At 58.7% G+C, this 56,478-nt stretch carries 52 protein-coding genes, 2 pseudogenes and 1 riboswitch (2 of these 55 running past the window's edge); of the genes and pseudogenes, 29 read left to right on the forward strand and 25 right to left on the reverse strand.

Annotated elements, in window-relative coordinates:
* Positions 1–974 carry the 5' portion of a cation acetate symporter gene (locus HHJ16_RS15260; RefSeq protein WP_296901962.1) on the reverse strand. Its footprint begins 754 nt before the window's first position, so 974 of the gene's 1,728 nt are visible here — the first part of the coding sequence; its start codon is at positions 972–974; the stop codon falls past the left edge of the window.
* The gene (locus tag HHJ16_RS15265) at positions 971–1,279 is read right to left on the reverse strand and encodes a DUF485 domain-containing protein (RefSeq protein ID WP_296901964.1); all 309 of its coding nucleotides are present in this window, start codon (positions 1,277–1,279) and stop codon (positions 971–973) included. The genes HHJ16_RS15260 and HHJ16_RS15265 overlap by 4 nt, the downstream gene beginning before the upstream one ends.
* 349 nt (positions 1,280–1,628) lie before the next feature.
* Between HHJ16_RS15265 and HHJ16_RS15270 the strand changes: the two genes are divergently transcribed.
* The 3 genes from HHJ16_RS15270 (at position 1,629) to uvrA (ending at position 10,226) form a co-directional block, all read left to right on the forward strand.
* The gene (locus HHJ16_RS15270; RefSeq protein ID WP_296901966.1) at positions 1,629–3,287 is read left to right on the forward strand and encodes an MFS transporter; all 1,659 of its coding nucleotides are present in this window, start codon (positions 1,629–1,631) and stop codon (positions 3,285–3,287) included.
* Between the two features lie 326 nt (positions 3,288–3,613).
* The gene (locus HHJ16_RS15275; protein ID WP_296902369.1) at positions 3,614–4,087 is read left to right on the forward strand and encodes a hypothetical protein; all 474 of its coding nucleotides are present in this window, start codon (positions 3,614–3,616) and stop codon (positions 4,085–4,087) included.
* A 223-nt stretch (positions 4,088–4,310) separates the two neighbouring features.
* Entirely contained in the window at positions 4,311–10,226 is a 5,916-nt protein-coding gene (gene uvrA / locus HHJ16_RS15280; protein WP_296901967.1) for an excinuclease ABC subunit UvrA, read from the forward strand.
* Between the two features lie 57 nt (positions 10,227–10,283).
* Here uvrA and HHJ16_RS15285 read toward each other — a convergent pair whose 3' ends face one another.
* On the reverse strand, positions 10,284–11,105 hold the full coding sequence (locus HHJ16_RS15285) for an HAD-IIB family hydrolase (protein ID WP_296901969.1): 822 nt from the start codon (positions 11,103–11,105) through the stop codon (positions 10,284–10,286).
* Positions 11,106–11,170: 65 nt separating this feature from the next.
* Positions 11,171–11,245: riboswitch (S-adenosyl-L-homocysteine riboswitch) on the forward strand.
* A gap of 104 nt (positions 11,246–11,349) precedes the next feature.
* Here HHJ16_RS15285 and ahcY point away from each other — a divergent pair.
* From ahcY to HHJ16_RS15320, 7 genes are all read left to right on the forward strand, one after another.
* Positions 11,350–12,786: an adenosylhomocysteinase gene (gene ahcY / locus HHJ16_RS15290; protein WP_296901971.1), complete on the forward strand. Its 1,437-nt coding sequence runs from the start codon at positions 11,350–11,352 to the stop codon at positions 12,784–12,786.
* 101 nt (positions 12,787–12,887) lie between these two features.
* Positions 12,888–13,907 carry a TlyA family RNA methyltransferase gene (locus HHJ16_RS15295; RefSeq protein WP_296901973.1) on the forward strand — a complete coding sequence of 340 codons (1,020 nt, stop codon included), beginning with the start codon at positions 12,888–12,890 and terminating at the stop codon, positions 13,905–13,907.
* A gap of 8 nt (positions 13,908–13,915) precedes the next feature.
* Positions 13,916–14,746 (forward strand): methylenetetrahydrofolate reductase [NAD(P)H], encoded by an 831-nt coding sequence (metF, locus tag HHJ16_RS15300; protein WP_296901975.1) that lies wholly within the window; start codon positions 13,916–13,918, stop codon positions 14,744–14,746.
* 17 nt (positions 14,747–14,763) lie between these two features.
* Complete coding sequence (locus tag HHJ16_RS15305; protein WP_296901977.1) at positions 14,764–15,360, forward strand: septal ring lytic transglycosylase RlpA family protein; 597 nt, start codon at positions 14,764–14,766, stop codon at positions 15,358–15,360.
* A 145-nt stretch (positions 15,361–15,505) separates the two neighbouring features.
* Positions 15,506–16,129, forward strand: coding sequence for a GbsR/MarR family transcriptional regulator (locus tag HHJ16_RS15310; RefSeq protein ID WP_296901979.1), 624 nt, complete (start codon positions 15,506–15,508; stop codon positions 16,127–16,129).
* 2 nt (positions 16,130–16,131) lie between these two features.
* Positions 16,132–17,544, forward strand: coding sequence for a cytochrome ubiquinol oxidase subunit I (locus HHJ16_RS15315; protein WP_296901980.1), 1,413 nt, complete (start codon positions 16,132–16,134; stop codon positions 17,542–17,544).
* Complete coding sequence (locus HHJ16_RS15320) at positions 17,537–18,568, forward strand: cytochrome d ubiquinol oxidase subunit II (protein ID WP_296901982.1); 1,032 nt, start codon at positions 17,537–17,539, stop codon at positions 18,566–18,568. Before HHJ16_RS15315 ends, HHJ16_RS15320 begins: the two co-directional genes overlap by 8 nt.
* 37 nt (positions 18,569–18,605) lie before the next feature.
* Here HHJ16_RS15320 and rlmJ read toward each other — a convergent pair whose 3' ends face one another.
* Positions 18,606–19,625, reverse strand: coding sequence for a 23S rRNA (adenine(2030)-N(6))-methyltransferase RlmJ (rlmJ, locus tag HHJ16_RS15325; protein WP_296901984.1), 1,020 nt, complete (start codon positions 19,623–19,625; stop codon positions 18,606–18,608).
* A gap of 233 nt (positions 19,626–19,858) precedes the next feature.
* Between rlmJ and rplM the strand changes: the two genes are divergently transcribed.
* The 6 genes from rplM to mdtD all read left to right on the forward strand — a co-directional run bounded on the left by rplM (position 19,859) and on the right by mdtD (position 24,178).
* A complete protein-coding gene (rplM, locus tag HHJ16_RS15330; protein ID WP_296901986.1) occupies positions 19,859–20,287 on the forward strand; it encodes a 50S ribosomal protein L13 in 429 nt (142 codons plus the stop codon).
* Between the two features lie 10 nt (positions 20,288–20,297).
* Positions 20,298–20,690 carry a 30S ribosomal protein S9 gene (rpsI, locus tag HHJ16_RS15335; protein WP_296901988.1) on the forward strand — a complete coding sequence of 131 codons (393 nt, stop codon included), beginning with the start codon at positions 20,298–20,300 and terminating at the stop codon, positions 20,688–20,690.
* 99 nt (positions 20,691–20,789) lie between these two features.
* Positions 20,790–21,497 (forward strand): DUF6776 family protein, encoded by a 708-nt coding sequence (locus tag HHJ16_RS15340; RefSeq protein ID WP_296901989.1) that lies wholly within the window; start codon positions 20,790–20,792, stop codon positions 21,495–21,497.
* A gap of 31 nt (positions 21,498–21,528) precedes the next feature.
* Complete coding sequence (locus HHJ16_RS15345; RefSeq protein WP_296901992.1) at positions 21,529–21,930, forward strand: polymer-forming cytoskeletal protein; 402 nt, start codon at positions 21,529–21,531, stop codon at positions 21,928–21,930.
* 108 nt (positions 21,931–22,038) lie between these two features.
* Entirely contained in the window at positions 22,039–22,404 is a 366-nt protein-coding gene (gene erpA, locus HHJ16_RS15350; RefSeq protein ID WP_296901994.1) for an iron-sulfur cluster insertion protein ErpA, read from the forward strand.
* A gap of 349 nt (positions 22,405–22,753) precedes the next feature.
* Positions 22,754–24,178, forward strand: coding sequence for a multidrug transporter subunit MdtD (gene mdtD / locus HHJ16_RS15355; RefSeq protein WP_296901995.1), 1,425 nt, complete (start codon positions 22,754–22,756; stop codon positions 24,176–24,178).
* 18 nt (positions 24,179–24,196) lie between these two features.
* On the opposite strand, the gene HHJ16_RS15360 is transcribed toward mdtD, so the two are convergent.
* Together HHJ16_RS15360 and HHJ16_RS15365 are read right to left on the reverse strand one after the other, a co-directional pair.
* The gene (locus HHJ16_RS15360; protein ID WP_296901997.1) at positions 24,197–25,342 is read right to left on the reverse strand and encodes an anhydro-N-acetylmuramic acid kinase; all 1,146 of its coding nucleotides are present in this window, start codon (positions 25,340–25,342) and stop codon (positions 24,197–24,199) included.
* Between the two features lie 39 nt (positions 25,343–25,381).
* A complete protein-coding gene (locus HHJ16_RS15365; RefSeq protein ID WP_296901999.1) occupies positions 25,382–26,746 on the reverse strand; it encodes a M23 family metallopeptidase in 1,365 nt (454 codons plus the stop codon).
* Positions 26,747–26,965: 219 nt separating this feature from the next.
* Here HHJ16_RS15365 and tyrS point away from each other — a divergent pair, with 219 nt between their 5' ends.
* Positions 26,966–28,198: a tyrosine--tRNA ligase gene (gene tyrS, locus HHJ16_RS15370; protein ID WP_296902001.1), complete on the forward strand. Its 1,233-nt coding sequence runs from the start codon at positions 26,966–26,968 to the stop codon at positions 28,196–28,198.
* Between the two features lie 111 nt (positions 28,199–28,309).
* On the opposite strand, the gene HHJ16_RS15375 is transcribed toward tyrS, so the two are convergent.
* From HHJ16_RS15375 to HHJ16_RS15390, 4 genes are read right to left on the reverse strand one after another with little or no spacing between them, the layout of a single operon-like run.
* On the reverse strand, positions 28,310–29,995 hold the full coding sequence (locus tag HHJ16_RS15375) for a SulP family inorganic anion transporter (RefSeq protein ID WP_296902003.1): 1,686 nt from the start codon (positions 29,993–29,995) through the stop codon (positions 28,310–28,312).
* 6 nt (positions 29,996–30,001) lie between these two features.
* Complete coding sequence (locus tag HHJ16_RS15380; protein ID WP_296902370.1) at positions 30,002–30,628, reverse strand: ParB-like protein; 627 nt, start codon at positions 30,626–30,628, stop codon at positions 30,002–30,004.
* A 46-nt stretch (positions 30,629–30,674) separates the two neighbouring features.
* Positions 30,675–31,127, reverse strand: a complete 453-nt coding sequence (gene ybeY, locus HHJ16_RS15385) for an rRNA maturation RNase YbeY (protein ID WP_296902005.1) — start codon at positions 31,125–31,127, stop codon at positions 30,675–30,677.
* Positions 31,117–32,139 (reverse strand): PhoH family protein, encoded by a 1,023-nt coding sequence (locus HHJ16_RS15390; RefSeq protein WP_296902006.1) that lies wholly within the window; start codon positions 32,137–32,139, stop codon positions 31,117–31,119. The genes ybeY and HHJ16_RS15390 overlap by 11 nt, the downstream gene beginning before the upstream one ends.
* Before the next feature lie 81 nt (positions 32,140–32,220).
* Between HHJ16_RS15390 and ruvA the strand changes: the two genes are divergently transcribed.
* Both ruvA and ruvB read left to right on the forward strand, forming a co-directional pair.
* The gene (ruvA, locus tag HHJ16_RS15395; protein ID WP_296902007.1) at positions 32,221–32,793 is read left to right on the forward strand and encodes a Holliday junction branch migration protein RuvA; all 573 of its coding nucleotides are present in this window, start codon (positions 32,221–32,223) and stop codon (positions 32,791–32,793) included.
* Positions 32,794–32,824: 31 nt separating this feature from the next.
* Positions 32,825–33,889, forward strand: a complete 1,065-nt coding sequence (ruvB, locus tag HHJ16_RS15400; RefSeq protein WP_296902009.1) for a Holliday junction branch migration DNA helicase RuvB — start codon at positions 32,825–32,827, stop codon at positions 33,887–33,889.
* Between the two features lie 53 nt (positions 33,890–33,942).
* Here ruvB and HHJ16_RS15405 read toward each other — a convergent pair whose 3' ends face one another.
* The 6 genes from HHJ16_RS15405 to HHJ16_RS15430 are packed head-to-tail and all read right to left on the reverse strand — an operon-like array spanning position 33,943 to position 38,656.
* Entirely contained in the window at positions 33,943–35,124 is a 1,182-nt protein-coding gene (locus HHJ16_RS15405; RefSeq protein ID WP_296902011.1) for a DSD1 family PLP-dependent enzyme, read from the reverse strand.
* A 16-nt stretch (positions 35,125–35,140) separates the two neighbouring features.
* Positions 35,141–35,806 carry a histidine phosphatase family protein gene (locus HHJ16_RS15410; RefSeq protein WP_296902013.1) on the reverse strand — a complete coding sequence of 222 codons (666 nt, stop codon included), beginning with the start codon at positions 35,804–35,806 and terminating at the stop codon, positions 35,141–35,143.
* Between the two features lie 58 nt (positions 35,807–35,864).
* Positions 35,865–36,482 (reverse strand): DUF4136 domain-containing protein, encoded by a 618-nt coding sequence (locus tag HHJ16_RS15415; RefSeq protein WP_296902014.1) that lies wholly within the window; start codon positions 36,480–36,482, stop codon positions 35,865–35,867.
* 30 nt (positions 36,483–36,512) lie between these two features.
* The gene (gene ttcA, locus HHJ16_RS15420) at positions 36,513–37,457 is read right to left on the reverse strand and encodes a tRNA 2-thiocytidine(32) synthetase TtcA (RefSeq protein WP_296902016.1); all 945 of its coding nucleotides are present in this window, start codon (positions 37,455–37,457) and stop codon (positions 36,513–36,515) included.
* A gap of 5 nt (positions 37,458–37,462) precedes the next feature.
* The gene (locus tag HHJ16_RS15425) at positions 37,463–37,834 is read right to left on the reverse strand and encodes a dihydroneopterin aldolase (RefSeq protein WP_296902018.1); all 372 of its coding nucleotides are present in this window, start codon (positions 37,832–37,834) and stop codon (positions 37,463–37,465) included.
* 54 nt (positions 37,835–37,888) lie between these two features.
* On the reverse strand, positions 37,889–38,656 hold the full coding sequence (locus HHJ16_RS15430) for an SDR family oxidoreductase (RefSeq protein WP_296902019.1): 768 nt from the start codon (positions 38,654–38,656) through the stop codon (positions 37,889–37,891).
* 70 nt (positions 38,657–38,726) lie between these two features.
* Here HHJ16_RS15430 and HHJ16_RS15435 point away from each other — a divergent pair, with 70 nt between their 5' ends.
* Genes HHJ16_RS15435 through HHJ16_RS15445 form a run of 3 tightly spaced genes read left to right on the forward strand, consistent with a single transcriptional unit; the run spans position 38,727 to position 41,068 of the window.
* Positions 38,727–39,875 carry an SAM-dependent methyltransferase gene (locus HHJ16_RS15435; protein ID WP_296902021.1) on the forward strand — a complete coding sequence of 383 codons (1,149 nt, stop codon included), beginning with the start codon at positions 38,727–38,729 and terminating at the stop codon, positions 39,873–39,875.
* A gap of 11 nt (positions 39,876–39,886) precedes the next feature.
* Complete coding sequence (locus HHJ16_RS15440; RefSeq protein WP_296902023.1) at positions 39,887–40,081, forward strand: DUF2905 domain-containing protein; 195 nt, start codon at positions 39,887–39,889, stop codon at positions 40,079–40,081.
* 21 nt (positions 40,082–40,102) lie between these two features.
* On the forward strand, positions 40,103–41,068 hold the full coding sequence (locus HHJ16_RS15445; protein ID WP_296902024.1) for an ROK family protein: 966 nt from the start codon (positions 40,103–40,105) through the stop codon (positions 41,066–41,068).
* Between the two features lie 64 nt (positions 41,069–41,132).
* Here the strand turns inward: HHJ16_RS15445 and HHJ16_RS15450 are convergent, their stop codons facing one another.
* Positions 41,133–43,232 carry a lytic transglycosylase domain-containing protein gene (locus HHJ16_RS15450; protein ID WP_296902025.1) on the reverse strand — a complete coding sequence of 700 codons (2,100 nt, stop codon included), beginning with the start codon at positions 43,230–43,232 and terminating at the stop codon, positions 41,133–41,135.
* 9 nt (positions 43,233–43,241) lie between these two features.
* Between HHJ16_RS15450 and HHJ16_RS15455 the strand changes: the two genes are divergently transcribed.
* Positions 43,242–43,880: a 5-formyltetrahydrofolate cyclo-ligase gene (locus tag HHJ16_RS15455; RefSeq protein WP_296902026.1), complete on the forward strand. Its 639-nt coding sequence runs from the start codon at positions 43,242–43,244 to the stop codon at positions 43,878–43,880.
* 113 nt (positions 43,881–43,993) lie between these two features.
* The gene (gene ppk2, locus HHJ16_RS15460; RefSeq protein ID WP_296902027.1) at positions 43,994–45,187 is read left to right on the forward strand and encodes a polyphosphate kinase 2; all 1,194 of its coding nucleotides are present in this window, start codon (positions 43,994–43,996) and stop codon (positions 45,185–45,187) included.
* A 65-nt stretch (positions 45,188–45,252) separates the two neighbouring features.
* On the opposite strand, the gene HHJ16_RS15465 is transcribed toward ppk2, so the two are convergent.
* Positions 45,253–46,224: a LysR substrate-binding domain-containing protein gene (locus HHJ16_RS15465; protein ID WP_296902028.1), complete on the reverse strand. Its 972-nt coding sequence runs from the start codon at positions 46,222–46,224 to the stop codon at positions 45,253–45,255.
* A 126-nt stretch (positions 46,225–46,350) separates the two neighbouring features.
* Here HHJ16_RS15465 and HHJ16_RS15470 point away from each other — a divergent pair, with 126 nt between their 5' ends.
* Positions 46,351–46,725: a DUF2917 domain-containing protein gene (locus tag HHJ16_RS15470; protein ID WP_296902030.1), complete on the forward strand. Its 375-nt coding sequence runs from the start codon at positions 46,351–46,353 to the stop codon at positions 46,723–46,725.
* A gap of 84 nt (positions 46,726–46,809) precedes the next feature.
* Positions 46,810–47,028: pseudogene (locus HHJ16_RS15475) on the forward strand (hypothetical protein); the annotation flags it as partial.
* Here the strand turns inward: HHJ16_RS15475 and HHJ16_RS15480 are convergent.
* Complete coding sequence (locus HHJ16_RS15480; RefSeq protein WP_296902032.1) at positions 47,005–47,409, reverse strand: BLUF domain-containing protein; 405 nt, start codon at positions 47,407–47,409, stop codon at positions 47,005–47,007. The pseudogene HHJ16_RS15475 and the gene HHJ16_RS15480 overlap by 24 nt on opposite strands.
* 381 nt (positions 47,410–47,790) lie before the next feature.
* Here HHJ16_RS15480 and HHJ16_RS15485 point away from each other — a divergent pair, with 381 nt between their 5' ends.
* The gene (locus tag HHJ16_RS15485) at positions 47,791–48,078 is read left to right on the forward strand and encodes a hypothetical protein (RefSeq protein ID WP_296902034.1); all 288 of its coding nucleotides are present in this window, start codon (positions 47,791–47,793) and stop codon (positions 48,076–48,078) included.
* A gap of 130 nt (positions 48,079–48,208) precedes the next feature.
* Positions 48,209–49,639 carry a bifunctional UDP-N-acetylglucosamine diphosphorylase/glucosamine-1-phosphate N-acetyltransferase GlmU gene (gene glmU / locus HHJ16_RS15490; RefSeq protein WP_296902035.1) on the forward strand — a complete coding sequence of 477 codons (1,431 nt, stop codon included), beginning with the start codon at positions 48,209–48,211 and terminating at the stop codon, positions 49,637–49,639.
* 92 nt (positions 49,640–49,731) lie between these two features.
* Here the strand turns inward: glmU and HHJ16_RS15495 are convergent, their stop codons facing one another.
* On the reverse strand, positions 49,732–50,232 hold the full coding sequence (locus tag HHJ16_RS15495; protein WP_296902037.1) for an Lrp/AsnC family transcriptional regulator: 501 nt from the start codon (positions 50,230–50,232) through the stop codon (positions 49,732–49,734).
* Between the two features lie 132 nt (positions 50,233–50,364).
* On the opposite strand from HHJ16_RS15495, the gene glmS reads away from it, so the two are divergent.
* Positions 50,365–52,215 (forward strand): glutamine--fructose-6-phosphate transaminase (isomerizing), encoded by a 1,851-nt coding sequence (gene glmS, locus HHJ16_RS15500; RefSeq protein WP_296902039.1) that lies wholly within the window; start codon positions 50,365–50,367, stop codon positions 52,213–52,215.
* A 478-nt stretch (positions 52,216–52,693) separates the two neighbouring features.
* On the opposite strand, the pseudogene HHJ16_RS15505 reads toward glmS, so the two are convergent.
* The 5 genes and pseudogenes from HHJ16_RS15505 to HHJ16_RS15525 all read right to left on the reverse strand — a co-directional run.
* Positions 52,694–53,056: pseudogene (locus tag HHJ16_RS15505) on the reverse strand (DMT family transporter); the annotation flags it as partial.
* 30 nt (positions 53,057–53,086) lie between these two features.
* The gene (locus HHJ16_RS15510; protein ID WP_296902040.1) at positions 53,087–54,115 is read right to left on the reverse strand and encodes a Cj0069 family protein; all 1,029 of its coding nucleotides are present in this window, start codon (positions 54,113–54,115) and stop codon (positions 53,087–53,089) included.
* Between the two features lie 31 nt (positions 54,116–54,146).
* Positions 54,147–54,470 (reverse strand): rhodanese-like domain-containing protein, encoded by a 324-nt coding sequence (locus HHJ16_RS15515; protein ID WP_296902042.1) that lies wholly within the window; start codon positions 54,468–54,470, stop codon positions 54,147–54,149.
* Positions 54,471–54,485: 15 nt separating this feature from the next.
* Entirely contained in the window at positions 54,486–55,679 is a 1,194-nt protein-coding gene (locus HHJ16_RS15520; protein WP_296902044.1) for a chromate transporter, read from the reverse strand.
* Positions 55,666–56,478: the 3' portion of a chromate resistance protein ChrB domain-containing protein gene (locus HHJ16_RS15525; protein WP_296902046.1), read on the reverse strand. It continues 138 nt past the right edge of the window; only the last 813 of its 951 coding nucleotides appear in the window; its start codon lies beyond the right edge, outside the window; it ends in the stop codon at positions 55,666–55,668. The genes HHJ16_RS15520 and HHJ16_RS15525 overlap by 14 nt, the downstream gene beginning before the upstream one ends.

Below are 56,478 nucleotides of genomic sequence, written 5' to 3' on the forward strand. Positions count from 1 at the left end.
CCGATCCACGTCGTCGCCCAAAATACCGATTTGCGGGCTTCCTTGGCATCCGGCACGGTAAAGAAACGCATCAGGATGTGGGGCAGACCGGCGGTACCGAACATCAGCGCCATACCAAAAGAGATGGCTGAAATCGGATCCTTCACAAAGCCTCCGGGGCCCATGATGGCCAAGCCTATTTTGGCGGCTTCTTCCGGTGCTTTGCCGCCATTGGCTGCGAGTTGGGTTTTAACTTCGACGCCTTTGGCAAACAGGGCCTCAAAGCTGAAGCCGAACTGCGACATGACCATGAACGCCATGAAGGTCACGCCAGCGAGCAGCAGGCAGGCCTTGATGATCTGCACCCAGGTGGTGGCCGTCATGCCGCCAAACAGCACGTAAACCATCATCAGCGCACCGACGATCACAACGGCGATCCAGTAATCCAGGCCAAACAACAGCTTGATCAGGGCGCCAGCTCCCACCATCTGTGCAATCAGATAAAACGCGACCACTACCAGCGTGCCCGAAGCCGCAAAAATGCGGATGGGCGTTTGCTGGAAGCGATAACCGGCGACGTCGGCAAAAGTGAATTTACCGAGATTGCGCAGGCGCTCAGCCATCAGGAAAGTAATTACGGGCCAGCCGACCAAAAAGCCGATCGAGTAAATCAGCCCGTCGTAGCCCGACGCCATCACGGCGGCAGAAATTCCCAGAAAAGAGGCGGCCGACATATAGTCGCCCGCAATGGCCAGGCCATTCTGGAAGCCGGTAATGCCACCGCCACCGGTGTAGAAATCGGCTGCAGATTTAGTTCTGGCAGCGGCCCATTTGGTGATGAACAGCGTGCCGACCACAAAAAGAGCGAACATGCTGATCGCCACCCAATTGGTCGGTTGCTTGTCAACCTGTCCCAGGTCGGCCCCTGCGGCTTGTGCAGCGGCGGCTGCCAGCAGCGCCGTCAACGCGGCCAGGAATTGGAGTCCAGCCTTCATTTGGAAGCCTCTTTCAAAATTTCAGCGGTCAGGCGGTCGTATTCGCCGTTTGCACGACGAACATAAATGCCGGTAATAACAATGGTAAAAATAATCACGCCCAAACCGATGGGAATACCCAGGGACGTGACGCCGGCACCGATCGGCTGCGCCAAAAATGGCTTGTCGAATGCAATCAGTGCGATGTAGCCGTAGTACACCACCATCATGATGATGGTCAGCAACCACCCAAATGAATTCCGTTTTCTGCGTAGCTCGTGGTACTTCGGATTGGCCTCTATTTTGGCCACAACAGGATCACTCATATGTTTCCTCCGACTGGTGAAGTCAATATTGACAACTGCCCGGGACGGGCACTGCAAGACGTGAATTTTGTGGGGAGGTACTGACCAAGTCCTTACGTTTTTACCGCTGTAACGTTAGGACATTCCCTAATGCGCTGCAGGCTGAAAAAGGGAGTTAAGGCGGGGTTCACCGCTGATTTATCGCAATGAGAAATGACCCGTTAGGGTTAATGCCTGATATGTAAGTTGATATTCAGTTTCACGTAAGTTGCCGGCGGATTGGCGTCAGAACCGGGTCAGCACGGGATCGGATAGTAATGCTCAGCACCTGTTCGGGGTGATGCGATTAACTACTACAGGAGACATAAAAATGGCAATAACAGCACCCAACCGGCCGATGACGCCGGAAGAGAAAAAGGTGATCTTTGCGTCGTCACTCGGTACAGTTTTCGAGTGGTACGACTTTTATCTTTACGGCACCCTGGCCGTGATCATCGGTAACCAGTTCTTTTCGGCCCTTGATCCCGCTTCGCGCACCATCTTTTCGTTGCTGGCGTTTGCTGCCGGCTTTATCGTGCGGCCGTTTGGCGCGCTGGTGTTCGGGCGTTTGGGCGACATGATTGGCCGCAAGTACACCTTTCTGGTCACCATCCTGATCATGGGCTTGTCAACTTTTATAGTGGGTCTGCTGCCCAGTTATGGCTCGATTGGCGTGGCCGCGCCAATTATCCTGATCGCTCTGCGCATGTTGCAAGGGTTGGCGCTCGGCGGTGAATATGGCGGCGCCGCCACTTATGTTGCAGAGCACTCGCCGGCTGGGCGACGTGGTTTCTTCACTTCCTGGATCCAGACCACGGCGACGGCGGGCCTGCTGTTGTCGCTGGTGGTGATTCTGGGTGTGCGTACGGTGATCGGCGAAGCCGCTTTTGCCGACTGGGGCTGGCGCATTCCCTTCCTGGTCTCCATCCTGCTGCTGGCCGTTTCGGTTTACATCCGCCTGAGCATGAATGAATCGCCTGCCTTCACCAAGATGAAAGCGGAAGGCAGGACGTCCAAGGCGCCGTTGTCCGAGTCATTCGGACAGTGGAAGAATCTCAAGATCGTTATTCTGGCGCTGATTGGCCTGACCGCCGGCCAGGCGGTGGTCTGGTACACCGGGCAGTTTTACGTGCTGTTTTTTCTCATGGGTTCCCTGAAGGTTGACGGTGTCCTGGCGAACTTGCTGGTGGCGGCCTCGCTGATCATCGCCACACCGTTCTTTGTGATATTCGGGTCGCTGTCTGACAAGATTGGCCGAAAGCCCATCATCATGGCGGGTTGTTTCTTGGCCGTAGTCACTTATTTCCCGGTTTTCACTGCCCTGACCAAGGCCGCCAATCCCGATTTGGCAGCCGCCCAAGCCAAAAACAAGGTCGTGGTGACCGCTGATGCGCGGGAATGCTCGTTTCAGTTCAACCCCACCGGGACCGCCAAATACACCAGCTCGTGCGATATTGCCAAGCAGGTGCTCTCCGCCAACTCGGTGAGCTACGAAAATGCAGCGGGGGCAGCGGGTGAACCCGCCACTATCCGGATTGGTGAGACGGTCATCACGAGCTATAAATCTGCCGGATTGTTGGCTGATGACGCGAAGAAGAAAGACATCGAATTCAAGAAGGCGACCGCTGACGCCCTGAAGGTTGCCGGCTACCCCGCCAAAGCAGATCCGGCCAAGGTGGACAAAGTGACCCTCGTCCTCCTCCTCACCTATCTGGTGATTCTGGTCACCATGGTTTATGGCCCGATCGCGGCAATGCTGGTCGAGATGTTCCCGACCCGCATTCGTTACACCTCCCTGAGCCTGCCCTACCATATCGGCAACGGCTGGTTTGGCGGCTTGCTACCGGCGACGGCACTGGCCATCGTGGCGCAGACCGGCAATATGTACAACGGTCTTTGGTATCCGATTGTGGTGGCCGCGATGACGCTGGTGGTCGGCACGCTGTTCGTCAAGGAAACCAAGGACGTGGATATTTACGCCAACGACTGATGGGTTTTGCATCCGCCTGGGCTCCAAATCGTCCACGCTGATCAGAACCACTTTATAAAGGTGAACAGGCCCCCGTCATCATTTGCCGGGGGCTTGTTTCTTTTGGCAAAAGATTTTGTGAAAGACGGGTGGGGTATTTACTGTATTGGCAGATCTGGCACTGTATATAGTCAGTCAAGCCAACGATTTTTAGCCGCAAAACGGACAATCGGGGGGAGAAGAAATAGATTGAATTAAAATGAGGTGGGGCATCACTACATGACGATGTCGCTGAACGCCGTCCTCCGCAAGGGGGTGTCCACCGCGCGTTGACAGGAGACACAATGATGATTTATTCGAAGACGGAGTTGGGTCAAACTGCCTTGCGCGATCGTTCCCTCGGGCTAACCCCCCGGCAGCGCTCGGCATTCATCATGTTCGATGGCAAACGCAGCGCGGATGACGTCCTCAAGGCGACTGCTGGCTTGGGGGTCACGGCAGAGGATGTGAGTCACCTGGTGGAACTCGGTCTGCTGGTGGTCAGCGCAGTCGTATTGCCTCCTTTACCCGGGCCCCAACTGGTACCCGCTTCCGCGCAAAGTGTTGCCGGAGCGCCCAGCCTGGATGCGCAAGCGCATTATTTAAGGGCCTACCCGATTGCTATCCGGCTCACCGCGAGTTTGGGTTTGCGCGGCTTTCGGCTTAATCTGGCGGTCGAAGCCGCAAGCGATGTGACCAAGCTCAAAGAGTTGGCCCCAAAAATCAAGGAAGCCGTCGGCACCGAGAAGTTCAAGGAACTGGAAACTGCGCTGTTTGACTGAGGTGGCGTAGCGGAAGCGATTTTTCGACCTGAAAGACCCCGGCTTCGCGCTTGAACCGGGGCGGGGGCTTCACTGCGTAGATCCGAATTGGCTTGCTATCGCCGTCAATGGCCGACCGCTTGGCAAAACATTGCTTGATGGAAAGACGGGCGTTTAACCCCACGCTTAACGTCTACGAGCCCCCTGTCTAGAATATCTGACCTCTTCAGGAAAGCACCCATCCATGTCCCAGGGAACCATCCGCATTCGCGGAGCGCGCCAGCACAACCTAAAAAATCTTGATCTGGATATACGTACCGGTGAAATGACGGTGGTAACCGGGCCCAGCGGATCAGGAAAGTCTTCGCTGGTGTTTGACACGCTGTTTGCCGAAGGCCAGCGACGCTATGTGGAGACGTTTTCGGCCTACGCGCGGCAGTTTCTGGACCGCATGGACAAGCCCGCAGTGGATAAGGTGGAAGGGGTGCCCCCGGCGATCGCGATTGACCAAACCAATCCGGTGCGCAGTTCGCGTTCTACCGTGGGCACCATGACAGAGCTGAATGATCACCTGAAGCTGTTGTACGCACGGGGCGCGCAGCTGTTTGACAAGCAGACCGCGCAAGGCGTTCGTCATGACACGCCTGAGTCCATTTATGCCGAGTTGATGTCTCGCACCGGTCACAGCGACCCCAGGGTAGTCATCACTTTTCCGGTTGAACTTCCGGGCAACACCAGTCCCGAGCAACTCGAACAATGGCTATCGGCCAGCGGCTTCACGCGCGTGCATGCGGAACGCGAGCTCTCCACCCCCGCCGGGCCGCACAAACTGCTGGATGTTGTGGCCGACCGCGTGCGCCTGCACACCGCCGAAAAGGTGCGGGTGATGGAGGCGATCGAAACGGCACTCAAGCGCGGCGGTGGTCGTGTCAATGTGTACGTGCAGCAGGGCGCGGACGGAGGGGGAGAGCCCGATGAAATGTGGCGCTTTTCTACCGGCCTGCATTGCCCTGAAAGCGATCTGCGCTACGCCGATCCGACCCCTTCTCTGTTTTCCTTTAACTCGGCGATGGGAGCCTGCGAAATCTGCAAGGGCTTTGGTCGGGTGATCGGTGTGGATTACGGGCTGGTGATTCCCAACGACAAGCTCACGCTGCGTGCTGGCGCCATCAAGCCCATGCAGACGCCTGCCTGGAAAGAAGCGCAAGACGACCTGATGCGTCATGCTGAAGCCGCAGGCATTCCCCGCGACACGCCCTGGTACAAGCTCACGCCGGAGCAGCAGGGTTGGGTGATCAACGGGTCTCCTAATTGGAACGGAAAGTGGAACCAGCATTGGTTTGGCATCAAACGGTTCTTCGGCTACCTGGAAAGCAAAGCTTACAAAATGCACATTCGCGTGCTGCTGTCCAAGTACCGCAGCTACACGCCTTGCGAAACCTGCGGGGGCGCACGCCTCAAGCTTGAATCCCTGCTTTGGCGGCTCGGTTCCAAAGCCGCCGCCGATGCCGTGCTGCCACCCAGCCAGCGCTTCATGCCGGTGGGTGTGCATTGGAGCCGCGAGCAACTCGAATTCTTGCCGGGTCTGTGCGTGCATGACCTGATGCGGTTGCCGATAGACCGCCTGCGGAAATTTTTCGACGAATCGGGGATGTCGGTGAGGGGCGACGATGCCGAGAAGAACGCCCTCAAATCACTCTTTGAGGAAATCCGAACGCGTGTGAAGTACCTCTGCGATGTGGGTATCGGCTACCTCACGCTAGACCGGCAGAGCCGCACGCTCTCGGGCGGGGAAGTGCAGCGCATCAATCTAACGACGGCACTCGGCACTTCGTTGGTGAACACGTTGTTTGTGCTGGATGAGCCTTCGATCGGCTTGCACCCGCGCGACATGGGCCGCATTACCCAAGCCATGCACCGGCTGCGCGACGCCGGCAATACCTTGGTGGTGGTCGAACACGATCCGGCCGTGATGCTGGCGGCCGACCGGATGATTGACATGGGTCCCGGCCCCGGGGAGAAAGGCGGCGAGATCGTGTTTGACGGTACGCCCGAAGACTTGAAGCACGCCGATACCCTCACAGGGGCTTACCTTGGGGGGCGCAAGCAGGTGAGCATGGGCTTCAAACGCGCCGTGACCGACAACACGCCCCGCCTTATTCTGGAAGGCGCCCGTGACCACAACCTGAAAAATCTCACGATTGAGTTTCCGCTGCAGCGCCTGGTGTGCGTGACCGGGGTGAGCGGCTCTGGAAAGTCCACCTTGATGCAGGACATCCTTGCCCCGGCATTGCTGCGCCAGTTTGGCAAGGCTACTGAAACGCCGGGTCTGCACGATCGGTTGATGGGCGCCGACCACCTGACGGACGTGGTGTTTGTCGATCAGTCGCCCATAGGCCGGACGGCGCGCTCCAATCCGGCCAGCTACGTAGGTGCCTGGGACGCCGTGCGTGAACTGTTTGCACAGGCACCGCTGGCCCGGCAGCGCGGCTACACCGCCTCGAAATTCAGTTTTAACAATGGTGATGGGCGTTGCCCGACCTGCGGTGGTTCAGGGTTTGAGCATGTGGAAATGCAGTTTCTGAGCGACGTGTACCTGCGCTGTCCGGACTGTGACGGCAAACGTTACCGGCCCGAAATTCTTGAAGTCACGATCGAGCGCAAGGCCATCGGCCAGCTCAAACCGGTTCTGCTGAGTGTGTCCGATGTACTGGAACTCACCGTGAGCGAAGCCATCCAGCTGTTTGCGCAGGACCGGGAAGTGGTCCGCGCACTGCAACCCATTGTCGAGGTCGGACTGGAATATGTGAAGCTGGGCCAGCCCGTTCCAACGCTGTCGGGCGGGGAAGCCCAGCGGCTCAAGCTCGCAGGATTTCTGGCGGGTGCCAGTAAAACTGCGAGCGCCAGCAAGCAAGCGCTGGCGCTCAGGAATCCCAGCCGCGGCACGCTTTTCTTGTTCGACGAGCCGACTACCGGCCTGCATTTCGACGATATTGCCAAACTCATGCGAGCGCTGCGCCGGTTGCTGGAAGCGGGACATTCCCTGATCATCATCGAGCACAATCTGGATGTGATCCGGTCTGCCGACTGGCTGATTGATCTGGGGCCTGAAGGCGGTGAAGCCGGTGGCTTGCTGGTTGCAGAGGGTACGCCTGAAGAGGTGCGGCAGCATCCTACCTCGCACACGGGCAAGGCGTTGCGCGACTATGAGCAGGCCATGGGTCAAGTGCACAAAGTTGAGGAATCGCGGCCCAGAGTGTGGGCGACCCGCCCGGCTTTCTCGAACCTGATCCAGATCGTTAACGCCAAGGAACATAACCTCAAAAACCTGTCGGTGGATATTCCCCGCGGCAAGTTCAATGTGGTCACGGGCGTGTCCGGTTCGGGCAAATCCACGCTGGCCTTTGATATTTTGTTCAACGAAGGCCAGCGGCGTTATCTGGAGTCGCTGAATGCCTATGCGCGCAGCATTGTGCAGCCGGCGGGACGCCCTGAAGTCGACGCGGTGTACGGCATTCCACCCACCGTGGCGATTGAGCAGCGCTTGTCCCGCGGAGGGCGAAAGTCCACCGTCGGCACCACTACCGAAGTCTGGCATTTTTTACGCTTGCTTTACGTCAAGTTGGGCGTGCAGCACTGCACCAAAGACGGCGCGGCGGTGATGCCGCAGAGCCCTGAAAGCATTGCCGCCCAGATCCTTAAAACCTACCGTGGTCAACACATTGGTCTTTTGGCCCCGCTGGTGATCAACCGCAAAGGCGTCTACACAGAATTGGCTGACTGGGCGCGCCCGCGCGGCTACACCCATTTGCGCGTCGATGGCGAGTTCTTGCCCACGACCGGTTTTCCGCGCATCGATCGCTTTAAGGAGCACACCGTCGAGTTGCCGATTGCGGACATCCACGTGACACCTGACAACGAAGCCGCGTTGCGGCTGGCTCTGGCCACTGCGCTGGAGCATGGCAAAGGCGTGGTGCACGTGCTGGCACCGCTCAGTGGCTTGCAGGCTGCGATGGCGGCGGGAGTCAGCACCAAACATCTCGGTCAATTAGAGGCCTTCTCAACCAAGCGCGCTTGCCCGGTTTGTGCCACCTCGTACCCCGAGCTGGACCCGCGGATGTTCAGCTACAACAGCAAACACGGCTGGTGCCCGGACTGCGTGGGTACGGGCGTCAAGCTCACGAAAGACCAGCGCAAGGTTTTCGACGATTCAGTCATGGATGATGACAACAAGGGGCGCGAGCAGAGCTTGAACGCCTATGGCGGCGAATCCGAGGTCGATGATGTGGCGAATACGGTCTGCCCCACGTGCGAGGGATCGCGCTTGAATAGCCAGGCCCGTGCAGTGACGTTTTCCGGCGTCGGTATTGCCGACATTGCCGCCTTGTCGGTGAAGGAAGTGCATCACTGGGCTGAAAAGCTGGCGCTCGTGGGGCGCCAGGCCGGCATTGCCCGCGATCTGATTCCCGAGATAAAAAGCCGCCTTGAATTCCTGGAAGACGTAGGGCTCGGCTATCTCACGCTGGACCGGGGCGCCCCCACGCTGTCGGGTGGCGAAGCGCAGCGCATTCGGCTGGCAGCCCAGTTGGGCTCTAATTTGCAAGGTGTTTGCTATGTGCTGGACGAGCCGACTATTGGGCTGCACCCGCGCGACAACCAGATTCTTTTGAGCGCTTTGGGCAAGTTGAGTGATCGGGGCAACACGCTGGTGGTGGTCGAGCATGATGAAGACACCATACGCCGCGCCGACAACATCATCGACATTGGCCCGGGTGCCGGCAAACGCGGCGGGCGCTTGGTGGCCCAGGGCACCGTCGCGCAGTTGTCTGCGGTGCCTGAGTCGTTGACGGGCTACTACTTGGCGCATCCGCTGATTCACCCGTTGCAGGTTCGCCGGGAAACGCTCAGGGGATCGGCACCTGCGGTTGAGGAAACGCAGCATCTGGCCGACGCCAAGCCCGTGGGAAAGCAAAAAAAAGCCGCGCTGAAAGCGGCAGCACTGCGCGCCGCAGCCGCGAGCGCCAGTGCCAGCCACAACGCCGGCCCCGTCGCCGCCAGCCCATTCACATCCTGGATCTCAGTGGCGAATGCGACCTTGCATAACCTCCAACACGTGTCCGTCGCGGTGCCGCTGTACCGGCTGGTGGCGGTGACGGGTGTGTCTGGCTCCGGCAAATCGACTCTCGCGCGTGACGTGCTGCTCACCAACGTCCACGCGGCGGTGCTGCAACGTTCAACCAAAGCCGGGCGTGACGCCGACGACGCAGGTCAACACCCCGCTTGGACCGGTTGCGAGCGCATCGAAGGCTACCAGGTGGTTGACCGTGTGCTGGAAGTGGACCAAACGCCGATTGGCAAAACGCCGCGCAGCTGCCCGGCCACCTACATCGGCTTTTGGGACACCGTTCGCAAGCTCTTTGCCGACACGCTGGAAGCCCGCGCGCGCGGTTATGCGGCTGGGCGTTTTTCGTTCAATACCGGAGAAGGGCGCTGCCCGACCTGCGAGGGCGCTGGCGTGCGAACCATTGCGATGAGCTTTCTGCCCGACGTCAAAGTGCTGTGCGAAACCTGTCACGGCGCGCGCTTCAACCCCGAAACCCAGGCCGTGACCTGGCGCGGCAAAAGCATTGGTGACGTGCTAAAAATGGAAGTGGATGAGGCGGTGGACTTCTTTGCCTCCATGCCCAGCATCAGCCACCCACTGCAACTGCTCAAAGAGGTGGGGCTCGGCTACCTCACCTTGGGCCAACCATCGCCCACATTGTCGGGCGGTGAAGCGCAGCGTATCAAGCTGGTAACCGAGCTGAGCAAAGTGCGCGATGACATCACGCGGCGCGGCCAGAGAGCCCCGCACACGCTTTATGTACTCGATGAACCGACGGTAGGTTTGCACATGGCCGACGTGGAAAAGCTGATTCAGGTGTTGCACCGGCTGGTCAGCGGCGGCCACAGCGTCGTGGTGATTGAGCATGATCTCGACGTGATTGCGGAGGCGGACTGGGTCATTGACCTCGGGCCGGAGGGCGGCAACGCCGGTGGCTGTGTTGTGGCCTCTGCGCCGCCTGAAGCGGTAGTGGCGCTGGGAACCCACACCGGGAAAGCGTTGCAAAGTGTGCTGGCCAGAGGGCGCGAAGTGCTTGACATGGTGGCTATTAAATAGACGGCGGCAGGGGCACGAAAGGGGCTGTTCCTTCTGACAGTCAGGCCTAAAAACGGCTCAGCCGGTGCGTGCGGCCAGCAAGGCTGCCGCCATTTCCGCAAAACCTGCGCCGCGCTCGCTTTCGGTAATGTAGCGAGGCGGGTGGGCCAGCTGCGCTTCAAAGCGGCGCACATTGGCGACCCCCACTGAGTGCGGAAAGGCCTCGAACATGAGTTGGTCGTTGGTCGAGTCGCCGACATACACCCAGCGATCCCTTTCAGCGTCTAACTCTCGGCCCAGCAGCTCGCTCACGATCCAGCGGGCACCTGTCAACTTGTTGTGTGTGCCATACCAGCCGTTGATATGAATGCTGCTGACGGTGGCGTTCATGCCTTCGCTTTGCATGATCTGTACGGTCTGCGCAATGCGAGCGGCGGACAAGTGCGCAAATTCATGATGGTCAATCGCGATATCGGTTTCGCGCCCAGCGCTGTCTTCAGCAAGGACCGCACCTGCCACCTCGCGCAGAATGCGTTGCGCCACCTGTTGCATTCGGGCGTAGTTGGCGCAGCGGGTTGCAGCATCTTGTTGATAACGTTTTGCCAGCGGGTGGTGGTCGGCGCTGTTCGGCCAGGGCGCTTTTTTCTGTAAGGAAAACGCGACAGCGCCATTTTCTGCCACGACGGCGTCTAGCGGCCACGCCCTTGCAAAAGGCTCACTCCAACCCGCTGGGCGCCCCGTGACGGCGATCACCGTGAGACCGGCTCGCTGCAGAGCCGCCAGTGCCGCGAGCGCATCGGCAGTGATGGCCCCGTCGGTGGTCAGGGTGTCGTCAATGTCTGTCAAAACGCCGGTGATGCCGCGTCGGTCCTTAAGGCTCCAGTGCTTTAATTCTTGCATGGTGAAATTTTCGCACGCCATTGCGGGCGCCTGGCGAAGCTTTGAGGTGTTCTATACAATGCACAGTTCTTGAGGAGCGTTGCAACCCACGGCATGTGGTCTAGGCTCAAGACTTTCATTTGCAACCACGCTCACCCGCATGTGCCTTGGCGCCGGGTGAGTCAAATCAACAGACTCCCCCAGATTCACGGCCTGCGTCCGGGGCTATTTTGCCAATTCGATTCATGATTTTGGAGCTTTCCCAATGAACGCCGTACTGAAACCCGTACAGAACCCTGACTACGTTATTGCCGACCTGTCGCTTGCCGACTGGGGCCGCAAGGAACTGAAAATTGCCGAAACCGAGATGCCCGGCCTGATGGCGATTCGCGAAGAATTCTCGAAAGCGCAGCCGTTGAAGGGCGCTCGCATCACCGGTTCGTTGCACATGACCATCCAGACCGGTGTGTTGATTGAAACGCTGCAGGCGCTCGGTGCCGACGTGCGCTGGGCCTCCTGCAACATCTTCTCGACGCAGGACCACGCCGCCGCCGCAATAGTGGTTAAAGGCACACCCGTCTTTGCCATCAAAGGTGAGACCTTGGCCGACTACTGGGACTACACCCACCGCATCTTCGAATTCACGGGCGCTAAAGGCACCCCGGAAGAAGGTCCGAACATGATTCTGGACGATGGCGGCGACGCGACGTTGCTGATGCACTTGGGCAGCAAGGCAGAGCAAGACGCCAGCTTGCTGGCGAACCCGGGCAGCGAAGAAGAAATTTGCCTGTTCAACGCCATCAAAGTCAAGTTGACGCAGGATGCTACGTGGTACAGCCGTCGTCTGAAAAATATCGTCGGCGTGACCGAAGAAACGACCACCGGCGTACTGCGGTTGAACGAAATGTCGGCCAAGGGCACGCTAGCCTTGCGCGCCATCAACGTCAACGATTCGGTCACCAAGTCCAAGTTCGACAACCTGTATGGCTGCCGGGAATCATTGGTAGATGCCATCAAACGCGCCACCGACGTGATGATTGCCGGAAAAGTGGCCTGCGTGGCCGGCTACGGCGATGTGGGCAAGGGTTCCGCACAAGCATTGCGCGCGCTGAGCGCCCAAGTGTGGGTGACGGAGATTGATCCGATCAACGCCTTGCAGGCTGCGATGGAAGGCTACAAGGTCGTGACCATGGAATACGCGGCAGACAAAGCCGATATTTTTGTGTCTGCGACGGGCAACCGAAACGTCATTACGTATGACCATATGGCAAAGATGAAAGATCAGGCCATCGTCTGCAACATTGGGCATTTCGACAATGAAATCGATGTCGCCTCGTTAGAAGCCTGCACCTGGGAAGAAATCAAGCCGCAAGTCGACCACGTGATTTTCCCGGATGGCAAGCGCATCATTTTGTTGGCCAAAGGCCGCCTTGTGAATCTGGGTTGCGGCACCGGCCACCCCAGCTTTGTGATGTCGTCGAGCTTTGCCAACCAGACCATCGCGCAGATTGAGCTGTTCACCAAGCAGGCCGACTATGAAGTCGGCAAGGTGTATGTACTGCCCAAGCATCTGGATGAAAAAGTGGCGCGTTTGCACCTCAAGAAGGTGGGCGCAATGTTGTCGGAGTTGAGTGATGAGCAAGCCGCTTATATCGGGGTGCCCAAGCAAGGTCCTTACAAGGCCGACAGCTACCGCTATTGATCACTTCACGCCCTCTTCCGCAGGAAGAGGGCAGAGCGAGGTGAAGCGAACCTGACGTTTGACCGCGCCTTTAAACGTAACCTTGACGTGGGTCGAACTGTATGCGCGCTGATCTTTTTCTGGTCGAACACGGCTTTGCCACCACCCGCTCCCAGGCCCAGCGCCTGATTGCCTCGGGCGTCCAGTGGCGCGTTGAAGTCGAAGGCGTTTGGAAGAAAGTCGCCAAAAACGGCGATGAACTGCCGGTACTGGCCGAACTGCAGGTGCTGGACAACTCCGAAGCGAAATACATTTCGCGCGGCGGGTTAAAACTAGAAGGTGCCTTGAGAAGCACTGGCCTGTCCGTGAAGGGCTTGCGCTGTCTCGATGTGGGCCAGTCCACCGGAGGCTTCACCGACTGCCTGTTGCAGCACGGTGCGGCGACAGTGGTTGGCGTGGACGTGGGACACGGCCAGCTGCATGCCACGCTACTCGATGACCCGCGGGTGGTGTGCATCGAGGGGGTCAATGCGCGATCACTGACAGCGGACGATTTGGTTGAGCATTGCCGGCGCGCAGTTCAAATCGGCAGCGGCACAGAAGATAACGGCACCGAGGATGAAATAGATTGCACCAGTTTTGGCACAGGATTTGATTTTCTGACCGGCGATTTGTCGTTTATTTCCCTGACCCTGGTGCTGCCCGCCGTGGTGCGCCTGCTTAAACCGGGCGGGCATTTGCTCATGCTGGTCAAGCCGCAGTTCGAGCTTCAGCCGGGGCAGGTGGGCAAAGGCGGCATTGTGCGCGATGCGTCGCTGTTTGAATTTGTTGAAAAGCGGCTGCGCGATGCGTGCACTGGTTTAGGGCTTGCTGTGACGGCGTGGATCGAGTCGCCCATCGTTGGCGGTGATGGGAACCGCGAGTTTTTTATCGGTGCTGAGAAAGGTCACGAGGGCATCGGTGAAGATCAGCCGCTGGCCGCTGCACCGCAGAGAAAAACGCCCAAACGCCTTCCCCGCAGTGCTCTGCGCGAATCGTACGAACCGAACGAAGACCCAGAAGCCGCGCATGCGGGCCAGCACGGACCGGCGCGGGGCAAACGACGCGGCAAAAAAGCCGATGAAAAAGAAATAAACGAGTAAGGCCCGTGATGAATGTTCCGGTTAGTTTTGAATTTTTCCCCCCTAAAACGCCCGATGGCGTCGAGAAGTTGCGCGCCACCCGACAAGCCTTGTATCGGCATCAGCCCGAGTTCTGCTCCGTGACCTTTGGTGCAGGGGGTTCGACGCAAGAGGGCACCTTCCAGACCGTGAAGGAAATTTTGGGCGAAGGGGTGGCGGCTGCCTGCCATTTCTCGTGCGTAGGCGCGACAAAATCCACGGTGCGGCAACAGCTGGCGGTTCTGCAGGCCATGGGAGTAAAACGCATCGTTGCCTTGCGCGGTGACTTGCCCAGCGGTTACGGTATGGGCGGAGAATTTCACTACGCGAGCGATCTGGTGGCTTTTATTCGCTCGGAAACGGGGGCTGCATTTCATATCGAGGTCGCCGCTTACCCTGAAATTCACCCGCAGTCAAAATCTGCTGATGCCGACCTGAAAGCTTTTGCGGCCAAGGTGAAAGCAGGCGCCAATTCGGCCATCACCCAATATTTTTTCAACGCGGACGCTTATTTCCGCTTTGTCGACGACGCGTCCCGTCTTGGCGCCGATGTGCCTGTCGTACCGGGCATTATGCCGATTACCAGCTCGACCCAACTGATGCGCTTTAGCGATGCCTGCGGCGCAGAAATCCCACGCTGGATTCGACTGCGATTGCAAGGCTTTGGCGATGACACGGCGTCCATTAAAAGTTTTGGGCTGGACGTGATCACTGACTTGTGCGTCCAGTTGTGTACGGCCGGCGTGCCCGGTATTCATTTTTATACGATGAACCAGGCTGCGGCGACGACGGAGATTCTCCGTCGCTTGACTCCGCTTTGATCTTTGGTTCTGGGTCAATGTACAGGCGCGTCATTAAGTGCTGGATCACCGCAAGCCTGCTGACGTTGTTGACCGGCTGCTCAACGTTACCGTTACCGTCTCCCTTGGCACCCAACCCTGCAGCGGTGGACGCCAAGAGCCAGGGAAAAGCAGACGAATCACGTCCGCCCTCCGCCGTTTTGCCGGAGGTCCGGGCGACGGTAGACGATAAGTATCTCCTCACAGGGGAAGCGGCCAAGCAATTGGAACGCGGCAAGGCGTCCTGGTACAGCCCGCGATTTCATGGGCGACGCACGGCCAGTGGCGAGCGCTACGACATGTACGCCCTGACTGCAGCTCACAGGACGCTCCCATTTGGCACGGTGGTACGAGTGCGCAGTGTGGCGCTCGGACGGGAAGTGGACGTTCGGATTAATGACCGTGGCCCGTTTACGCGGGGGCGTGTGATCGACGTAAGTCAGGCTGCAGCAGAGGCGTTGGGCCTGCTCGAGCTTGGGGTGACGGAAGTATCACTGAAGGTGCCAGAATCTACCCAGTTAGGTGACGAGCTAGTTGCGCCTGTCAAGAAAAACCGACGTACCAAACGGCGGTCGTCGTCGTCCGGGTCTCCTTAACGGATGATGCGTCTCGGGCTGGTGCATGGGGTTCTCCTTGATATTTTTACCCCTTATGGCGAGCAGGTCAAAAACATCGACAAGCAGAAAACTGGCTTGAATTATTAAACTTTCAGTAATTCCTGAAACTTCAATAATTTTGATCATGAACCTTCCTCCCCTGACTCAACGTTTCGTCCTCCACTTCGGTGAGATGGGCAGCCGCTGGGGAATCAACCGCACCGTCGGACAAATTTATGCGCTGTTGTACGTGTCGCCCAGAGCCCTCAATGCAGACGACATCGGCGAGGCGCTGGCCTTCTCGCGCTCCAACGTCAGCATGGGTTTGAAGGAACTGCAGTCGTGGAACCTGGTACGGCCACAGCATTTGCCAGATGATCGACGCGAGTATTTTCAGGCACCGGAAGACGTCTGGGCGATTTTTCGTACGGTTGCGGAGGAGCGGCGCAAGCGCGAGATCGATCCAACGCTATCGATGCTGCGTGACGCACTGATGGAGCAACCGTCCGGCCAGGACGATCTGCATGCGCAAGCCAGAATGAAGCAGATGCACGATCTGGTGGAGTTGATGACGGGCTGGCTCGCCGATGTACAGAAAATGGATTCCGCGACATTGGCCAGTCTGATGAAAATGGGCGCCAAAGTGCAGCGGCTGCTGGAAGTCAAAGACAAAGTGACCAATACGGTTAAAGCCGGTTTTACGGGTCGCGTCGTACCGACTCTGGTGGGAGCGCAGTGTGCGAATGTTCTTGACGAGAAAAGGGGTTAAGCATGGACGGACTTGATGCATTTGTTTTGGCCCGAATTCAGTTCGCCGCCAACATGACGTTTCATATTTTGTTCCCGACGATCAGTATCTCGCTGGCTTGGGTGCTGCTCTTTTTTAAACTGCGTTACGTGAAGACGCAGGATGAGCACTGGATGGACGCGTACCAGTTCTGGGTGAAGATTTTTGCGCTGACCTTTGCGTTGGGCGTGGTAAGTGGCATCACCATGAGCTTTCAGTTTGGCACCAACTGGCCTGGGTTCATGCAGAAGGTGGGTAATATCGCTGGCCCGTTGCTGGCGTATGAAGTGCTGACGGCTTTTTTCCTGGAAGCCACGATGCTGGGCGTCATGTTGTTTGGGCGCAAGCGCGTCAGTGAAAGGATGCACACCGTGGCCACGCTGCTGGTGGCGGGTGGCACCACCTTGTCCGCGTTCTGGATTCTGGCCTTGAACTCGTGGATGCACACGCCTGCAGGATTTGAAATGATCAACGGGCAGGCCCACGTCACCAGCTGGTTCGAGGTGATCTTCAACCCCTCATTTCCCTACCGCTTTACCCACATGATGTTGGCGTCTGGCCTGACGGTGGCTTTTCTGGTCGCTGGCCTGTCTGCCTATCGCTGGTTGCGCAATGAACGCGGCGCAGAGGTCATGGCCACTCTCAAAACGGGCATTTACCTCGCTGCGGTCTTGATTCCGCTGCAGATCATCGCGGGCGATTTCCACGGCCTCAACACGCTGGAGCATCAGCCGGCCAAGCTGGCGGCGATGGAAGGTATCTGGCAAACCCAGAAGGGGGTACCGGCGGTGCTGTTTGCATTGCCCGACGCCAAGGCCCGGGAAAATCGCTACGAAATCGCGATCCCAAAACTGGCTTCGCTGTACCTCACTCACAGTCTCGACGGCGAAGTCAAAGGCCTGAATGATTTTCAAGGCAAGCATCCGCCTGTTGCGCCGGTGTTCTGGGCGTTTCGCATCATGGTCGCCATGGGGTTGCTGATGCTCGCCGTGAGTTGGGCGGCGACCTTCCAGCTGGCACCGTGGAAAAAAGAGGCTTCGCGTACGCTCAAGCCTTGGCAGGCGCGGGTGTTGGTGGCGATGACTTTTGCGGGCTGGGTGGCACTCGTTGCAGGCTGGTACCTGACGGAGATTGGAAGGCAGCCCTGGCTGGTGTCTGGTGTTCTGACAGCTGCAGATGCCGCCTCTCAGGTGCCGGCACCGCGGATTGCGCTGACACTGTCGCTGTACCTCACGCTTTATGCGGCGCTCCTCGTGGCTTACGTCTCGGTGTTGTTCCATCTTGCCAATAGCAAAGCGACTGGTGGAAAGACTTCGACCAACAACCTCGAGGACGGGCCGAATGTTGTCAACTACCCGGCTAATTATTTAACTGGCCAAGGTGCTGTTCATGCTTGACCTGGCGCCCAATCTATCGGAGGCCGCAGGCTGGATGCCGATTGTCTTTCTGGTGGTCATGGGCCTGGCGATGCTGGCCTATGTGATTCTGGACGGCTACGATCTCGGCGTCGGCGTGCTGATGCGCCGCGCCAGCGAAGAGGACAAGGACACCATGATTGCCAGCATTGGTCCGTTCTGGGATGCCAATGAAACCTGGCTGGTTTTGGGGGTCGGCATTTTGCTCACCGTTTTCCCCATGGCCCACGGCGTGATACTCGGCGCCTTGTATTTGCCAGTCGCAATGATGCTGATTGGGCTGACGCTGCGCGGCGTGGCTTTTGACTTTCGCGTCAAGGCACGCGGCGCCCACAAGCCGCGTTGGAACCGTGCGTTTTACGCCGGCTCGCTGTTGGCCGGGTGGTCCCAGGGGTACATGCTGGGGTCGCTGATCACCGGTTTTGCCACCACAGGCTGGAGCATCGTCTTTAATGCGGTGATCGGCCTGGCGCTCGTGGCGGCCTACTGCCTGCTGGGCGCAGGCTGGCTTCTCATTAAGGCAGAAGGCGCCTTGCAGCTGCGAGCGGTGCACTGGGCCAGAGGCAGCCTGCTGCTCACTATGGCGGGTGTCGCCGCCATCTCGATTGCTACGCCGCTGGTCAGCCCGAGCATTTTTAACAAGTGGTTCTCGTTTCCCAACATCGTGTTGTTGTTGCCGATTCCAGTGGCCACGGCAGTGCTGTTTGCCGTCATTTACAGGAGTCTGCAGCGCTTGCCGGTGCGGCTGGCTCAAGGCAACGAATACGGCGCCTGGGTGCCCTTTGGGGCGACGGTGGGCGTATTCCTGCTGGCGTTCTATGGACTGGCTTACAGTCTGTTTCCCTGGCTGGTCATTGACCGGATCACTGTCTGGCAGGCCGCTACGGCACCTGAAGCCATGGGCGTTATTCTGGTGGGCGCCTTGGTCGTGCTACCCATGATTATTGGCTACACCGTATTTGCTTACCGCGTGTTCTGGGGCAAAAGTACAGCGCTGAAGTACTGAGGCGTCTATGCCGTGCCAGTTGGGCCAGTACTACGGATCAACTGCCTTGTTCCAACGTGAAGCCTGCGTTGCGGTCTTGTCCGAGGAAGGCGACCATCTGCGGTAAAGCCATTTGTAACTCCGCTTTGAGCGTGTGCGGCGGATTGATGATGAACATGCCGCTGGCGGGCAGCCCTGGCCGAATGACTTCCCCGGCATCGTCAGTGGTTAATTTGCTGGATTTCACTGTCAAGGTGGCGCTCAACCAGCTCCGCCCTGTTTTAACGGCGAGGGTTTTCAGCTTACGCGGTAAATCATGCGCCTCGGGTCGCGGAATGATGGGATACCAGACCACATAAGTGCCGGTGGCAAAGCGCTTGACGGCATCAACCAGGCAGGCGGCCACGCGGGCATAGTCGGTCTTCATTTCATAGCTGGGATCGCACAGCACCATGGCCCGACGAGCAGGGGGGGGTAAAAAGGTTTTAAGGGCTTCAAAGCCGTCCTCGCGGGCAACCGTCACTTGGCGGCCAACACCAAGCTGCTCAATATTGCCGGCAAGCGATTTAAAGTCGGTGGGGTGCAACTCAAACAGCTTGAGCTTGTCACGGCCGCTCAGGAATTTCTGCTCAATAAATGGCGAGCCTGGATAAATTTTCAGGTGGGCCACATCGCCGGTCTCAGCGAATTGGGGGTTCAGGCCGCGTAATACGTCGATATAGTCTTGCAAGGCCGGTGCCCACCCACCGGCTGGCGTAGCCTGGACGGCGAGACGCGGTTTGATTGGCTCCGCAGAAGGTGAGGCGGCGTTACCTTTTTTAGTCGCTGAAGGTCGGTGGTCTGCGGGGGCAGAAGCCGTTTTCTGTGCCGAGAGAAGCTTGAAAATTCCCTCCAAAGCTTCGCCGCTGGTTTCGGTGTAGTCGCCATCGAGTCGGTACAACCCCGCCCCCGCGTGAGTGTCGATCACAGTCAACGCCGTGTCCTTCTGGGTCAAATACTTCATCAACGCGATTAGCGTGGTGTGCTTGAGGACGTCGGCGTGATTGCCTGCATGAAAGGCGTGGCGGTAGGAAAACATGGGTATATCCTACCTTCTCGCTGCGAGAAATTGGCGCAAGTCCTTGATTTTTCATATAATCTGGGGCTCTGCAGCGCCGAGTGGTTCCGCGGCAGAGTTGTCCCATGCTTTCGGCGGCCTCGTTTCGATGAGGATTTTCGGGGGTTCGTGTACAAATTACCACCTAAGAGGTTCCCAACAGAGGAACGCCGACCGTGGAAAAGAACCCGACAAACCATTTCGAAAGATAACTCATGAAAACGTTCAGCGCCAAACCCGCTGACGTGACGCACGAGTGGTTTGTGATTGACGCGACCGACAAGGTCCTCGGACGAGTAGCCAGCGAAGTTGCTCTCCGTTTGCGCGGCAAACACAAGGCCATTTATACGCCTCACGTCGATACCGGTGACTTCATCGTCATCATCAACGCAGCGCAGCTGCGTGTCACGGGTGCCAAAGCCACTGACAAAATCTACTACCGTCATTCGGGCTACCCCGGCGGTATTACTGCAACCAATTTCCGTGACATGCAAGCCAAGCATCCTGGCCGCGCTTTGGAAAAAGCCGTCAAGGGCATGCTGCCCAAAGGTCCGCTTGGTTACGCCATGATCAAGAAACTCAAGGTGTACGGTGGTGCAGAACACCCGCATACCGCCCAACAGCCTAAAGTGCTGGACATCTAAGGAGCTATTGATGATTGGTGAATGGAACAATGGCACCGGCCGTCGCAAATCAAGCGTCGCCCGCGTGTTTCTCAAAAAAGGCACTGGCAAGATCACGGTGAACGACAAGGACATCCAGATGTTCTTTGGCCGTCAAACCTCGATCATGATTTGCCGTCAACCCCTGTTTCTGACAAATCACGTCGAGACGTTTGACATCATGGTCAACGTTCACGGCGGTGGCGAGTCCGGTCAGGCGGGCGCAGTGCGCCACGGCATTACCCGTGCGCTGATTGACTATGACGCCACACTCAAGCCGGCATTGAGCCAGGCTGGTTTTGTAACGCGTGACGCACGTGAAGTCGAACGTAAAAAAGTCGGTTTCCGCTCAGCACGCCGTCGCAAACAGTTCAGCAAGCGTTAATCCGCTTTTTCTGGTCGAAAAGAAAGCCGCCACGGTTCCCGCCTGGTGGCTCTTTTTTCTGGTTGTTCTGTCCCCGGACTGAAAAACTAAGGAGCTGCTTTGAAATTCCGCCTGTTTCGTCGCCGTTTGACCCTCAGTTCTCCGCGCATGGTCGTGCGCAACGCTCTTCCCTGGCCTTTACGCTGGATTGCCGGAGCGGTGGTGCTGGGGTTTTCCGCCGCGATCGCCTTGTGGGCGTTTGAGTTCGGCAAAGGAATTACGGGCCTGGACACCGATGCCAAAGACGAGTTGAACTTGCTTCGGCAAGAGGTCATCAGCCTGCATTCAGACCGCGACAAAGCGCAGTCAATTGCCAATACCTCTGGCAGCCTGATGACCGCAGAAAAGGCGGCTCAGGAGAAGATGATGAGCCAGATCAAGCAACTCGAATTGGACAATAGCAGCTTACGCGATGATCTCGGTTTTTTTGAGAAACTGTTGCCCGCCGGGAGTGCTGAAGTGGCATCCATACGTAGTTTGCAGGCCGAAAGCTTGTCGGCATCCCAGTTGAAGTGGCAGGTGCTGGTCATACAGCCGGTCAAAAGCGCGCAGGGGTTTAACGGCAAGCTGGATCTGACGCTCAGTGGTACGCAAGGCGGAAAGTCCTGGACCATGAGCTTACCCGGTGGTTCACAGGTTTTGCAGTTCAAACAATACCGCAGAGTGGAGGGCGTCTTCGATTTGCCTCCTCAAGCCGTGGTAAAAACCATGACGGCCAAAGTTATTGAAGGATCGGCAGTTCGCTCCGTTCAAACGTTCAAGCTCTAATCTCCACTTCCCCACCCACAGGAATCTGTTTATGTTCGGTATAAAAAAGCAGCCCCCGATCAAAAGTTTGATTGCCGAGGGCAGTTGCATTGAAGGCAACCTTAAATTCACCGACGGGTTGCGGGTCGATGGCAAGGTGATTGGCGACATTCGCTCCAGTGAAGGCGGTGCCAGCATTTTGGTGATCAGTGAGTCCGCCGTTGTGACCGGTCTCATTCATGCCGACCATGTGATCATCAATGGTCGTGTAATCGGTCCGATCCATGCCTCTGAATTACTGGAACTTCAGCCGAAAGCTAAAATTGAAGGGGACGTCTCCTACAAGGCGCTTGAAATGCACCAGGGGGCCGTCATCTCAGGAAAGTTGTGCCCTCTCGCGCACCAGGTACTGGAAGAAAAGCCGACCTTGAAGCTGGCCGCCAACAATAACTAGCTGGTGATTAGCTATTAATCACGCCAAGGCCAGATATACGCATGCGTGTTATGGTTGATTGATTTACTGTACTATTCATTGGGTAAATTCTGAATATTGGAGTCTCCTATGAACGCCGTCGCCGAAAATATCCCAACCGAGATGCCTGCCCCTTTCGTCTTTACCGACAGTGCAGCGTCCAAAGTGGCTGAATTGATTGCTGAAGAAGGCAATCCGGACCTGAAGCTGCGTGTCTTTGTGCAGGGAGGCGGCTGTTCCGGCTTTCAGTATGGATTCACTTTTGATGAGGTCACCAACGAGGACGACACCACGATGACGAAAAATGGCGTGTCCTTATTGATCGATGCGATGAGCTATCAATATCTGGTCGGTGCCGAGATTGACTACAAAGACGATTTAGAAGGTGCCCAGTTCGTCATCAAGAACCCCAACGCCACCAGCAGTTGCGGTTGCGGTTCAAGCTTCTCTGCCTGAGTCTTTTATGGGGTAAAGTCACTTTATCCGCAAGTAAAAGCCGCCTCTCTGGCGGCTTTTCGCTTTTTGCCCTTTGGGGCAATCGGGTCAACTTGGGCTTACTATCAATCACACCAGCCAAAAACGGGGCAAGGGTGAGTTAGCGAAAGCAATCTGCAATGCCACCTCCAAAAATTGACGCCAGACCTTCCGCAGGCGACGATTTACCGCTGCAGCATCTGCCCGCGATTTTTCCACTGGCGATCCCTCAGGAGTTGTGCGGTCATGGTTGAGTCTAAAAGTTTTGCTCGTGAAATCAGGAAGCCGATTTCTAGTAGGCTCCCGTCGGTTCAACACTAGGGCGTTTTCTGTGACTCAAGCCGAAGAAAAATCACTGCGCAAGCTGCTCTGGTTGGTAGCGGTTGGGTTTTTCATGCAAACCCTCGACGCTACGATCGTCAATACGGCCTTGCCGGCGATGGCCAGAAGTTTTGGCGAAAGCCCATTGCGCATGCAATCCGTGGTGGTGGCGTATTCGCTGACCATGGCCATGGTGATTCCGGCCTCGGGCTGGATTGCTGACCGCTTCGGCACACGACGGATTTACGTGTGGGCGATATCCCTGTTTGTAGCCGGCTCCATTGCTTGTGCCCTGTCGCAGAGCCTGACCCAGCTTGTCGCTGCGCGCGTGTTGCAAGGTTTGGGCGGCGCTCTGCTGCTGCCCGTGGGGCGGCTGGCGGTATTGCGGGCTTTTCCGCGCGAGCGCTTTCTGCAGGCTATGAGCTTTATCGCCATTCCCGGTCTGGTGGGTCCACTGATTGGCCCCACGCTAGGCGGGTGGCTGGTGGAAGTGGCCACTTGGCATTGGGTTTTTCTGATCAATATTCCAGTCGGGGTGGTGGGTTGCTTAGCCACGGTGTTCTATATGCAGGACAACCCTCGGCTCACCACTCCCCGCTTTGATTTACCGGGTTACCTCTACCTCGCTTTTGGCATGGTAGCGGTGTCCCTGGCGGTTGATGGGCTGTCCGGGTTGGGACTGAAGCAGGCGATCGTGCTGGTGTTGCTGGTGTTTGGCATGGCCAGCCTGACCGCTTATTGGCTCCATGCCGCAACGCGTCCAGATCCACTTTTTTCACCCCACCTCTTTTCTATTCCCACGCTCAGTATCGGCTTGCTGGGAAATCTTTTTTCGCGCTTGGGTAGTTCGTGTATGCCGTTTCTGGTGCCCTTGCTGTTACAGGTCAGTCTTGATTACTCTCCGTTCCGGGCCGGGCTCATGATGGTGCCAGTCGCTTTGGCGAGTATGCTGGTCAAGCGGGTCACGACACCGCTGATAACGCGCTATGGCTACCGGAAAGTGCTGGTAGTGAATACTTCGCTGGTGGGACTCACGATGGCGAGCTTTGCGTTCATCGCGCCCGCGCAGCCGGTGTGGCTGCATATTTTACAGTTGGTAGTGTTTGGTGCGGTCAACTCCATGCAGTTCACCGCCATGAACACGGTGACTCTGCGGGATCTGGACGGCAGCATGGCCAGCAGCGGCAACAGCCTGCTTTCCATGGTGCAAATGCTCGCCATGAGTATGGGCGTCGCGGCGGCGGGAGCCGTGCTGGCGGCCTTCTCTGGTTTTTTCGGCAGCGGCGATGCTGCGCAGACACTGCACTCCTTTCAGGCGACCTTTGCCTGCATGGGCCTCATCACGCTCGCCTCGGCAAGCATTTTCTGGCAGCTGTCACCCGCAGTGCGGGTGGTAAAAAAAGCCGAAGCGTCAGAAGTTTCGGGCCATGGTTAACCCGCCATTGCCCGGACGTCAGGCCGGGTAAAAGGCCCCCAATATGCGCGGGTTGGCCGCGCCGGTCACGCTCGGCAGATTACCCGGTTCCCGCCGGACCATTTGGCGCGCCAGCCAGGCAAAAGCGGCTGCCTCGACCTGCAAAGGAGGCAAACCGTATCGATCTGAGGGGCAGACGCACAGGAACGGCAAGCGGGTCTGGAGGCGCTCCATGAGGTACTGATTAAAAGCACCGCCTCCGCAAACGATCAGTTCTTTGCTATTTTTTCCATAGCTTAAAACGTCCGCCGAACAAGCGTAAGCAGTCAATTCCGTCAATGTATTTTGAATGTCTTCGGGGCGTTCTGTGCCGAAGGATGCCAATTTCTCACGCAGCCAAGCCAAGCTAAAAAGATCCCTGCCCGTGCTTTTGGGAGGTGGCTTGAAAAAATAAGGTTCCTGCAGCAATCGGGCCAACAGAACCGGCAACAGTTGCCCAGTGGCCGCCCAAGCCCCTCCCGCATCAAAGGCTTGACCGGTGTTCTGCTGGCACCAGGCGTCAATTAGCGCATTGCCTGGTCCGCAATCGAAACCCGATATGGGCGATCGGAAGGAGCTTGGTTCGTGGGACAGCACGCTGAGGTTGGAAATGCCACCTAAATTCAGCACCGCCACGATGGCATCCGGCCGACCAAACACACTTTGATGGAACGCAGGAACCAGTGGGGCGCCCTGGCCGCCAGCCGCCACATCCCGGCTACGGAAATCTGCGACCACGTTCAGCCCGGTGAGCTCGGCCAGCAAAGCGGGATTGTTAAGCTGAAGGGTGTAGCCAACGCCTGCGGCTTCGCTGGACGTTCGCTGAGGCTGGTGCCGTACCGTCTGCCCATGAGCGCCAATAGCCTGAATTTGCGTTGCGGAAATGCCTTGCGCAGCGGCGCGGGCCAAGAGGGCGGCGACCACCTTGGCATAGACCGCAGCCAGCTGGTTCCCCGCCAGTGCCGCTCGGTGCAGTTCGTTGTCCGTGGGCGAATTCAGCGCCAGCAGTTCTGCCCGGAAACTGTCAGAAAACGGCTCCGTGGCACTGGCTAATACCTGCGGCTTTTTACTGGAAAAATCTACCAGAACGCCATCCGCACCGTCGAGAGAGGTGCCTGACATCAGGCCAATGTAGTAGTCGGACATGCAACTATTTTGCCGCATGCGCCGTTGTAGACGGCGGACCTACTCTGTGCGGGTCTGGTTGATGGTGGCAGCCGCTTGAAGCTGATTCTTGACGCCAGAGGCCAGTTGCCGGAACAAAGGCAGCGCCGCGGTTGGAACCGGAATGGTTTCGCTCTGCTGGGCCGCTGCCATCGGGTCCTGCTGCACACCGTTGACGCGGACCTCGAAATGCAGGTGTGGACCAGTGGCCCATCCGGTGGAGCCAACCAAGCCAACGGTCTGGCCTTGAGTCACACTTTGGCCGCGCTGCACCAGGATTTTGCTCAGGTGCGCATACACCGTTTCGTGGTTGTTGCGGTGCTTGATAAAGATGACATTGCCATAGCCGGTCTGCACACCGGCAAACTCCACCACGCCGTCGCCCACGGTTCGAGCGGGCGTGCCGGTGGTAGCCGCAAAGTCCGTCCCCATGTGCATACGCCATTTTTGCAAAATAGGGTGAAAGCGCATCGCGAAGCCACTGCTCACGCGCGAGAACTCGACCGGCGAGCTCAGGAAAGCGCGACTCATGCTCTGGCCGTCCAGCGTGTAATAGCCCCCTTTATTGGGAGCGCCTGCAGTGTCCCGGCCCGGTGGCTGGAACCACATGGCCTGGAACGCCTTGCCCGCATTGACGAACTCGGCTGACAGTACGCGGCCGGTGCGCATCGCCTCTCCGTCTGCTTCGAGGGTTTCATACACCACGTTGAAACGGTCACCCTTGCGCAGGGATCGGCGAAAATCGATATCGCCTGAAAAAATTTCCGCGATCTGCACACCCACGCCATCGGGAATATGGGCTTCGTCAGTCGCGGCAAATAGCGACGTCTGGATGCTGCCGCTGGCCAGTCGGGCGGAGCTGGTATAGGGCGCCGTTTCGACGCGTGAACTGAAACCGGTGCTGGTGCGCTCGATCAGGAGACGGTTGAACAGCGCTTTATCTTCGCTCGGCCAGCGCATGCTGAGCTTGAGAAGTCGCTGGCTGTCGCTGGTTTCCGCTGTGACGGTTTTCCCTGGGCGGCCCGCCAATATCGCCCGGGCGTTGGGGTCGATACGTAAAAAGGCCGCTGCCGCTGGGTCGTCAATGTTCAGTCGCTTAAGCAAGGCATCGGCGGTGTCGGTGCTGCGCGTGTTTTCGGTCCGAAATAGCTTGAAGCGAAAATCCGTCAGCGCGTCGGTCTGCGCCTGCGTGGGCAAAGGAAGCACCGCCTCCAATACTTGGTGAACCGGCAAATCGGCCGCATCGGGCGCTAGGGGCGCTACGCCGAAGGCCGTGACCCCGGTCCCCAGCAGCAGCGCTGCGAGGCTGGCGGTAATTCGTTTGGGGTGGCGTCGGAGGGTGTCTGTGAGGGAAAGAAGGATACGGGAGGGGACGGGCAGGCGCAAAGCGGAATTCCCAACTAGTGTGCATCAGGCCACGTTCGTCGGCCAGACTGCGATATAAGGACATCGGTGACCAGCACGTACGATAGGGTAGGGCCTGCGGTCATCGGACTAAAAAAGTTCAAAGACGGATCAGCTACTAAGCCAACTAAAATAACGAGCTGATGTAGGAAAGCGCCAATTATATCTGTCAGACACTTCCCCAGCACTCAAAAAATCCTTATGAATCAAGAGCTTGTTACAAATTTTCCGATAAGTGATCGTGTAAAGACGGCTTTGGCCGTTTCGCTGCGCGGCTGCGAAGAGTTGATTCCACAGGATGAATGGGTCAAGAAACTGGCCCGCAGCGAAGCCACTGGGGTCCCGCTGCGCATCAAGCTGGGACTGGATCCCACGGCGCCTGACATTCATATTGGGCATACGGTTGTTTTGAATAAGATGAGACAGCTTCAGGATTTGGGCCATACGGTAATTTTCCTGATTGGCGACTTCACCACCATGATTGGGGACCCCTCAGGGCGTAACAGCATCCGGCCAACGCTGTCCCGCGAACAGATTGAGGCCAACGCCAAAACCTATTACAAACAGGCCAGCCTGGTACTCGACCCCGCCCGGACGGAGGTTCGGTACAACAGCGAATGGAGCGACCCGCTAGGCGCGCGCGGCATGATCCAGCTGGCCGCCAAATACAACGTGGCCCGCATGATGGAGCGCAACGATTTTCATGACCGTTTCAAGGCCGGCACACCGATCAGCGTGCATGAGTTTTTATACCCGCTGCTGCAAGGCTACGATTCGGTCGCCCTGAGAAGCGATCTGGAACTCGGCGGCACCGATCAGAAATTCAACCTGCTGATGGGCCGTCACCTGCAGGTTGAATACGGTCAGGAGCCGCAATGCATTCTGACCATGCCCCTCCTGGAAGGTCTGGATGGGGTCGAGAAGATGTCCAAGAGCAAGAACAACTACATCGGTATTTCCGAATCGGCCAACAGCATGTTTGCCAAGGTCCTTTCGATCTCGGATGTGTTGATGTGGCGCTGGTATACCTTGTTGTCCTTCAAGAGCGAAGCCGAAATTACCGCGTTGAAAGTCGAGGTTGGCGCCGGGCGCAATCCTAAAGACGCCAAGGTAGCGCTTGCCAAAGAGATCACAGCGCGTTTTCACGCCAGCGCTGCCGCCGATGCGGCCGAGCAGGATTTCATCAATCGCAGCAAAGGCGGCGTGCCGGACGAGATTCCCGAGGTGTTGTTGTCAGGCGCACCGCTGGGTATTGGCGCCGTGCTGAAGTCCGCGGGCCTGGCGCCTTCGGGTAGCGAAGCCACCCGCCTCATCGAAGGCGGTGGCGTGCGCGTGAATTCCAGTGTGGTCAGCGACAAAGCGCTGAAGCTGGCCGCCGGAAGCTATGTCGTGCAGGTAGGCAAGCGCAAGTTCGTGCGGGTCACCTTGACGTAAGCGTCTGATGACTTGCGTGAGAAAGCCATTTTTAAGCGGGTCGCCGGGGGCAGCGGGTTGATCGCTTCCAAACGGTAGCTCGGTTCGGCTTGAATCGTCAGGGTTCCCGGGCTAAGGTCGGGTTGGTGACGATTCCGTTGTCGGTGCTTCGGCAGCAGCTTTGGCTGCGTCGTCCACGCTCCAGAACAACGCGACGCCGCCACTAGCGGCATCCGTCAAGCCGACGCGCACCAGTGCCGCGCGCGGCCGGTCTTTGACGCGGGCCAGCAGCAGCGCGGTGCCCTGTTGCCGCAAGCTGGCGGCGAATTCTGCCAAGGCTTCTACGGCAGTGCTGTCCAGGTCGTCGCAGACCTCCAGACTCAGCACCACGACCTGCGCGTGCGTTGCGTCAGCGCGCCGGTGTACGCGCTGGAACACCTGCTCGGCATTGGCGAAAAATAGCGGCTCCTCGGGCCGCATGATGAGCGTGCCTTCTACGGCGGATGCCTCTGGATGGCGTGCGCGGTCGAGGTAGTCGCGTGTGCCGGGCAGCAGGCCCAGCTCGGTGACCAGCGGTTGCGCGAAGCGCCGGATCGCTCCGAGTAGCGACAGCGTCACTGCCAGCAACATGCCGAACAGCACGCCAAACAGTAAAACGCCGGCGGCGGCCACCAGCGCCAGCCAGGCGTCGCCCCCCAGACGCAGCGTGTACAGCACCGCGCGCGGCCATAAATTATGCGAGAGAATTCCTATCACCACGGCGGCCAGAACCGGCACCGGTAGCAGCGCCAGCCAAGGGCGCGCCTGCCACAGCAGGAGGGCCAGCGCGAGTGCGGCAACCACACCGGACCATTTACTACGCCCGCCGGCCGCTTGGCTGGCCGAAGCGGCCGAAAAGCCAGCGCCCACTGGCAGACCCTGCACCAGACCGCTCGCGAGGTTGGCAGCGCCGAGGGCCAGCAATTCGTGGTTGGCGTCGACCCGGTCTCCGCTTTGCAGTGCCAGTGAGCGCACCGAGCCCCAGGATTCGGCAAACAGGATCAGTAACAGCGCTGGTGCAATTTCCATGGCGCGCAGCCAATGCTCAGTGCTTAAGGCCGGCAGGCTCCAGGCCAGCGGTTGCCAAGCGATGTCGCCCACCAGAACCACGCCTTGCGCTCCCAAGCCGAGCGTTGCGGATAGCACCACGCCCAGTCCAAGGACCAACAGCGAGGTCGGTAAGAACAGCCAGCGCTTTAAGCCGTGAAAAAGCGACAGCCAAAGCACCAGGGCCGCCGAACCCAGCGCGACACTGGGCCGGTGCCAGTGCGCCGCGTCGGCCATCAAAGCCCATAAGAGAGGGCCGGTCTGAGATGCCTGAACCGGCACGCCTGCAATCTGCGGCAATTGCTTGATCATGATAGTCAGTGCCAGCGCCCAGGCGAAGCCGCGCAGCACCGGGCGCGAGATGAAGGCGCCGAGGAAGCCCGCGCGCAGCGCGGAAGCGACCAGGAACAGCGTACCGGTCAGGCCCACCAGCGCGTAACCCATGGCGGGCCCACCAATCACTGCCGCCGAGGCGAACACCGCCGCCGCAGACGAGGTGGGAGCCACCATCGCGAAGCGACTGGTGCCGAACAAGGGGTAGAGACAAAGGCCGACCAAGGTAGCCAGCAGCGCGTGCATGGGCTGAACGCCTGCAATGGCCGCATAGGCCACGGCTTCTGGCAGCAGCACGCCGGCCACCGAGATACCGGCCAGGAGGTCGGGCCACCAGAGCGCCCAGGCAACGTCGTTGCTGGCGGGAGAGGTCAGTGGCTGGATCTCGCTCATCTTCATTGCAACTCAAGAGGCCCGAGGGGGCACCGGGCCCGACCAGCCCGGGAGGTGGGAGGCTTGCGGGCTATGGCACAGGGTCAAGGCCAGCTGAAGGGTGGCGTCTGGATCTTTCTGAAATTGCGCGAGTGTGATGCGGCGGCGAAAGAAATCAGCCCATAGGAATTCCGCGAATGGGGTGGCGTCTTTCGGAAAACCACCCGTGTGGCGGACTTCGCCAGCCAGGCTGCGATAGGGATCGTCGGCCAACTCCCCGAGCGCCTTGGGCAAGGCGGCGGCCGAGAGGCGACGGCCACGCGAATCGTAGGGATGCACCCACTGGTGGTGGTCCATCACGATCCAGAACTCGTCCTTGTCGAGTTGCCCTAAGTCCTTGAGAAGCACCACATAGCACTCATTGACGCCTTCGTCGAGCAGTGCGCGGCCTAAATGGTGATGATCGACGATGTAAAAGTTGTCCTTGGGGCCGCGTACTGCGGGAAACCAATGGTTGTCAAGGAACTTTTGGCGATCGCTTTTGCCCATGCCGCTCCACAGGCCGCGTTTTTGCTCTACTTCGGCATAACCTACGGTGAGCTGGGTCGGACGCAGCCGGCGCAGGTCGGTCTTGAAAAGGTGCTGGTGATGGGTTTGAATGGCAGGACTCCTCGGCAAGTAGCGATGAACTGCCCGCCAGTATCTCTCAGTACGGATTGTCGAAGCCGAGTTCGCTCAGTAGAAGAATTTCCAGCGCTTCCATCTCCAGCGCCTCTCGCTCGTTCGTTTCGTGGTCGTAACCCTGCGCGTGCAGCGTACCGTGCACCAGCAGGTGGGCATAGTGCGCCCGCAATGTCTTGCCCTGCTCGGTCGCTTCGCGTTGCACCACTGGCGCGCAAAAGACCAGGTCGGCCGTCACCACGGGCTGTTGCGAGTAGTCGAAGGTGAGTACGTTGGTCGCGTAGTCGCGCTGCCGGTAGTCGCGATTTAAGGTCTGACCTTCTTCGGCATCGACGATGCGGACGGTGATCTCGGCATCGCGCAACAGCGCATGACGAATCCAGCGCGCCACGCTGTGACGAGGTAAGGCCGCACGGTGCTGTGCTCGCTCTTCGATGTCACCGAATTGCAGCGATAAATTCAGATGGTTAAGAGCCATTTCGGCTCCGCGCCTTTGAGAGTCGAACAGCCGGCACTATTGATTCAAGTGCGTTTAAATTAATCTTGGCGTTGGCAGCGGGGCTCTGGGGTTTGTCATAGGCGTCCACAATGCGTGCTACCAGCGGGTGGCGCACCACATCGGCACTGGTCAGATGCGTAATGGCAATGCCTTGGACGCGCTTGAGCACCCGCTCTGCATCGACCAGCCCGCTGAGCTGAGTGCGCGGCAAATCGACTTGACTCACGTCACCCGTCACCACGGCCTTGCTGCCGAAACCGATACGCGTTAGAAACATTTTCATCTGCTCAGGCGTGGTGTTTTGCGCCTCGTCGAGAATCACAAAGGCGTGGTTCAAGGTGCGGCCACGCATGAAGGCCAGCGGCGCAATCTCAATCTGCTGGCGTTCAAATGCTTTTTGCACGCGTTCAAAGCCCATCAACTCATGCAGCGCGTCATACAGGGGACGCAGATAAGGGTCCACTTTCTGGTTCAGGTCGCCCGGCAGAAAACCCAGCCGCTCGCCCGCTTCGACAGCCGGACGCGTCAGCACGATGCGTTGCACGGTGCTGCGCTCCAAGGCATCGACCGCGCAGGCTACCGCGAGGTAGGTTTTGCCAGTACCTGCCGGACCAATGCCAAAAGTGATGTCGTGCGTGGCAATATTTTCAAGGTAGGTTCCCTGGTTGCTGGTGCGGGCGCGCAGGTCGGCGCGTCGGGTCGATAGTGCCACGCTGCCGTCGGGCGCCACGCTAAGCGCTGTGTCACCGGCCAGCATGAGCTGCACGGTTTCCGGTTCGATCGGTCGCTGGGCAATTTCGTACAGGGCTTGCAACAACTCCAGCGCCTGCTGGGCCCTGACCTTGGTGCCATCGATCTTGAACTGCTCGAAGCGGTGTGCAATCGTGACCTGAAGGGCCGCCTCAATGGTGCGGATGTGGGCGTCCATCGGTCCGCACAAATGTGTCATGCGGGTGTTATTGGGCGGTATGAAGGTGTGGCGAAGAATCAAGGCGCAGGTTTTCCTGAAGGACTGGCAAAATTCAATTGTCCGCCCAAATGGGAACGCCCGCCCGACTGCTAAGATTTGGTCATGATTGGAAGACTTACTGGCCAGCTGGCCGAAAAAAATCCACCGGAGATCCTGGTCGATTGCAACGGTGTCGGCTATGAGGTACTGGTGCCCATGAGTACTTTTTACAACCTGCCCGGCCTGGGTGAAAAAGTCAGTTTGCTGACCCATTTCGTGGTGCGTGAAGACGCCCAGATTCTCTATGGTTTTGGCAGTGGCACCGAGCGCGCCGCCTTTCGCCAGCTCATCAAGATCTCCGGCGTCGGCCCGCGCACCGCGCTCAGCGTGCTCAGCGGGATGAGCGTTGAAGACCTGGCCCAGGCCGTGACCAGCCAGGAAGCCGGTCGCATCATCAAAGTGCCCGGCATCGGTAAGAAAACGGCTGAGCGCCTGCTGCTCGAACTCAAGGGCAAGCTCGGTGCGGATATAGGACTTCGCGTTAGTGTGGCGGAGGATGCGCAATCCGACATCCTGCAGGCGCTGGTGGCGCTTGGCTACAGCGACCGGGATGCGGCGCTGGCCTTGAAGGCATTGCCGCGAGAGGTGGGTGTGAGTGACGGCATCAAGCTGGCGTTGAAGGCGTTGGCAAAATGATGCCAGCGCTGAACTTCTGGCACCAAGTCTCATGAGCATCCAGACCGACGACTTCGACATGTCCGACCTACCGCCGGCCAAGCGCATGCTGTCGGCGGCGCCTGCCTCACCGCGCGAAGAGGCGATTGAGCGCGCGCTTCGGCCCAAGCTATTTGACGAGTACGTGGGTCAGACCAAGGCGCGCGAGCAACTTGAGATTTTTATCGGTGCGGCAAAGATGCGTAGCGAAGCACTGGACCATGTGCTGCTCTTCGGACCGCCCGGTTTAGGCAAGACCACGCTGTCGCACATCATTGCGCACGAACTGGGGGTCAACATGCGGCAGACGTCGGGCCCGGTGCTGGAGAAGCCGAAGGATCTGGCAGCGCTTTTGACCAACCTCGAAAAGAACGATGTTCTCTTTATCGATGAAATTCATCGGCTGAGTCCGGTGGTCGAGGAAATTCTTTATCCTGCGCTGGAGGACTACCAGATCGACATCATGATCGGAGAAGGCCCGGCGGCACGCAGCATCAAGCTGGATTTGCAGCCCTTCACCCTGGTCGGCGCTACCACCCGCGCCGGCATGCTGACCAACCCGCTGCGCGATCGTTTTGGGATTGTCGCAAGGCTGGAGTTTTACACTCCAGAAGAACTGGCGCGCATTGTCAAACGCAGCGCAGGGCTGCTCAACGTGCGCACCGACGCAGAAGGTGGTTTTGAAATTGCGCGTCGCTCACGCGGCACGCCGCGCATTGCCAACCGCCTGTTACGCCGCGTGCGGGATTACGCCGACGTCAAGGGCAGCGGCCAGATTACATTGGACATCGCCAACAAAGCGCTCGCCATGCTCGATGTGGACCCGCAAGGCTTCGACGTCATGGACCGCAAACTGCTCGAGGCTGTGATTCACCGTTTCGATGGGGGGCCGGTCGGCTTGGACAACATCGCCGCCAGCATTGGCGAAGAACGCGACACGATTGAAGATGTGATCGAGCCGTATCTGATTCAGCAGGGATTTTTGCAGCGCACCCCGCGGGGACGCATCGCCACGCTCGCCGCCTATCGGCATCTAGGGGTGACGCCGCCGGTGAGTGGCAACGACATGTTCGACTGAACGCGCAGCAGCTATTGGAATTCTGACCAACCCGGTTGTCGCGCCATCGTCAATCAAGTCATCGCACCGCGCGCATCCACGGTGTAAATCCGTTGCACGGTGCCGTTCCGAAGGCCGCCGCCCACGCCAATCATTACATCGTGCAGATTCACGGTGGGGTCGCAGTGGCCAGGGATCAGCCACAGCATTTGGCCCAGTCCTGGCAGGCGCTGGCTGCCAGCGGCGGGGCGCAAAATGCCGTGTTCATCGCCGCCGTTGAAGTAGTCCAGTTCGCTCTCGCTGTCGAAAGCGTGAACCAGCGGCATTCCGGAGTCAATGGCGTGGCTTTTGTGGCCAGCGTCGCACACGGCATGGTGGGTGTGCGTGCTGATCACCTGGGTTTTTACAAACAGCGCGTGCTCGAACTGCGGCTGGGCGGCATCACGCTCGTTTTTTGCGTAATCGGCGTCCATGAAAAGGAACGAGCCCGCTTGCAGTTCGCTGTAAACGCCGCTGGCCGCTTCCAACACCAGGCTGCCGGTGCCGGCGCCAGTCACCAGACCGACTGAAATGCCCTGGGCTTCGATCAGCTGGCGCGTCAGCACCACCGCGTCCACGGCCTTGGCGATGGCCTCGCGTCTGGCTTGCGCGCTCCGCAGGTGTTGGGCCTTGCCGTGGTAAGCCTGAAGGCCGGCGAAGCGCAGCGCCGGGTGTTTGCGGATTTCAAGCGCCAACGCCACCGCTTCGGAACCGGGCTCGACGCCGCAGCGGCCTTGCCCGACGTCGATTTCCACCAACACATCAATCACGTTGGCTACGCCGTTGAGGGCGCGGGCGTCCGTCATGGCTTGTGCCAAGCGGACCACGCCCTCGGTGCTGTCTACTGCAATGGCAAGTTGGCCGCCATGTTCCGACACCTTTTGCACCAGCGCCGCGATGCGTGCGAGCTTGCCAGGGGCGATCACCTCGTTGCTGATGAACAGGTTGTAAACTCCGCCCGCCACCATGGCTTCAGCCTCCGCGGTTTTTTGAACGCACACGCCCACCGCACCGGCCTTGATCTGCTTCTTGGCCAGCGTGGCGCTTTTGTGCAGCTTGGCATGCGGGCGCCAGAGGATGTTGTGTTTTTTGGCGAATTCCGCCATTCGGTTCAGGTTGCGCCTCATCGCGTCGAGGTCAATCACCAGCGCGGGTGTGTCAATATCATGGACCGGCTTGCCCATCAAGTCGGCGATATGAGGTGGCAAAGAAGTCATTGCGCGCCTGATTTGATCATTGGGTACGGGCAGCGCCATTTGCAAACGGGCCGTCATCCAGCACTTGATCGTCCAGATGCTGGGTGTCGGCCCACCCCACCAGTGTGAACCCCTCGGAAGTCCATAGCAGGCGGTTGATGGCCGCATTGCCGAGGGCCCAAGTGCGCGGCGCCTGAATGTCCAGGCGGGTGGCTGCGCGGTACAGCACATCCATCACGCCGCCATGCCCCACCATGGCAATCAGCTCTCCCGCATGTTCAGCGGCCAGCCGCTCTGCGGCCTCAACGACGCGGCTGCGCAGCGCCAAGAGTGACTCACCGCCGGTTGGCGCAAACTCCGGATCGCGCTTGCGCCAACGCCGGGACTGGTCCGGCAACAGTTTTTCAATTTCGGCAAAGGTCTTTCCTTGAAAGTCTCCAAAACCGCGTTCGCGCAGGCCCTCTTCTTTAATGACCTCAATATTCAGCGCGCGCCCAAGGTATTGCGCCGTTTCCCAAGCCCGTGTGAGGTCACTGGCGTAAATCGCCGTGATCGGACTGTCCGCCAGCGCCTGCGCCATACGTTCGGCCTGCAGGCGGCCCGTGCGATTTAACGGAATGTCGAGGTGACCCTGAATACGGGTGTCCACATTCCAGGTGGTTTCGCCATGGCGGATGGCGATGATGCGGGTGGGTTCAGTCATCGGGAGTACAACAATTTGCAGTGAAGTGAAGGTTAAATGCTGAAGTGGCGCGGGATCATCAGCGAGGAATTTCGACATTGATGCGGCGCGGACCCGGCGGTGGCTGGGGGAAGCCGCGCAGTGCGGCGTCCAGCATGCCGGACAGCACGGCCAGGGTATCGCTCCACACGCCGTCGTTCAGGGCTCGGGTTTCAAAGACGACCTGGTTGGAACTGAGGTCGCGAATCAAAATGGAGAGTTCGCGTTTGAAGTAAGGCTCCGAAAAGCGCATGGGAAATGACAGGCCCAACGAAGCCCCCCGGCTTCCACCTCCCAGAAAAACACCGGGGGTGGGAAATCCGAAGCCGTCATAGCCGACGCCGTCATAGGGCACACGCTCAACGACCTGTGTGTTGATCATGACTTGTACGCTGTAGCGTGCGACAGAGGGATTGAGGTCCATGCCGACCTTGGCCAGCGCGGTGCGCGCCAGCCCTTCCACGTAGTCCTGTTGCGCTCCAACCACCTGTTGTGAGGGTAGGCGTTCGAATCGGTAAGCCGTGCCGGGCACGGGCGGGGCGGCGCTCCAGCGAGAGAACGCGGTGACATCGCTATCGACCACCCTCAAGCCGGAGCAGCCCGCCATGAAAAAGGCCAGGACCGCTACTGAAAATATAGCTGTGATTGCTCGTTTCATGAGACCTCCTGATACGTTTTGAAAACCTCGTTATTGCGGGGAAATTCCGATCACCGAAAGACCCGAAAGATTGGGGCGGTCCGGTTGGATAAATTCTTCGACATCAAACGCCCTGTCTCCGTCGGCATCGGCGACGCCGGTCGTCCTGATGTTCTTGAAGTCGTGGCGTTTGCTGTCCATCAAATGCGAAGGCACGATGTTTTGCAGCGCAGCGAACATATTCTCCAGGCGGCCGGGGTGCTTTTTCTCCCATTCGCGCAGCAGGTTGCCGACCTGCTTGCGCTGCAGGTTTTCCTGGCTGCCGCAGAGCGAGCACGGAATGATGGGGAAATCTTTTACCTGCGCCCAGCGTGTCAAGTCGTTCTCGGTCACATAGGCCATGGGACGAATCACAACATTTTTACCGTCGTCGCTCACCAGCTTGGGCGGCATGCCCTTGAGCTTGGCCGCAAAAAACAGGTTCAAAAAGAACGTCTGCAGCATGTCGTCACGGTGATGACCCAGTGCGATCTTGGTCGCGCCGAGTTCGCCTGCTACCCGGTACAAAATCCCGCGCCGCAACCGTGAACACAGCGAGCACAGCGTTTTCCCTTCGGGAATGACGCGCTTGACGATGCTGTAAGTGTCCTGGTTTTCGATATGAAAAGGCACCCCGAGCTTGGCCAGGTAATCCGGTAACACATGCGCTGGAAAGCCTGGCTGCTTCTGGTCCAGGTTGACGGCGACGAGCTCGAAATTGATGGGCGCGCGCTGTTGCAGTTTCAACAAAATATCGAGCATGGCGTAACTGTCTTTGCCGCCCGATACACACACCATGACCTTGTCGCCTTCTTCAATCATGTTGAAGTCCACGATCGCGCGGCCCACCTCTCGACAAAGCCGCTTTTCGAGCTTGTGATCTTCGCGTTCAATTTTCAGGGCGTTCTGCACGCGCGCCGAACTTTCAAGCCGGTCTTCTATCCACAAAGCGTTCATAGCGTTTACCACTGTCCCGTCTCGACGCGAATCGCCACTTCGCAGTCGTCAAAAATTTCGAGTTTTGCAATCTTCACACGCACACCGAGCACACCGGGCAGCTGCATCAGCCGATGCGCCAGCTTGCCGATGAGGCTTTCCAGCAGGTTGACGTGCTCCGCCGTGCATTCGGTGATGATGATTTGGCGCACCTTGCGATAGTCCAGCACGCGGCAGATATCGTCATCTTGGGGCAGCAGGTGCTGCGTGCCCAGGTTCAATTCGGCGTCCACCTGAATCGGCTGAGGCGCGTTTTTTTCGTGTTCCAGGATTCCCAGATTCGCGTCGAAGCGCAGACCTGTCAGGTTCAGAATTTGAGTACCTCGGGTGTTGAACATGATGTCAGTGTGTAGTGTTTTCAGGTGTCGGGTCTGTCAGCGGTTGCCGATGTTTCACATCAGCGAAAAATCGCGCTCGAACTTCATCAGGTGCTGGCCCCCGTCCACCAGCAAGGTGGTGCCGGTTATGGACGCGTTCTCCAGCGCAAACTTGACGGCTGCGGCAACGTCGGCGGGCGTAGAAGAGCGGCCCAGTGGCGAAAGCTTGTGCCGCGCCTCGAATTCGCTGCCGCTTAACAAGTGGCTGGTCAAGGTCAGCCCGGGTGCGACGCCCACCACACGCACCTGTGGTGCCAGCGCCAGTGCCAGCATGGTGCCGGCCGCCTCTAACGCGGCTTTGGACAGCGTGTAGCTGAAAAAGTCGGGGTTCTGGTTCCACAGCTTTTGGTCGAGTAAATTGACCACCGCGCCGCTGGCGTTCCGGGCGGCAACGTGGCCATGCAGCGCCTGGGCCAGCACGATGGCCGCGCCGGTGTTGCTGTGCAGATGCTTGTCCAGGCTCGCAAAGCTAAAGCTTGCGGCCGAGTCGTGTTCAAAGGTCGAGGCGCTATTCACCACGGCATCGACCCGGCCAAAATGGGCCACCACGCGCGGCAACAGTTCGCGCACCGCCGCTTCATCTGCTAAATCAGCATCGAAAGCCGCCGACGCCCCCGAAAGGTGGGCGCAGTCCGCGACTGTTTTATCCGCATCCGGTTTTGAACTGCGGTAGTGCACCGCGATCTGCCAACCGCCCGCCGCCAGCGCCAATGCAATTTCCCGGCCAAGCCGCTTGGCTGCGCCGGTTACGAGAACGACAGGTTGAGTTTGGGATGAGTTCATCAGGGCTGAGGCGATGGTGAGGCGATAAGGAACAAGGGTAGATCGCCGACAATCAGCGGCAGTGATAAATATGACCCAAACCTCTATTTTAACGAACGACCTGCAGGTGCACATCGCCAAGGCCATTGGCGCTGCGGGCGGCTGGCTTGGATTTGACGACTTCATGGCCTTGGCGCTTTACACCCCGGGCTTGGGTTACTACGCCAACGACTCGCTTAAATTTGGCCTGATGCCCGCTGGCGCGCACGGACTGAAGGGCGCCGGCAGCGATTTTGTGACAGCGCCCGAATTGTCCCCGCGTTTTGGCCAAACCTTGGCCCGTCAGGTGGCCCAAGCCCTGCAGGCCAGCGCCACCGCCGAAGTATGGGAATTCGGGGCGGGTTCTGGCGCGCTGGCGCTGCAGATTCTTGACACGCTTGGGCCGGAGATCGAGCGCTACACGATCGTGGACTTGTCAGGCAGTTTGCGTGCGCGTCAGCGCGAACGGCTGGCCGTACATGGCGCCAAGGTGCGCTGGGCGACCGAGTTGCCGGCAGAAATGCGCGGCGTGGTGCTGGGCAATGAGGTGCTGGATGCCATGCCGGTTAAATTGCTGATGCGACTGAACGGCGTCTGGCACGAGCGCGGCGTAGTGGCCGCCAGTCTCGAAGCGCCGCAAGGCCGTTTTATTTACGCCGACCAATTGACTGCGTTGCGGCCACCGCTTGAGGTGCCGGGCCAGCAGGACTATCTGACCGAAATTCACCCTCAGGCGGAAGGTTTTATCCGCACGCTGGCGGACCGGCTGAAAGTCGGCGCGGTGTTTCTGCTGGACTACGGTTTTCCCGAACACGAGTACTACCATCCCCAGCGCAGCATGGGGACGGTGATGTGTCACCGCAACCACTTGGTAGATGCCGACGCGCTGGCGGATGTGGGCCTTAAAGATATCACGGCACATGTCAATTTCACCGGCATCGCCTTAGCCGGGCAGGAAGCCGGTTTAGCAGTCGCGGGCTACACCAGTCAAGGCCGTTTTCTGCTCAACTGCGGATTGCTGGACGGCATGGAAAATTCAAGCCTTAGCGAGCGCGCCATGGTACAAAAGCTGGTCAATGAGCACGAAATGGGGGAGTTGTTCAAGGTCATCGCCTTTGCAACCGGCAAGCTAAAGAATCCCGACGGCACGGCCTGGGAACCGCTGGGGTTTAATGCAGGTGACCGGACCCACACGTTGTAGAGCCAGGCGCCATGATTCGCTGGTTCATCGTTATTTTTCTCGCACTGGTTTTTATCAGCTGGTTCAGCCCCTTGCTGCAGAAACTCGGCTTCGGCAAACTGCCGGGCGACCTGCGCTTTCGACTGTTTGGCCGCCAGTGGTTTATTCCGCTGACCAGCACGATTTTGCTGAGCTTCGTGGCCAGCTTGATCGCCCGATACATTTGATTAGCTTGAAAAGGTGATCGCATGAAAGCTTGTGTCGATTTGGGCGGTACCAAAGTCGCTGTCAGTCTGGCGGGAACTGGGGCCGGGGCGAACGCAGCATCGGCCGCGCACGCCGTTCCGTGGCTGGCACGGCGCTCCGAGCCCACTGCCAAGACCGGCAATCCGGATGCCGTGGCGCTGCAGATACTGCGCCTGCTTGCGGCCACTTGCCAGGACGCCGGTGTCAGCGAGCAGGCCATCGAGGCGGTGGGTGTGTCCTCCTGTGGCCCCTTTGTGATCAAGGCGGGCATGATCGAGCTGGCAGCTCCCAACATCTGCGGTGGCCTGGCCGGACCCGCGCGCGGCCTGCCCAACGAATGGACCAGCGCGCTGCTGGAAGCGCCCCTCCGCCAGAAATTTGCCAATCTGAGAATTGAAAACGACGGCATCGGCGCGCTGCAAGCCGAACGTCGCTGGGGCGCCCTACAAGGCATCGATAACTGCGCCTATGTAACCTGGAGCACGGGCATTGGTTGCGGGCTATGTGTCGACGGCCACGTGTTGCGGGGTAAACATGGCAACGCCGGCCATGCGGGCCACATGTTTGTGATTGACAACAACGATGCGTTGTGCGGCTGCGGCAACATTGGGGACGTGGAAGCGCTGGTCGCTGGCAATGCGGTAGCGCGCCGTTTTGTTGCGGCAGGCTACACCGACGCCGCCAGTGTTTTTTCGGCTGCGCAGGGGGGCAAACAAACCGCAGTCGCCATCGTGGACGAGCTATGCCGGGTGATGGGACGCGCGCTGTACAACCTGGTTGTTACGCTGGACTTGGAGCGCATCAGCCTGGGCGGCAGCGTGTTCTGGCATCACCGCGACTATCTGCTGCCGCGCTTGCAGTCGTTCATCGGCAGCAAGTTGCCGGCGCTGACGGGCGGTTTTGAGCTGGTGCCTGCTGGGCTGGGAGAGCAGGTCGGCGACTTCGGCGCTTTGGCGCTGGTGAGCTGATGCGGCTGGCATCAGGGTAAACATCGGCGCTTCCGGCCACTGCTCTAACCGCTCCGAAACGGCGTTATGGCAAATCCTTGTTGACTTCAGGCACAGACGTATCGCGTGGACCGATCAGGCCCAGACGCGCCTTCAGAGACTGCGGCTGTCCTGTCAGTATCGCGGCATAGTTGGTGGTGTTTGACAACACTTTTTTCACGTAATCGCGGGTCTCGCTGAAGGGTACGTTCTCGGCCCAAATCGCCGCATCCAGCAGGTTTCCGTTGCGCCAGGTGCGGGGTCGGCCAGGGCCGGCGTTGTACGCGGCTGCGGCCATGGCCATGGAGCCGCCCAAGTCATCCAGCGCAAGCTTCAAGTAGGCTGTGCCAATCTTGATGTTGGTGTCGCGATCACTCAGCTGGTCCGCGCTAAATCCTTGAAGGCCGAGTTTGCGGGCGGTCCAGCGGGCCGTTGCGGGCATGACCTGCATCAGCCCGGAAGCGCCCACACCGGAGCGTGCGTCCATGACGAAACGACTTTCCTGGCGGATCAGTCCATACACGTAAGCGGGGTCCAGGTTGACACTTTGACTGCGTTTGATCACCGTCGCACGAAAAGGCATGGGGAAACGTTGGTCGAAGTCCACTTCGCGTCGGGTGCGCTCGCTGGTGTTGATGCAGCGATCCCAGATTTGGCGGTCGCAGGCAAACTGCGCGGCGGCGAGCAGTTCGCGTTCGGTCATGCCGCCGTGCTGGTGCATGTTCGTGGTGTAGTTCCACTCACGTACGCCTTCTGAACGCAGACCGATTCCGATGGCATAGGCGCCGCGGTTCAATCCCGGGTTGAGACGGGCGCCTTCTTTTTCTTCAGCCGTGAGGGGTCCTGGTTTGGCCGGCACCGTAATTTTTTGGCCCAGGTCTTCCAGTGCGAGCTGCTCGTAAAACCCGCGTACCGAGGCCATCGACTGCAGTATCGCAAGCGCTTCTGCACGTTGCGGTGCGATGCTGAGCGGCTGGACAAGCCCCGCGCTCTGAGCCGTCGCGATCGGGGCGGCGGTCTTGATGGCAGCATCCGGCGGCGACGTAGCCAGCAACGCGCGCGCTTTCCAGTAGCTCCAGGCGGGTTCCTTGCGCGACTCCCCGCTCATCGCATCGACGGCCGCCAGCACCTGCTGCCAGTTGGGTTGGGCTCCTGCGCGCAGGGCCGCCCGGGCTTTCCAGGCCAGCATGTCGTCGGTCAGGTCGGAGTCGTCACTGACTTTGGCAAAGTACTGCAGCGCGTCGCTTGCCGGTACGGTGCCCAGCCGGGTGGCCGACTGTTTGCCGATAACGCCCCAGACCCAGTTGCGTTCTTCGGGGGTGAGCTGTACCGCCCATTTGGTTTCCATCTGGAAAGCCGCACCTCCCGGGTCGCTCGTGGCCAACTTGATCAGCGCGAGGGTGATGATTTCCTTGCGCACGGCGCGCACGGCAAGGTATTTTTCCATCAGAAATTTGATCGGGCTGTTGTTCAGATCGGTCACCAGCCCCAGGGCTTCCGGGGCAATGATCTGCACCGCATCGCGGGCGGCGCGCGGACGATTGGCCTCCGTAGCGAGACGCGCTTTTTGCCAGACATCCTGTGGCGTGAGGTTTTTGGCGCCGACCAACCGACTGGCCGCTGCCGTACACCCGTCGTCCGCTTCGCGCTGTGACTGCCAGTTCTTCCGTACTTCATCGGCCAGGCGTGGGTCCATCGCCGGATTTTTCAGATGTTCTACCAGCAGGGCGTAACAGCGCACTTCGCGGTCGTCGTTCATGCGGTAATTGGGATATTCAGCGGCAAAAGCGGCCCAGTCGCGTCGTTGACCGAGTAACAGCAGCCAATCGTTGCGCAAGCGGTCTTCCTGGTAAGTTCCGGGATAGCGACCGAAAAAGTCCTGTACCTCTTGGGGACTGGCTTCGTCCAGGCGGGCTTTGAGTTCCCAATAGGCGGCCCAGGGTTCCAGTGCATTGCCTTTGGCCTGCGGCAGCAGCTGCGTTAACCTGTTTTTGTCGCCGCGCCGGAAGGCTTTGTTCATCTCCAAAATCACGCCGTCGCTGGCGCTACCGATGCCTGCTTCGGGACTCTGGGCGGCCGCGGGCGCCATCAACGTAGCGGAGAGCGCAGCGGAGACAACCGCGCTCAAAAGAAATTTGTATAGCATTGGGACATTATGGACAAATTAAGTATCCGCAAAGCGCTGATTGAGGCCAGGCTCAATATGCCTGACCGCCTGGCAAGAGCTGACTTGCTGCAGCGCGTCCTGCGCATCTGGCTAATCGGTCGTACCGACGTGGTGATAGGCGCTTACTGGCCGATCAAGGGTGAGTTTGACCCGTTACCCGCGCTGTACCGTTGGCAGGAGGATGCTACGTTGAGCCGGGAGTCACAAGAAAATCAGATATTGGAGCCCGAGCAGCGTGCGCAACTAGCTACTGAAAGTATAGCAAGCAGGTCGCCGCGCAAGATTGGGTTGCCGGTCGTCAACAAACTGCACAAGACCCTGACCTTTCATGCCTGGTACCCGGGCTGTCCGATGGAAGAAGACGCCTACGGCATTTCGAAACCCAAAGATACCGAAGAGATTGTGCCTACGCTGCTGTTTGTGCCCTGCGTGGGATACGGCACGGGCGGTTACCGCCTTGGCTATGGCGGCGGTTTTTACGATCGCACGCTGGCGACCCTTCAGCCCAAGCCCTTTACGGTGGGCCTGGGCTACAGCCACGGTTGGCTGCCGGATATGGAGCCGGAGCCGCACGATATTCCGCTGAATGCGTTGCTCAACGACAAGGGCGTCGTTTGGCCGGTGTGACAGTGTCATGGCGCGGGCTTCACGCGCGTGAAGCCTGTGGCGGGTCGGGCGATCTAAAATAAAAACTTTAGCTGTCTGCCCGCGGGCGGGTTGACCCAAAAGAGAGCCGTACCATGCCCGAATCGACTGTCAATACACCCTCTCCGGTGCCTTCAGCGAGGCGCAAACCAGCGCCTCGCAGCAAAGCGCTTCAGCCCAAAGCCCCTGCTGGCGTCCGCGCCGTAGCGAGCGGCGACCGGGCACCGTCGACCAGCCCGCGTGCGCTGGAGCAGTTTGTGACAACCGAGGCCACGCAGGCGGCGCAGGCAGAGCAATTGTCTGCCGCACTCTCGCTGCTGGGTGATAAAGAGGTGACTAGTGAACCTATTGCCCGTGCGCAGGCGTTACGGGCTTTGCTGGAGGGCGCTTCGTCGGACGATCGTCGCGTGCTGCGCGCCGCGTTAACAGGCAGACAGGTTGACGAGGACATCACAGGGCAGAGTCCCGATGAGGAGCTGGCCCTTGACTGGCGCGATGGCGGCTATCCCTACCGCAACCTGATGCGGCGAAGCACCTACGAAAAAGACAAGTTTCAACTCCAGGTGGAACTGCTCAAGCTGCAGGCCTGGGTCAAGGAAACCGGCCAGCGCGTGGTGATTTTGTTCGAGGGACGCGATGCAGCCGGCAAGGGCGGCACCATCAAGCGCTTCATGGAACATCTGAATCCCCGCGGCGCCCGCGTGGTGGCGCTTGAAAAACCCTCTGAAACCGAGCGCGGGCAATGGTACTTTCAGCGCTACGTTCAACACTTGCCCACGCGCGGCGAAATCGTTTTGTTTGACCGCTCCTGGTACAACCGGTCCGGCGTTGAGCGCGTCATGGGCTTTTGTAGTGATGAGGAATATGCCGAGTTCATGCGTCAGGCGCCTGAGTTTGAACGGCATCTGGTTCGAAGCGGCGTCTACGTGATCAAGTTCTGGTTCAGCGTGAGTCGAAAAGAACAGCGCCGCCGCTTCAAGGAGCGCGAGGGGCATCCGCTCAAACAATGGAAACTCAGTTCCATCGATCTGGCGTCGCTGGACAAATGGGATGACTACACGCGCTCCAAGGAAGCTATGTTCTTTGAAACGGATACTGCCGATTCTCCCTGGAGCGTGATCAAGAGCGACTGCAAAAAGCGCGCACGCCTGAACGCGATGCGTTACGTGCTGCACAAATTACCCTATGGCAACAAAGATCTGCTGCATATCGGCAAGCTGGACCCGCTGATCGTGGGGCGGGCGAACGTGGTGTACGAACGCGGCGAAAAGCCGGGCGCCATTCTTTGAGCCGGAGCGGGCGAGTTCGGGTGGGTGGCCAGGGATAAGGCACGCAACGCCGGATTAAAAGCCGCTTATGCTTTCGGGTCTGCTTCCTCGCCGATTGCCTTGCGGGTTTGCGCCGCCTGATCTTTCAGCCAGTCGCAAAATGCCAGCACTTCAGGCCTGGCCGCGTTGCGCGGTCCGATGATGAGCCAACAGGCCATGGGCGAATCCAGACGCCTATCTGGAAAGGGTTCAATCAGATCGCCTGAGGCCAAACTGTCGGCAATCAACGGTGTGCGTACCAATGCCACGCCTTGTCCGGTCAGGGCTGCTTGGGCGATCTGGTGGGCATAGTTGAAATACAGCCAGCGCTTGGGCTCGAAATGGGTGATGTGATTCTCTTCAAACCAGCGCTGCCAGGTTAGCCACTCAATGTGCTGGCCATGGTTCGCGTCCCTGGACTCCACCAGCGCGAATTGGGCCAAATCTTGTACTTTTTGCAGGCCTGGTCCGCTTTTCAGGAGCCAAGGACTCACCACCGGCGTGAGTTGCTCCCCAAAGAGGCGCTGCGCATGGGACGGCACGTTACCGGGCACGCTGTAGCGCAGAGCCAGGTCCACATCGGTGGTTTCCAGGTCCACCGAGATGTCGGTGGCGTCAATGCGGATGTCGATATCGGGGTGCGCGCGTTGAAAGTCCTCTAGCCGCGGGATCAACCACATCGAGGCAAATGAGGCGTAGGTGCTAATGGCCACGCTTTTGCGACCCGCACTTTGACGAATAAGCCGTACGGCCGCGTCGACGCGATCCAGCGCGGGTATGACCGCGCGCAGCAGCTGGGCGCCCGCGCCAGTGAGTTCCACCGCGCGGGTGTGGCGGAGAAACAGACTGACTCCGACCTCCTGTTCCAGCCCCTGGATCTGACGGCTCACTGCCGACTGCGTCAGGGCCAGTTCCTCCGAAGCCGCCCGAAAATTGAGATGACGCGCCACCGCCTCGAAGGCGCGCAGTTGACCCACCGAGATCGGCCGGGAACGTTGATGGCTTTGTGAATGCTGCATGACAAACGGTAAATTTATTAATGCGTTTATGGAATGAATAGCGTAGCGCTATTTCATTGGACATGGCGATTTTTCAGCAGGATCATTGATGCTTCGGCAAGGAGTACATTTTTTTTGGAGTACCTCATGGAGCACATGATGACGCGTCAGCCAGGCCCCCGACTTGGCGCATTGCGCAGCGGTTGGACGCTGGGCCCGGGTCTGGCCTCGACCATGAAAACCCATCGCGCCGGGGTGCTCCGCGTCTCGCAAGGACGACTATGGCTGACTTTTACCCATGCGCGGCATGACCTCGGCGTGCGGGCTGGCGACTATTTTCTCAACTGCGGCGAGAGCTTGGCGCTGGGGGCCGGGGAAGTCGTTGTGATGGAGTCTTATGGCTTGCGCCATGCGCCCGCTGTTGCTTTAGCCTGGGCGCCTGTACCGAATCCGCTGTTTGCCCTACCCAGAAACCTTCCAGGGGCAAAGTCATTAAAGCATTTGCTTCGCAGTCCGACCTGACGGACCAAACTATAACTTTTGACCAACTCCGGCGTGATCATCGGTGATAAATTTATTCTGGTGAGCGATGCCACCGCGACGCCGGCCATGGCGCGCACACGCAAAAGCATGGATCCGATTTTCGGCCAGGTATTTATTTACGAACACTGCCTGCCGTTTGATGTGAGTCGCGCCTTTGACGAAGCCAGCGGCATCAAAAACTCTTGTATCTGGATGGCCGAGCGTGAGAAGGCCATGTGGGGGGCGCTTCAGAGCCGAAACGTCGCTAGCTTGTCGGCGTCAAAAATCCATTGTCAGCGATGAAATTAAAGACTGGAAAGTGACAATGGCGGTCTGACCTTGCAGCTTGTTAAGCCGCTCCAAAACATCCTCATCGTCCAACGTGGTGTATCCCATGCTGAAGCGCTGGAATCGCCGTTCGGCAAGCGGCCCATGGTGAACGACGTTGACATTGATGTGACGCGAATCTTGGCGAATTCGGTCCAACAAGGCCAAAACTTCTTTTTGGGCACCCTCGATTTGTTGGCAAAATCGCGAACCGTCAAAAATCAGCAGGCCGGTAATCTTGAGCGCACTGTTCGCTGGGCGTGATTGCCTCGCAATATCCCCCACCACGCGAATATCAGCGTCGGGCGCAAGGGTGCTGACGTAAAGCACTTCATATAAATGAGGAGGTTTTTGCATAACTGTATGTAAATGTACCAATCCGCGGCTAAGTTCGCAACGTAAACGCGTTGGTGTTGCCTCGGTAAGTGTTGTATTTTGAGACTCAACAGAGGCATCCTCTGCGTCTGCTTGCGCTGTCGAACCAGTGACAGCTTGTTTCGCGCTGGGCTGGGTGATCTCTGTAGCGGATCTTTGCGCCGTGGTCGACGCCCCCTGTCAGAAGTTTGGCCACTGTTGAAACCTTAGCGGGCGAGGGCGAACAGGGGTAGGCCGTGACTGACAACACACGACCAAGGAGGACGACAAACCGGGCTACTTGCGTCGCTTAGTCTCCTGGTTCGATCAAAATTTTCAACTAAAATTTTGTGTAACGGCAAGACCCGCACTCAGGAGACCCGCATGAAGCACGATAAACCAACGTCGCAATCCTCTCAATCGAGTACCCGGCAGCAAAGTGGCAGCCCGCGCGAACCTCAGCCCAACCAGTCGCCGCCCGCTGCGACTCAAATGGGCGAGGGCAGCTATGAAGGCACGCGTGATTACGATGAAGGCTTGAAGTCGTATCTTGAAACAGCCGATGTGAAGGCGGATGCAGAGGCCGCCAAACCAGCCTCGCCGCAGGAAGCGGTCGAGTTAAAGAAGGCAGAGCAAGAAGGTCTTTCGCATTCAAAAGCGCCAGGACAATAAAGGCACAAGCGCCGCCTAGGCGATCGCGAGTGGTCTGCCGTCTCGGTCGGCGGACTGATAATCCGTGTGCGGAAACAGAGTTGAGCTACGACTGCTCGACGCTTTATAACCAAAATGCACAGGATATTTCATGGCAATCCCTATCGATGTCGTCATCATGGCTGCGGGCAAAGGCACGCGGATGAAAAGCACCTTGCCGAAAGTGTTGCACCGTTTGGGAGGGCGTGCTTTGTTGGTTCATGTGATCGATTGCGCAGCCCGGTTGTCGGCTCGCCAGGCGGTGGTGGTCACAGGACACGGTGCCATGGAAGTTGAAGCGGCTTGTGCCAGCTTGGCCGAGTCGACAGCCATTTTTGAAAAAAACATAAGCCTCAAATTTGTTCGCCAGGAGCCGCAGCTTGGAACCGGTCATGCCGTGCAGCAGGCGCTGCCTTTATTGGCTGACGATGGCGTGACATTGGTGCTGTCGGGTGACGTGCCGCTGACGCAGGCCGCAACCCTGGTGACGCTTCTGGAGCGATGCGATGGCAAGCGATTGGCGCTACTCACGCTCAGTATGGCCGACCCCACGGGCTACGGGCGGATTGTGCGAGCGGGGGACGGGACCGCTAGTCAGGTGCGCGCCATCGTTGAGCACAAGGACGCTAACGATGCCGAGCGCGCCATCCGCGAAATCTACAGCGGCATCATGGCGGTGCCGACGCGGCTGCTGCGTGGTTGGCTGGCCCGACTTGACAATAGAAATGCACAAAATGAGTATTACCTGACCGATATCGTGAAATATGCCGTGGCCGACGGCGTCCCCGTGGTGGCGTACCAGATCAGCGATGCCGCTCAAGTGGCGGGCGTGAACAGCCCCCTTCAACTGGCCGAACTGGAACGCGTCTATCAGAGCCGCCGCGCCTCGGCCCTTATGGAGCAGGGCGTACGGCTGGCTGACCCCGCGCGATTCGACGTGCGCGGCACGCTGGCCTGCGGCCAGGATGTCGAGATTGACGTGAACTGCGTGTTTGAAGGTCATGTCACTTTGGGTAATCAGGTGCGCGTGGGTGCGAACTGCGTGATCGCCAATGCCACTATTGCTGCTGGCGCGGTGATCCATCCTTTTACGCACATTGACGGCGAGAAGCTGGGCGTGCAGGTGGGCGAGGGCGCGCGGATTGGCCCGTTTGCGCGCCTGCGACCGGGTGCAAATCTGGGCCCGGAAGTCCATATCGGCAACTTTGTCGAGGTGAAAAATTCCACCTTGGCTAGAGGCGCTAAAGCGAACCACCTGGCCTACTTGGGCGACGCCACGGTGGGTGAACGCGTGAACTATGGCGCTGGCAGCATCACCGCCAATTACGACGGCGCTAATAAGCACCGCACGGTGATTGAAGATGATGTGCACATTGGCAGCAACTGCGTGTTGGTCGCGCCCATCACCATCGGCCAGGGCGGCACCGTTGGCGGAGGCTCGACGCTGACCAAAGACACGCCCGCTGGCGCGCTCAGCGTAGCGCGCGGCAAGCAAATCAGCTTGGCGAACTGGAAGCGGCCGGTCAAAAAGGTCAAAGGCTAAGCCCAGCTTTTGGCTGCCCGCTACATCGGCCGGAAGAGCGTTGAGAAAATCTCCTGACTTGCTATCTATTTAATAGCTTTTTGTGATTACCTCTATTGGGCTAAAAGCACTTTTGGCTCGAACTTGGCGCGCTTGGTGCTGAAGAAAGCTTTCACGTTCCGTACGTTGGCATCACTGGTAAAAAGCCGCTGAGCCAGCGCCAGATACTGAGGCATGTTGCCCACATGCACCAACAAGATAAAGTCCGGTCCCGGCGACACGCGGTAGCACTGCTGAACCGAGTCGTCCAGTACCACCCTGGCCTCAAAGGCTTCCAGGTAGTCGGAACCCTGCCGGTCAAGGGTAATTTCAACCACTGCGGTCAGGCCGTAGCCCAGCGTTGCCGCTAGCTTGTCGGGACTGAGCAGGGCAATTTCGCGTTCAATCAACCCGGCCTCCCACAATCGCTTGACTCGTCGCAAACAGGTGGGCGGTGAGACATAAACCTGTTCTGCCAAGGCTTGGTTGCTGAGCGAAGCGTCATGTTGTAGAGCCTCCAGGAGCTTGATGTCCGTGGTATCCAAGTCAATCTTGGGCTCGATAATTTGTTTCATAAAATATATGATAGTGAAATAAAATTTAATTTATAAAGTTATGTGAAATTTAATTCCATATATTGCGAAAAATTAACTACATAAAAAATATTTAATACGTAGTATTGGCATCTTGTCTTTTTTGGAGCGCTTATGTGTGGCATCGTTGCAGCGGTTTCTACGAGAAATATTGTTCCCATTCTGGTGCAGGGTTTGCAGCGGCTGGAGTACCGAGGGTATGACTCTTGCGGCGTGGCGGTGTATGACGGTGGCCTGAAGCGGGCACGCAGCACCGCTCGCGTTTCGGAACTTCAGCGTGAGGTTGAGGCCGAGAAACTGGAAAGCGGAACAGGCATTGCCCATACCCGCTGGGCTACTCACGGCGCACCCGCCATCCACAATGCCCATCCCCATTTCAGCCACGGTCCCGGGCCCGATAGTGCGGCCCGCCCCGGCAGAATCGCCTTGGTGCACAACGGAATCATTGAAAACCACGACGAGTTGCGCGCTGCCTTGCAGGCCAAGGGCTATGTGTTTGAAAGTCAGACCGACACCGAAGTCATCGTGCACCTCGTCGATAGCCTCTATAACGGCGATTTGTTCGAAGCACTCAAGGCAACGATTACCCAACTGCATGGCGCCTATGCCATTGCCGCCTTCTGCAAGGACGAGCCACATCGCGTGGTCGGTGCCCGTGCCGGCTCGCCGCTGATTTTGGGTGTCGGCACAGAGCACTCCGAAAACTTTTTGGCCAGCGACGCCATGGCGCTGGCGGGCGTCACCGATCAGATCGTGTACCTCGAAGAAGGTGACCTGGTCGACATCCAGCTGGGCAAGTATTGGGTCTTCGACCGACATCACAAGCGAGTGGAGCGCGAAGTAAAAACCGTTCACGCCCACAGCGGCGCGGCAGAGCTCGGCCCTTACCGCCACTACATGCAAAAGGAAATTTTCGAGCAGCCGCGCGCCATTGCCGACACGCTCGAAGGTATGGTCGGCATCGTGCCCGAGTTGTTCGGCGACGGCGCTTATCGTGTGTTCAAGGACATCGATTCCGTGCTTATCCTGGCCTGCGGCACCAGCTACTACAGCGGGTGCACGGCCAAGTACTGGCTGGAATCCATCGCGGGCATACCTACCCAGGTGGAAGTGGCCAGCGAATACCGCTACCGCACGTCAGTACCCAACCCCAAAACGCTGGTGGTCACCATCACGCAAAGCGGTGAAACCGCCGATACGCTGGCAGCGCTTCGCCATGCACAAGCGCTGGGCATGACACAAACGCTCACCATCTGCAACGTCGCCACTTCGGCCATGGTGCGCGAGTGCAAGCTTGCTTACATCACACGCGCCGGTGTCGAAATCGGTGTTGCATCGACCAAAGCTTTTACGGCTCAACTGGCCGGTCTTTTCCTGCTGACGCTGACGCTGGCGCAAAGCAAAGGGCGGCTGAGCGAGCAGCAGGAAGCCGAGCACCTGAAGGCCATGCGCCACTTGCCCGCCGCTCTGCAAGCCGTGTTGGCGCTGGAACCCCAGGTCATCAGTTGGTCCGAAGACTTTGCGAAAAAGGAAAACGCGCTGTTTCTCGGGCGCGGTTTGCATTACCCGATCGCGCTCGAAGGTGCGCTGAAGCTGAAAGAAATCAGCTACATACACGCCGAGGCCTACCCCGCTGGCGAACTCAAACACGGTCCGCTGGCGCTGGTCACCAGTGCCATGCCCGTGGTCACGGTAGCCCCCAACGATAGTCTGCTGGAAAAGCTCAAGAGCAATATGCAGGAAGTCCGCGCGCGCGGCGGCGTGCTCTACGTGCTGGCCGACGCCGACAGCCGCATCGACAGCAGCGAAGGCGTTCACGTCATCCGGATGCCAGAGCACTACGGTGCGCTGAGCCCATTGCTGCATGTAGTACCGCTGCAACTACTGGCTTATCACACAGCGTGCGCGCGCGGCACCGATGTGGACAAGCCGCGCAATTTGGCGAAGAGCGTTACGGTGGAGTAATCCGGAAACGGTTTGGCCAGTTTTGGTTTTATTATTAAAGTCTGTAAACTAATATTAAAGTCTGTCAAAGTTCCGAGCAATGAACGTCGCAATCGTATAAATAAAGACCGTATTCCCGGAATGACTGACCGCTATTCCGGCCTTTACCAACCATGTTGGTGCTAGTGACCTCTGAATCCACCAACAGCCGCTATGTAGCGGGAGCGGTTATGCACCGAAACCTGGTTAATGGCCGGTTTGGGCTAGGTGTTGACGTAAGGCGTTTCTGGCGGGATGTCTGCTTCCGAGACAAAGCAGTCTTAGACCGTTCTTGATTCGCGTCCGGAAAGCAGTCATCCAGAATAGCCATGGCGAAGGCGATGGACAGTATTAATAGCTACCAAGTCTAGCCAGACGCAACCCTTAGAAGGTCAGAGAGCTGCCCCGCCTACAGCTTCCCGGACTGAAGGCGCAGCTGTTTCTGTGGATTAGTGTCCATGTCGGCGTTCTCCTTGAACACCAGCCAGGCAATGACGGCGGTCAGAACCGCCTCCAGGTTCAGCAGCAACGAAGCACTTGAGCCACTGGTGGTGGTCAAGCCGAACATCAGCAAAACAGGCCCCACCACGCCGCCGAAGAAAATCACCCCCATCAGCCAAGGCCATCCCGCGCGCTGCAAGCCGGACGCCTGCCCGCCGCGATGCCGCACCAATCGGATCAGGGTGAGACCAATGCCACTGCCAAGGTAGAGCAACCCGGCCAGCAAGATGGGCGGCATATCGCCCACCAGCAACTTGGCAAACGGGGTGCTGGCACCAAACAAAGCGGCGGCGAACAGCGCAAAAAGAACGTTCCGGTTCATGCGTTTAGTGTCAGGGATTGGGTTGATCGGTCATTGAGGTGTCAAGGCCCTGCAGGTTGCTTCGACCAGCGGCTGGATCGCCGATTCGGGAAACGGGGAAACGCTGCTGACGTTAATCTCGCACAATACGTATTGCTCGGCTGTATCTGCCAACCCTTGCCCGAGCAAGAAGTCGGCATCCCAGAGCAACGGCAAGGCGTCACGACGAATTTCCAGGCGTTCGCACAGCATTTCTATCCATTCGCCTTCCAAGTGTTGCCGCAGGTCCTGGAAGCGCGGATCGCCGGGACCGCTGTACAGCCTGGGGCCAGGCAGCGGTACTTCACTTCCGGCCACGCCCGGATTCAGCGCGATGACCGCCTGATGTCCGAAACCTGCGACGTGGTCACCCACGAGGTAGGCCCGCGTCATGCCCTCCACCATACGCGGTTGCCAGGCCTGATCGATCAGGTGACCGCCACCGTCAAAGTACGGAGCAAGCCGCTGTCCAACGCCAGCAAAATCCACCAGTTCCTCCAGGCAACCGCGCTGCGCGTGCCGCATGGCGTAGCGGTCCACCGCGCGTTGCTCTATGCGCCAGATGCCGATGCCGCTGTGTCCGCGCGCCTGCTTCAGCACCCGTACTCCCATCGCCAGCCGCGCTGGCAACTCTGTGTTGAGCTGCGCCAGACTGTCGATCCGGTACACATCACTGCCGAACGGCAAGTCGCGCACTGCCAACAGCACATCCTTGGTGCCCAGCTTAAGAATAATGTCTGGATGCGTGCTGACAAAGACTCCACTGGAGGAAGCTTCGCGTAGCGTCGCGTCAAGTTTGTGGCGGTCACGTCCACCCTCAATGGGGTTGTGCCAGACCAGCACCCCGCGCACTCCCATCAGTTGCTGCAAGACTTCATCGCAAAAATCATCGCTGTAAATCGCAGGCTCGATCACAATGCCAACCTTCTCGAATGCTTCAAATAACGCGGCGAAACGACTCTGCGTTGGATCAGACCGCTCCCGAGCAGGGCGATCCCCTGGATAGAGAATGGCAAGCCGAGGACGAATGTCTTTTTTCATACTAAGCACCTCAATAGTTGACATCGGTTCCCTATGCGATAGGAACTACAGGCTGCCCATGATCCTGCCAGGCCGAGATACCGCCATGCAGATGAACCGCCTCAACCCCCATGGCTAAAAGCGTGGCCGTCAGTCCCTGGCTGATTTCATGGCCGTGTGCACAGTACACCACCACAGGCGTTTGATTAGGTATGCCGTCTTTCCAATCCAGCCACAGCGCCGGGTTTTTCCACTGTGCGCCTTCGATTTGAACGCCGGATGCAGTGACGGCTTGTTCTCTGCGCACATCGAGCAGCAGAAATGGGTGCTGCTTTTGCTGCCACTGTGCCAGTTCGGCTACGGACATTGACTTCATGGTTTTCTCCTGGGTCTAGGAATGCGTGAGGGGGTAAAGAACCAAACCGATCAGCGCGGCACCCACCACGATGACGGGTTCCTGCAGCTTCTTGTATTTCCACAGGATGGCGATGGTGACCAACGCCATCAGTGCGGTCGGAATGTCCACGATGGAGCGTTTGGCAATCACGATAACCGACCCGGTGATTGCGCCCACGGCTGCGGCCGTCACCCCATCCACAAAGGCTACGATGGCAGGCAGCTTGCCGTATTTTTTGAAATAGGGCGCCGGAATGATGGTGAAAAGATAGCACGGTAAAAAGGTGCCCAAGGCCGCCACACAGGCACCCGGGAAACCGGCCACCAGGTAGCCAATGAAGCCTACCGTGATGACCACAGGCCCTGGCGTAATCATGGCTACCGCGACGGCATCGACAAACTGCTTTTCGTTGAGCCAATGGTGCTCCGTCACCACACCGCCATACAGGAAAGGCACGATGGCAAGGCCGGAGCCGAACACAAATGCACCCGCCTTGGCAAAGAACACGCCGATCTGGGTCAGCAAAGACCAGTCCAGGGTGGTCAGAAAGCCGGTGGTGTGGGCCAGCTCTACTGGTGCAACCGCCGCCATTCCGCCCCCGCCCCAGCGTTTGGGAGGTGCCCGCCACAGCCAGGTCACGATGCCAGCGGCCAGGAACAACCAGGCGACCTCGGATTCGGTAATGACAGTGACCGAAGCCAATACAAGAAAGATGGCCCACAGCAGCTTGTCCTTTCCCACGCTCTTGAGCGTCAGCTTGTGCGCGCTGATGGCAATGATGCCAATCACTGCTGCGCCCACCCCGTAGAACACGGCCTGCATCCAGGTTAGACCGCCAAACTCGGTATAGGCCCAGCCCAAAGCCACCACCATGAAGAATGAGGGAATCACAAAGGCCAGCCCGGCCAGCGTGGCACCCAGGAGGCGGTAGTGCACATAGCCCAGATAGATGGCGGTCTGCGCTGCCATGGGGCCGGGTGCCAATTGCGCCAATGCCAAGCCTTCCTTGTAGTCGGACTCGGTGATCCAGCTGCGCTGTTCCACCAGGTCTCGGTGCATGTAGCCGACCAATGCCACCGGGCCACCAAAGCCCAGCGTGCCCAAGCGCAGGAAGTACAGCACCAGTTGCCACAGGGTGTACTGGATACAGTCAGCGGGCGGTGTAGCGGCTGTGTCAGTTGTTTGCATTTGGGGGAGCCTCCTTGGAGAATGTTTTGAGTAGTCCGTCGAACACCGAGCAGGCGGCCTGCAGCAATTGGTCGTCATCGGTGATCGCATCACGCAGTCCGGCCAGCACGCTTTCAACGCCAGAGGCTTCGGGCGGCTGAAGTCCCCCTACATCCAGGAAGTGCACGAGGTGGCCCATGCGCTGCAGAGGCGCAGATTCCAGTGCGAAGCTGACCAGCATGACTTCAAAGCTGACTTTGGCCCCCACATGGCTGAAAGTCGCACCATCGAAGTCAAAGCCAATTGCTTTTTTAGGGAAGTCCTGCGGTGATGCCAACCACAGCAGCTTGGCATCGGGGTCGATATAGCGGCGGATCAGCCAGGCGCAGGCTAGCCGATCCACCCAGGGGCGCTTGCGTGTGGCCCAGGTCTTGCCGAGGTAGACAGTGCGATCCCGTAGCGTGATGGCCCCCACCGCTGGATGGGGCTCATCCGGAGACAGGATGCGTGCCAGGGCCAGGTCTAACTCTTGCAATGTGGCGAAGGATTGCTTCTGGGCTTCGGAGTCGAAGAAGTCGATCTCCACCAAGCCTGCAAACACCTTGCGCAGCTTGCGTGCCTGTTTCAACACATCGTTAGCAGTGTCGAAATCCAAGGCGGCGTGCGCCTTGCTGACCTCCAGCACCAGTGCTGAAAACTCTGAACTGCGGTCAAACAGGCGCACAAAATCTGCGCCTGCAGGCTCTTCCGCGCGCATGACGTAGGCCATGCCGCCAGCAGCGACCACTTCAGCGGCCACGCCGTCCAGTAGCTCGCGGCA

It is taken from the genome of Polaromonas sp. (genome assembly GCF_012927485.1).
GTDB lineage: Bacteria > Pseudomonadota > Gammaproteobacteria > Burkholderiales > Burkholderiaceae_C > Polaromonas.

Bases quoted from the DNA above. Each gene is read 5' to 3' on its own strand.
- HHJ16_RS15265 (WP_296901964.1), bottom strand. From the start codon at position 1,279: ATGAGTGATCCTGTTGTGGCCAAAATAGAGGCCAATCCGAAGTACCAC.
- HHJ16_RS15270 (WP_296901966.1), top strand. From the start codon at position 1,629: ATGGCAATAACAGCACCCAACCGGCCGATGACGCCGGAAGAGAAAAAG.
- HHJ16_RS15275 (WP_296902369.1), top strand. From the start codon at position 3,614: ATGATTTATTCGAAGACGGAGTTGGGTCAAACTGCCTTGCGCGATCGT.
- uvrA (WP_296901967.1), top strand. From the start codon at position 4,311: ATGTCCCAGGGAACCATCCGCATTCGCGGAGCGCGCCAGCACAACCTA.
- HHJ16_RS15285 (WP_296901969.1), bottom strand. From the start codon at position 11,105: ATGCAAGAATTAAAGCACTGGAGCCTTAAGGACCGACGCGGCATCACC.
- ahcY (WP_296901971.1), top strand. From the start codon at position 11,350: ATGAACGCCGTACTGAAACCCGTACAGAACCCTGACTACGTTATTGCC.
- HHJ16_RS15295 (WP_296901973.1), top strand. From the start codon at position 12,888: ATGCGCGCTGATCTTTTTCTGGTCGAACACGGCTTTGCCACCACCCGC.
- metF (WP_296901975.1), top strand. From the start codon at position 13,916: ATGAATGTTCCGGTTAGTTTTGAATTTTTCCCCCCTAAAACGCCCGAT.
- HHJ16_RS15305 (WP_296901977.1), top strand. From the start codon at position 14,764: ATGTACAGGCGCGTCATTAAGTGCTGGATCACCGCAAGCCTGCTGACG.
- HHJ16_RS15310 (WP_296901979.1), top strand. From the start codon at position 15,506: ATGAACCTTCCTCCCCTGACTCAACGTTTCGTCCTCCACTTCGGTGAG.
- HHJ16_RS15315 (WP_296901980.1), top strand. From the start codon at position 16,132: ATGGACGGACTTGATGCATTTGTTTTGGCCCGAATTCAGTTCGCCGCC.
- HHJ16_RS15320 (WP_296901982.1), top strand. From the start codon at position 17,537: ATGCTTGACCTGGCGCCCAATCTATCGGAGGCCGCAGGCTGGATGCCG.
- rlmJ (WP_296901984.1), bottom strand. From the start codon at position 19,625: ATGTTTTCCTACCGCCACGCCTTTCATGCAGGCAATCACGCCGACGTC.
- rplM (WP_296901986.1), top strand. From the start codon at position 19,859: ATGAAAACGTTCAGCGCCAAACCCGCTGACGTGACGCACGAGTGGTTT.
- rpsI (WP_296901988.1), top strand. From the start codon at position 20,298: ATGATTGGTGAATGGAACAATGGCACCGGCCGTCGCAAATCAAGCGTC.
- HHJ16_RS15345 (WP_296901992.1), top strand. From the start codon at position 21,529: ATGTTCGGTATAAAAAAGCAGCCCCCGATCAAAAGTTTGATTGCCGAG.
- erpA (WP_296901994.1), top strand. From the start codon at position 22,039: ATGAACGCCGTCGCCGAAAATATCCCAACCGAGATGCCTGCCCCTTTC.
- HHJ16_RS15360 (WP_296901997.1), bottom strand. From the start codon at position 25,342: ATGTCCGACTACTACATTGGCCTGATGTCAGGCACCTCTCTCGACGGT.
- tyrS (WP_296902001.1), top strand. From the start codon at position 26,966: ATGAATCAAGAGCTTGTTACAAATTTTCCGATAAGTGATCGTGTAAAG.
- HHJ16_RS15375 (WP_296902003.1), bottom strand. From the start codon at position 29,995: ATGAAGATGAGCGAGATCCAGCCACTGACCTCTCCCGCCAGCAACGAC.
- ybeY (WP_296902005.1), bottom strand. From the start codon at position 31,127: ATGGCTCTTAACCATCTGAATTTATCGCTGCAATTCGGTGACATCGAA.
- ruvA (WP_296902007.1), top strand. From the start codon at position 32,221: ATGATTGGAAGACTTACTGGCCAGCTGGCCGAAAAAAATCCACCGGAG.
- ruvB (WP_296902009.1), top strand. From the start codon at position 32,825: ATGAGCATCCAGACCGACGACTTCGACATGTCCGACCTACCGCCGGCC.
- HHJ16_RS15405 (WP_296902011.1), bottom strand. From the start codon at position 35,124: ATGACTTCTTTGCCACCTCATATCGCCGACTTGATGGGCAAGCCGGTC.
- HHJ16_RS15410 (WP_296902013.1), bottom strand. From the start codon at position 35,806: ATGACTGAACCCACCCGCATCATCGCCATCCGCCATGGCGAAACCACC.
- HHJ16_RS15415 (WP_296902014.1), bottom strand. From the start codon at position 36,482: ATGAAACGAGCAATCACAGCTATATTTTCAGTAGCGGTCCTGGCCTTT.
- ttcA (WP_296902016.1), bottom strand. From the start codon at position 37,457: ATGAACGCTTTGTGGATAGAAGACCGGCTTGAAAGTTCGGCGCGCGTG.
- HHJ16_RS15425 (WP_296902018.1), bottom strand. From the start codon at position 37,834: ATGTTCAACACCCGAGGTACTCAAATTCTGAACCTGACAGGTCTGCGC.
- HHJ16_RS15430 (WP_296902019.1), bottom strand. From the start codon at position 38,656: ATGAACTCATCCCAAACTCAACCTGTCGTTCTCGTAACCGGCGCAGCC.
- HHJ16_RS15435 (WP_296902021.1), top strand. From the start codon at position 38,727: ATGACCCAAACCTCTATTTTAACGAACGACCTGCAGGTGCACATCGCC.
- HHJ16_RS15440 (WP_296902023.1), top strand. From the start codon at position 39,887: ATGATTCGCTGGTTCATCGTTATTTTTCTCGCACTGGTTTTTATCAGC.
- HHJ16_RS15445 (WP_296902024.1), top strand. From the start codon at position 40,103: ATGAAAGCTTGTGTCGATTTGGGCGGTACCAAAGTCGCTGTCAGTCTG.
- HHJ16_RS15450 (WP_296902025.1), bottom strand. From the start codon at position 43,232: ATGCTATACAAATTTCTTTTGAGCGCGGTTGTCTCCGCTGCGCTCTCC.
- HHJ16_RS15455 (WP_296902026.1), top strand. From the start codon at position 43,242: ATGGACAAATTAAGTATCCGCAAAGCGCTGATTGAGGCCAGGCTCAAT.
- ppk2 (WP_296902027.1), top strand. From the start codon at position 43,994: ATGCCCGAATCGACTGTCAATACACCCTCTCCGGTGCCTTCAGCGAGG.
- HHJ16_RS15465 (WP_296902028.1), bottom strand. From the start codon at position 46,224: ATGCAGCATTCACAAAGCCATCAACGTTCCCGGCCGATCTCGGTGGGT.
- HHJ16_RS15470 (WP_296902030.1), top strand. From the start codon at position 46,351: ATGGAGCACATGATGACGCGTCAGCCAGGCCCCCGACTTGGCGCATTG.
- HHJ16_RS15480 (WP_296902032.1), bottom strand. From the start codon at position 47,409: ATGCAAAAACCTCCTCATTTATATGAAGTGCTTTACGTCAGCACCCTT.
- HHJ16_RS15485 (WP_296902034.1), top strand. From the start codon at position 47,791: ATGAAGCACGATAAACCAACGTCGCAATCCTCTCAATCGAGTACCCGG.
- glmU (WP_296902035.1), top strand. From the start codon at position 48,209: ATGGCAATCCCTATCGATGTCGTCATCATGGCTGCGGGCAAAGGCACG.
- HHJ16_RS15495 (WP_296902037.1), bottom strand. From the start codon at position 50,232: ATGAAACAAATTATCGAGCCCAAGATTGACTTGGATACCACGGACATC.
- glmS (WP_296902039.1), top strand. From the start codon at position 50,365: ATGTGTGGCATCGTTGCAGCGGTTTCTACGAGAAATATTGTTCCCATT.
- HHJ16_RS15510 (WP_296902040.1), bottom strand. From the start codon at position 54,115: ATGAAAAAAGACATTCGTCCTCGGCTTGCCATTCTCTATCCAGGGGAT.
- HHJ16_RS15515 (WP_296902042.1), bottom strand. From the start codon at position 54,470: ATGAAGTCAATGTCCGTAGCCGAACTGGCACAGTGGCAGCAAAAGCAG.
- HHJ16_RS15520 (WP_296902044.1), bottom strand. From the start codon at position 55,679: ATGCAAACAACTGACACAGCCGCTACACCGCCCGCTGACTGTATCCAG.